Origin of the sequence: Listeria marthii, from assembly GCF_014227425.1 — a bacterium.
In the GTDB taxonomy this organism is placed as follows: Bacteria; Bacillota; Bacilli; order Lactobacillales; family Listeriaceae; genus Listeria; species Listeria marthii.
Genome location: NZ_JAASWB010000006.1, coordinates 57,672 through 115,342, shown reverse-complemented (window position 1 = coordinate 115,342; position 57,671 = coordinate 57,672). Strand labels below are relative to the sequence as shown.

Annotated in this window: 59 protein-coding genes (2 of these 59 cut by a window edge); 3 read left to right on the top strand and 56 right to left on the bottom strand. The window is 38.0% G+C overall.

What is annotated here, in order from left to right; genetic code table 11:
- From HCJ55_RS11945 to degU, 36 genes are all read right to left on the bottom strand, one after another.
- Positions 1–261, bottom strand: partial view of an acyltransferase gene (locus HCJ55_RS11945; protein WP_185518347.1) — the 5' portion only. Its footprint begins 237 nt before the window's first position; the window shows 261 of its 498 coding nt (coding positions 1–261); its start codon is at positions 259–261; its stop codon lies beyond the left edge, outside the window.
- Positions 262–264: 3 nt separating this feature from the next.
- Positions 265–918 (bottom strand): pyrophosphatase PpaX, encoded by a 654-nt coding sequence (gene ppaX / locus HCJ55_RS11940; protein ID WP_008948724.1) that lies wholly within the window; start codon positions 916–918, stop codon positions 265–267.
- Positions 919–961: 43 nt separating this feature from the next.
- A complete protein-coding gene (lgt, locus tag HCJ55_RS11935) occupies positions 962–1,795 on the bottom strand; it encodes a prolipoprotein diacylglyceryl transferase (protein ID WP_008948725.1) in 834 nt (277 codons plus the stop codon).
- 88 nt (positions 1,796–1,883) lie between these two features.
- Positions 1,884–2,822 carry an HPr(Ser) kinase/phosphatase gene (hprK, locus tag HCJ55_RS11930; protein ID WP_008948726.1) on the bottom strand — a complete coding sequence of 313 codons (939 nt, stop codon included), beginning with the start codon at positions 2,820–2,822 and terminating at the stop codon, positions 1,884–1,886.
- 186 nt (positions 2,823–3,008) lie between these two features.
- The gene (locus tag HCJ55_RS11925) at positions 3,009–3,362 is read right to left on the bottom strand and encodes a phage holin family protein (protein ID WP_003722616.1); all 354 of its coding nucleotides are present in this window, start codon (positions 3,360–3,362) and stop codon (positions 3,009–3,011) included.
- 8 nt (positions 3,363–3,370) lie between these two features.
- The gene (locus HCJ55_RS11920; protein ID WP_008948727.1) at positions 3,371–3,571 is read right to left on the bottom strand and encodes a PspC domain-containing protein; all 201 of its coding nucleotides are present in this window, start codon (positions 3,569–3,571) and stop codon (positions 3,371–3,373) included.
- Positions 3,572–3,594: 23 nt separating this feature from the next.
- Positions 3,595–4,806, bottom strand: a complete 1,212-nt coding sequence (locus tag HCJ55_RS11915; RefSeq protein ID WP_008948728.1) for a DUF4097 family beta strand repeat-containing protein — start codon at positions 4,804–4,806, stop codon at positions 3,595–3,597.
- Positions 4,807–4,873: 67 nt separating this feature from the next.
- The gene (locus HCJ55_RS11910; RefSeq protein ID WP_008948729.1) at positions 4,874–6,124 is read right to left on the bottom strand and encodes a DUF4097 family beta strand repeat-containing protein; all 1,251 of its coding nucleotides are present in this window, start codon (positions 6,122–6,124) and stop codon (positions 4,874–4,876) included.
- Between the two features lie 207 nt (positions 6,125–6,331).
- Positions 6,332–9,202, bottom strand: coding sequence for an excinuclease ABC subunit UvrA (uvrA, locus tag HCJ55_RS11905; RefSeq protein ID WP_185518345.1), 2,871 nt, complete (start codon positions 9,200–9,202; stop codon positions 6,332–6,334).
- Positions 9,203–9,209: 7 nt separating this feature from the next.
- Positions 9,210–11,186 (bottom strand): excinuclease ABC subunit UvrB, encoded by a 1,977-nt coding sequence (uvrB, locus tag HCJ55_RS11900; protein WP_185503263.1) that lies wholly within the window; start codon positions 11,184–11,186, stop codon positions 9,210–9,212.
- Between the two features lie 252 nt (positions 11,187–11,438).
- Positions 11,439–11,678 (bottom strand): CsbA family protein, encoded by a 240-nt coding sequence (locus tag HCJ55_RS11895; protein ID WP_185504630.1) that lies wholly within the window; start codon positions 11,676–11,678, stop codon positions 11,439–11,441.
- 20 nt (positions 11,679–11,698) lie between these two features.
- The gene (locus HCJ55_RS11890; protein WP_185506914.1) at positions 11,699–12,346 is read right to left on the bottom strand and encodes an HD domain-containing protein; all 648 of its coding nucleotides are present in this window, start codon (positions 12,344–12,346) and stop codon (positions 11,699–11,701) included.
- A 21-nt stretch (positions 12,347–12,367) separates the two neighbouring features.
- Positions 12,368–12,754 (bottom strand): hypothetical protein, encoded by a 387-nt coding sequence (locus HCJ55_RS11885; RefSeq protein ID WP_008948734.1) that lies wholly within the window; start codon positions 12,752–12,754, stop codon positions 12,368–12,370.
- 106 nt (positions 12,755–12,860) lie between these two features.
- Positions 12,861–13,166, bottom strand: a complete 306-nt coding sequence (locus HCJ55_RS11880) for an ArsR/SmtB family transcription factor (RefSeq protein WP_185504628.1) — start codon at positions 13,164–13,166, stop codon at positions 12,861–12,863.
- A 271-nt stretch (positions 13,167–13,437) separates the two neighbouring features.
- A complete protein-coding gene (gene phoU / locus HCJ55_RS11875) occupies positions 13,438–14,097 on the bottom strand; it encodes a phosphate signaling complex protein PhoU (protein WP_008948735.1) in 660 nt (219 codons plus the stop codon).
- Positions 14,098–14,109: 12 nt separating this feature from the next.
- Positions 14,110–14,889, bottom strand: coding sequence for a phosphate ABC transporter ATP-binding protein PstB (gene pstB / locus HCJ55_RS11870; RefSeq protein WP_008948736.1), 780 nt, complete (start codon positions 14,887–14,889; stop codon positions 14,110–14,112).
- A gap of 14 nt (positions 14,890–14,903) precedes the next feature.
- Positions 14,904–15,719 (bottom strand): phosphate ABC transporter ATP-binding protein PstB, encoded by an 816-nt coding sequence (gene pstB, locus HCJ55_RS11865; RefSeq protein WP_003725427.1) that lies wholly within the window; start codon positions 15,717–15,719, stop codon positions 14,904–14,906.
- A gap of 26 nt (positions 15,720–15,745) precedes the next feature.
- Positions 15,746–16,630 carry a phosphate ABC transporter permease PstA gene (gene pstA / locus HCJ55_RS11860; protein WP_008948738.1) on the bottom strand — a complete coding sequence of 295 codons (885 nt, stop codon included), beginning with the start codon at positions 16,628–16,630 and terminating at the stop codon, positions 15,746–15,748.
- Positions 16,627–17,550 carry a phosphate ABC transporter permease subunit PstC gene (gene pstC / locus HCJ55_RS11855; RefSeq protein ID WP_077949479.1) on the bottom strand — a complete coding sequence of 308 codons (924 nt, stop codon included), beginning with the start codon at positions 17,548–17,550 and terminating at the stop codon, positions 16,627–16,629. The genes pstA and pstC overlap by 4 nt, the downstream gene beginning before the upstream one ends.
- A gap of 93 nt (positions 17,551–17,643) precedes the next feature.
- Positions 17,644–18,552: a phosphate ABC transporter substrate-binding protein gene (locus HCJ55_RS11850; RefSeq protein WP_185392339.1), complete on the bottom strand. Its 909-nt coding sequence runs from the start codon at positions 18,550–18,552 to the stop codon at positions 17,644–17,646.
- 255 nt (positions 18,553–18,807) lie between these two features.
- A complete protein-coding gene (pnpS, locus tag HCJ55_RS11845; protein WP_185504626.1) occupies positions 18,808–20,583 on the bottom strand; it encodes a two-component system histidine kinase PnpS in 1,776 nt (591 codons plus the stop codon).
- Entirely contained in the window at positions 20,583–21,293 is a 711-nt protein-coding gene (locus HCJ55_RS11840; RefSeq protein ID WP_008948742.1) for a response regulator transcription factor, read from the bottom strand. Before HCJ55_RS11840 ends, pnpS begins: the two co-directional genes overlap by 1 nt.
- 150 nt (positions 21,294–21,443) lie before the next feature.
- Positions 21,444–22,619, bottom strand: a complete 1,176-nt coding sequence (locus tag HCJ55_RS11835) for a PDZ domain-containing protein (protein WP_185503261.1) — start codon at positions 22,617–22,619, stop codon at positions 21,444–21,446.
- A gap of 27 nt (positions 22,620–22,646) precedes the next feature.
- Complete coding sequence (gene cls / locus HCJ55_RS11830; RefSeq protein ID WP_008948744.1) at positions 22,647–24,095, bottom strand: cardiolipin synthase; 1,449 nt, start codon at positions 24,093–24,095, stop codon at positions 22,647–22,649.
- Positions 24,096–24,219: 124 nt separating this feature from the next.
- Positions 24,220–25,527, bottom strand: coding sequence for a murein hydrolase activator EnvC family protein (locus HCJ55_RS11825; protein WP_185504625.1), 1,308 nt, complete (start codon positions 25,525–25,527; stop codon positions 24,220–24,222).
- A 119-nt stretch (positions 25,528–25,646) separates the two neighbouring features.
- Complete coding sequence (locus tag HCJ55_RS11820; protein WP_185506911.1) at positions 25,647–26,825, bottom strand: NlpC/P60 family protein; 1,179 nt, start codon at positions 26,823–26,825, stop codon at positions 25,647–25,649.
- A gap of 75 nt (positions 26,826–26,900) precedes the next feature.
- Complete coding sequence (gene ftsX / locus HCJ55_RS11815; RefSeq protein ID WP_185392346.1) at positions 26,901–27,785, bottom strand: permease-like cell division protein FtsX; 885 nt, start codon at positions 27,783–27,785, stop codon at positions 26,901–26,903.
- Positions 27,775–28,461, bottom strand: coding sequence for a cell division ATP-binding protein FtsE (gene ftsE / locus HCJ55_RS11810; protein ID WP_185503258.1), 687 nt, complete (start codon positions 28,459–28,461; stop codon positions 27,775–27,777). The genes ftsX and ftsE overlap by 11 nt, the downstream gene beginning before the upstream one ends.
- Positions 28,462–28,965: 504 nt before the next feature.
- Complete coding sequence (locus HCJ55_RS11805) at positions 28,966–29,829, bottom strand: YitT family protein (RefSeq protein ID WP_008948748.1); 864 nt, start codon at positions 29,827–29,829, stop codon at positions 28,966–28,968.
- Between the two features lie 5 nt (positions 29,830–29,834).
- A protein-coding gene (gene prfB / locus HCJ55_RS11800; RefSeq protein ID WP_185504624.1) for a peptide chain release factor 2 occupies positions 29,835–30,936 on the bottom strand; the annotation gives its coding sequence in 2 pieces (ribosomal slippage) (positions 29,835–30,863 and positions 30,865–30,936; 1,101 coding nt in all).
- 84 nt (positions 30,937–31,020) lie between these two features.
- Positions 31,021–33,534, bottom strand: a complete 2,514-nt coding sequence (gene secA / locus HCJ55_RS11795; RefSeq protein ID WP_185518343.1) for a preprotein translocase subunit SecA — start codon at positions 33,532–33,534, stop codon at positions 31,021–31,023.
- Positions 33,535–33,762: 228 nt separating this feature from the next.
- Positions 33,763–34,326, bottom strand: a complete 564-nt coding sequence (gene hpf, locus HCJ55_RS11790; protein WP_003729232.1) for a ribosome hibernation-promoting factor, HPF/YfiA family — start codon at positions 34,324–34,326, stop codon at positions 33,763–33,765.
- A 194-nt stretch (positions 34,327–34,520) separates the two neighbouring features.
- Positions 34,521–35,177 (bottom strand): ComFC family protein, encoded by a 657-nt coding sequence (locus HCJ55_RS11785; protein WP_008948750.1) that lies wholly within the window; start codon positions 35,175–35,177, stop codon positions 34,521–34,523.
- Positions 35,170–36,489: an ATP-dependent helicase ComFA gene (locus HCJ55_RS11780; protein WP_185518341.1), complete on the bottom strand. Its 1,320-nt coding sequence runs from the start codon at positions 36,487–36,489 to the stop codon at positions 35,170–35,172. The genes HCJ55_RS11785 and HCJ55_RS11780 overlap by 8 nt, the downstream gene beginning before the upstream one ends.
- Before the next feature lie 196 nt (positions 36,490–36,685).
- Complete coding sequence (locus HCJ55_RS11775) at positions 36,686–37,537, bottom strand: fatty acid kinase binding subunit FakB (RefSeq protein ID WP_185503254.1); 852 nt, start codon at positions 37,535–37,537, stop codon at positions 36,686–36,688.
- Between the two features lie 20 nt (positions 37,538–37,557).
- Positions 37,558–38,244, bottom strand: a complete 687-nt coding sequence (gene degU, locus HCJ55_RS11770) for a two-component system response regulator DegU (RefSeq protein WP_003722647.1) — start codon at positions 38,242–38,244, stop codon at positions 37,558–37,560.
- A 384-nt stretch (positions 38,245–38,628) separates the two neighbouring features.
- Between degU and HCJ55_RS11765 the strand changes: the two genes are divergently transcribed.
- The 3 genes from HCJ55_RS11765 to HCJ55_RS11755 all read left to right on the top strand — a co-directional run bounded on the left by HCJ55_RS11765 (position 38,629) and on the right by HCJ55_RS11755 (position 41,045).
- Positions 38,629–39,264: a YigZ family protein gene (locus HCJ55_RS11765; protein WP_008948754.1), complete on the top strand. Its 636-nt coding sequence runs from the start codon at positions 38,629–38,631 to the stop codon at positions 39,262–39,264.
- 1 nt (position 39,265) lies between these two features.
- Positions 39,266–39,811 carry a GNAT family N-acetyltransferase gene (locus HCJ55_RS11760; protein WP_185504620.1) on the top strand — a complete coding sequence of 182 codons (546 nt, stop codon included), beginning with the start codon at positions 39,266–39,268 and terminating at the stop codon, positions 39,809–39,811.
- A gap of 175 nt (positions 39,812–39,986) precedes the next feature.
- Entirely contained in the window at positions 39,987–41,045 is a 1,059-nt protein-coding gene (locus HCJ55_RS11755) for an LCP family protein (protein ID WP_185481126.1), read from the top strand.
- 38 nt (positions 41,046–41,083) lie between these two features.
- Here the strand turns inward: HCJ55_RS11755 and HCJ55_RS11750 are convergent, their stop codons facing one another.
- From HCJ55_RS11750 to wecB, 20 genes are all read right to left on the bottom strand, one after another.
- Positions 41,084–42,136: a glycosyltransferase family 4 protein gene (locus HCJ55_RS11750; RefSeq protein ID WP_185503252.1), complete on the bottom strand. Its 1,053-nt coding sequence runs from the start codon at positions 42,134–42,136 to the stop codon at positions 41,084–41,086.
- Positions 42,137–42,143: 7 nt separating this feature from the next.
- The gene (gene menC / locus HCJ55_RS11745) at positions 42,144–43,268 is read right to left on the bottom strand and encodes an o-succinylbenzoate synthase (protein ID WP_185518338.1); all 1,125 of its coding nucleotides are present in this window, start codon (positions 43,266–43,268) and stop codon (positions 42,144–42,146) included.
- Complete coding sequence (locus tag HCJ55_RS11740) at positions 43,269–44,003, bottom strand: WecB/TagA/CpsF family glycosyltransferase (RefSeq protein WP_008948760.1); 735 nt, start codon at positions 44,001–44,003, stop codon at positions 43,269–43,271. It lies immediately after the preceding gene.
- A gap of 126 nt (positions 44,004–44,129) precedes the next feature.
- A complete protein-coding gene (locus HCJ55_RS11735; RefSeq protein ID WP_185518336.1) occupies positions 44,130–44,957 on the bottom strand; it encodes a LysM peptidoglycan-binding domain-containing protein in 828 nt (275 codons plus the stop codon).
- 390 nt (positions 44,958–45,347) lie between these two features.
- A complete protein-coding gene (locus HCJ55_RS11730) occupies positions 45,348–45,713 on the bottom strand; it encodes a single-stranded DNA-binding protein (protein ID WP_008948762.1) in 366 nt (121 codons plus the stop codon).
- Positions 45,714–45,964: 251 nt separating this feature from the next.
- Positions 45,965–46,399, bottom strand: coding sequence for a 3-hydroxyacyl-ACP dehydratase FabZ (gene fabZ, locus HCJ55_RS11725; protein ID WP_008948763.1), 435 nt, complete (start codon positions 46,397–46,399; stop codon positions 45,965–45,967).
- A 21-nt stretch (positions 46,400–46,420) separates the two neighbouring features.
- Complete coding sequence (gene mreB / locus HCJ55_RS11720) at positions 46,421–47,416, bottom strand: rod shape-determining protein MreB (RefSeq protein WP_185392361.1); 996 nt, start codon at positions 47,414–47,416, stop codon at positions 46,421–46,423.
- A 162-nt stretch (positions 47,417–47,578) separates the two neighbouring features.
- Positions 47,579–48,871 carry a UDP-N-acetylglucosamine 1-carboxyvinyltransferase gene (gene murA / locus HCJ55_RS11715; RefSeq protein ID WP_185518335.1) on the bottom strand — a complete coding sequence of 431 codons (1,293 nt, stop codon included), beginning with the start codon at positions 48,869–48,871 and terminating at the stop codon, positions 47,579–47,581.
- A 181-nt stretch (positions 48,872–49,052) separates the two neighbouring features.
- Positions 49,053–49,289 (bottom strand): DUF1146 family protein, encoded by a 237-nt coding sequence (locus HCJ55_RS11710; RefSeq protein ID WP_008948765.1) that lies wholly within the window; start codon positions 49,287–49,289, stop codon positions 49,053–49,055.
- Positions 49,290–49,412: 123 nt separating this feature from the next.
- Positions 49,413–49,817, bottom strand: coding sequence for a F0F1 ATP synthase subunit epsilon (locus HCJ55_RS11705; RefSeq protein ID WP_008948766.1), 405 nt, complete (start codon positions 49,815–49,817; stop codon positions 49,413–49,415).
- Between the two features lie 21 nt (positions 49,818–49,838).
- Complete coding sequence (gene atpD, locus HCJ55_RS11700; RefSeq protein ID WP_008948767.1) at positions 49,839–51,260, bottom strand: F0F1 ATP synthase subunit beta; 1,422 nt, start codon at positions 51,258–51,260, stop codon at positions 49,839–49,841.
- 60 nt (positions 51,261–51,320) lie between these two features.
- Positions 51,321–52,193, bottom strand: a complete 873-nt coding sequence (locus HCJ55_RS11695; RefSeq protein ID WP_185392363.1) for a F0F1 ATP synthase subunit gamma — start codon at positions 52,191–52,193, stop codon at positions 51,321–51,323.
- 37 nt (positions 52,194–52,230) lie between these two features.
- Positions 52,231–53,745, bottom strand: coding sequence for a F0F1 ATP synthase subunit alpha (gene atpA, locus HCJ55_RS11690; RefSeq protein ID WP_003723464.1), 1,515 nt, complete (start codon positions 53,743–53,745; stop codon positions 52,231–52,233).
- Between the two features lie 26 nt (positions 53,746–53,771).
- The gene (locus tag HCJ55_RS11685) at positions 53,772–54,311 is read right to left on the bottom strand and encodes a F0F1 ATP synthase subunit delta (RefSeq protein WP_008948769.1); all 540 of its coding nucleotides are present in this window, start codon (positions 54,309–54,311) and stop codon (positions 53,772–53,774) included.
- Positions 54,308–54,820 (bottom strand): F0F1 ATP synthase subunit B, encoded by a 513-nt coding sequence (gene atpF, locus HCJ55_RS11680; protein ID WP_008948770.1) that lies wholly within the window; start codon positions 54,818–54,820, stop codon positions 54,308–54,310. Before atpF ends, HCJ55_RS11685 begins: the two co-directional genes overlap by 4 nt.
- 87 nt (positions 54,821–54,907) lie before the next feature.
- Complete coding sequence (gene atpE, locus HCJ55_RS11675) at positions 54,908–55,126, bottom strand: F0F1 ATP synthase subunit C (RefSeq protein ID WP_003732517.1); 219 nt, start codon at positions 55,124–55,126, stop codon at positions 54,908–54,910.
- Between the two features lie 72 nt (positions 55,127–55,198).
- Positions 55,199–55,915, bottom strand: a complete 717-nt coding sequence (atpB, locus tag HCJ55_RS11670; protein ID WP_003732518.1) for a F0F1 ATP synthase subunit A — start codon at positions 55,913–55,915, stop codon at positions 55,199–55,201.
- A 6-nt stretch (positions 55,916–55,921) separates the two neighbouring features.
- On the bottom strand, positions 55,922–56,320 hold the full coding sequence (locus HCJ55_RS11665) for an ATP synthase subunit I (RefSeq protein WP_061388371.1): 399 nt from the start codon (positions 56,318–56,320) through the stop codon (positions 55,922–55,924).
- Between the two features lie 193 nt (positions 56,321–56,513).
- A complete protein-coding gene (locus tag HCJ55_RS11660; RefSeq protein ID WP_185506906.1) occupies positions 56,514–56,684 on the bottom strand; it encodes a hypothetical protein in 171 nt (56 codons plus the stop codon).
- A 467-nt stretch (positions 56,685–57,151) separates the two neighbouring features.
- On the bottom strand, positions 57,152–57,671 hold the end of the coding sequence (gene wecB, locus HCJ55_RS11655; RefSeq protein ID WP_185518333.1) for a non-hydrolyzing UDP-N-acetylglucosamine 2-epimerase. 620 nt of this gene lie beyond the right edge of the window; only the last 520 of its 1,140 coding nucleotides appear in the window; its start codon lies off the right edge, out of view — the gene reads right to left on this strand; the stop codon is at positions 57,152–57,154.

Here is a 57,671-nt window from a genome sequence, read left to right as displayed (position 1 = left end):
AATCGTATTTTCACCAATCGTAATCTTTTCTGGAAAAAATAAATCCGGCATAACTTTATAGGCAATGGCAGTCTTTTCGCCAATCTTCATTCCAAGACAAGCACGGTACATTTTACGTTTACCGCCCATCCAAGGAAAAAAACGACCAAATTCAATTACTAATGTATTTCTCAACGCCTTCCAAAAAGAAATCGTTTTATACACTTGAAAAAGCGTGTTGACTGTTTCATCGGGCGCCTTAAACCTATCCAGCCGTCTCAAAATCTATTCCTCGTCCCGCACGATTGCGAGTAAGTCACTCATTTTTTCTAACATAAAGTCAGGTTGGAACTCAGCCAAATGTTCTGGACCTTTAATCGCCCAAGCCACGCCAGCAGTTAACGTTTCCGCATTTTTCCCAGCTTCAATATCATGGTAATTATCACCAATCATAATCGCTTCTTCTTTTGTCGCATTCAATAAAGAAAGAGCCATTTCAATACCTTCTGGATCTGGCTTAGCATTAGACACTTGATCTAATCCAATCACCACTTGGAAAAATTTATCCAAACCAGTCACTTTAAGTCCACGCATAATCGTATCGTACATTTTCGTCGATACAATCCCCAATTTATAATCTTCTTCATATAACGCACGAATCGCTTCATAAACCCCATCATACTCTAAAATCAAATCATCATGATGCTTCAAATTATACTCGCGGTAAAAAGCACGCATTTCATCCGCATGCGCTGGATTGATTTCCCGAAAAGTTTCCATTAAAGAAGGCCCGATAAACGGTAAAATATCCTCTCTCGTAAAAACCCGGTCCGGCAAGAATTCTTGTAACGTCACTTGAAAAGTTTTAATAATCAATTCATTCGTATTTATAAGCGTACCATCTAAGTCAAACAACAATGTAGTAATTTTCCCAGTCATAATTTCTTCCTTTCTTAATCAAACTCGAAAATCTCCAACTTTTTTATTTCTTTTTAACTACTTTACCAAATTTATCTTCCATATAATATGGCGGATTCATTTTCAAACGACGATAAATAATTAAGCCAATCGACAGAACAATTAGTAGTAAAGATAGTACTTGCGAAACTCTAAAGTCACCCCACATCAAGCTGTCCGTCCGCATTCCTTCAATAAAGAATCTTCCAAATGAATACCAAATTACATAACTAAGAAACAATTCCCCGCTGCGAATCTTTGTGCGGCGAATAATTAATAAAACAATAAATCCAAGCACATTCCATAAACTCTCATATAAGAAAGTCGGCTGATAATAAGCACCATCTATGTACATCTGGTTGATAATAAAGTCCGGCAAATGAAGACCTTCCAGAAAAGCACGAGTAGTTTCAGCCCCATGTGCTTCTTGGTTCATAAAATTACCCCAACGTCCAATCGCCTGCGCAATAATCAAACTCGGCGCAACGACATCCGCAAGTTGCCAAAACGAAATTTTCTTAATTCGCGAGAAAATAACAGCCGTAAGTACCGCACCAATCAACGCACCATAAATCGCGATACCACCGTGCCAAATCTTCACTATTTCTCCGAGATTATTCTTATAAAAATCCCACTCAAAAATAACATAATAAATCCGAGCACTAATAATTGAAATTGGAATTGCCCAAATTAGCAAATCCACAATAATTTCTTTATCCATTTTGCGCTTATTTGCCTCACTTAAAGCAAGAAGTAACGCAATCACAACAGCCGAAGCAATAATAACTCCGTACCATTTTACAGAAATACTACCAATTTGAATCGCCACTGGATCAAGTGGCTGAACACCATTACCCATAATTCCCCTACTTTCAAAAAGACAACTCCGCAACCAAACAAGATACTAATAATGTCAGTTTGGCTGCGGAGGTGCTTTCTCTATTTATTTAGTCATTCATGCTGCTGTTATGACCTATTAAATTGTTAAGGTCTTGTGTAAATTGCTCTGCCGCATTATATCCCATATTCTTCAATCGGAAATTCATTGCCGCTACTTCAATAATAACAGATAAATTTCGTCCCGGACGTACTGGAACAGTAATTTTTGGAATGTCCATGTCAAAGATTTTTGTCATTTCTTGGTCTAAACCGACACGATCATAATGCTTGTCAGGATCCCAGTTTTCAAGGTGCACAACGATTGTAATCTTTTTACTGGAACGAACAGCTCCTGCTCCAAATAAAGTCATTACATTAATAATTCCAAGACCGCGAATTTCTAGTAAATGCTCAATAATCGCTGGCGAGGAACCAATTAACGTCATTTCATCCTCTTGACGAATTTCTACATTATCATCTGCTACAAGCCTATGCCCACGTTTTACAAGTTCAAGCGCTGTTTCACTTTTACCAACACCGCTGCTTCCTGTAATCAAAACACCTAGACCATATATATCCACTAGAACACCATGCATCGAAATAACTGGCGCAAGTCTGCTTTCTAAGTAATTCGTAATATAAACAGATAAACGCGTTGTTTTAAGTCGCGAGCGTAATACCGGAATATCCGCTTCTTTCGCGGCAGCCACCAATTCTTTCGGTACTTCTAAGTTTCTAGAAATAACAAAAGCAGGAGTCCGCTTCGTACACATTTGCTTATATCTTTTAAGACGTTCTTCCGGTTCCATACCTTCTGAAAACGATATTTCAGTCATGCCAAAAAGTTGTACACGATCTTCTGGATAATAAGAGAAAAACCCTGTAAGTTCCAGTCCAGGCCGAGATAAATCACTAGTTAAAATTGGCCGTTCAAGTCCCGTTTCCGAACAAATTAGCTCTAAATTAAGTCGTTCCTTTAAATCCTTTACCGTAACCGATTTTGTCATGCAAGTACCTCCAAATGAATTATAAAAGTCCATTACTGTTCGCTACAAAATATTATTTAGAAAGCTCCCTATCATTTTAGCACTTTCGAGAGAATCAGGCTAGTTCTTTCTTTACAAATGGCTCTACATAGCGAAACCAGCTACATTTAAAAAGCTGTTTTAAGCCTCAAAATGTAGCTGGAATGTTTAATTTTCTTTATTACCCCATAAAACGGAATTAATAATCATGTTAGCGAATGCCATAATTGCCGCCAGAATTAATGCTGTTCCGAAACCGTCAATTTGGAAAGAATCTCCAATAAAGAAGGTAGTCATTTCAAGCATAATTGCATTGACAACAAAGGTGAAAAGTCCAAGTGTGAAAATATTAATCGGTAAAGTTAAAAGGAGTAAAATAGGTCTAATTAGCATATTAAGAATTGCTAATATAAAACTCGCTAGTAGCGCTGTCGTGAACCCATCTACATGAAAACTTGTAAAGAATCCCGATAAAGCTACAAAAAGCACCGAGTTAATAATTACGCCTATAATCCAACGCATGTTTTAGTTCACTCCCATTCTGATTCAGGTGTTCTTTTTGGAATAATGATTGCGGCAATGATGTAAAGTAAAATACCAGAGCCTAAGAATAAACTAGCTACCACCCATAGTAAACGTACAAGTGTAACTTCAATATTAAAGTACTCTGCTAGCCCACCACAGACACCGGCAATCATTTTCTGTGAAGAAGATTTATATAACTTTTTCATTGTTTTCCCTTCCTTTCATTTTATTAAACGTTTTTTGTTTCAAGTTCAGAAATCTTGATAATGCCATTTCCAACTTTTGCTTGAAGTGTTGCCATGCTGATTTCTTCGGCATTTTGAGTGAAAACAAAAGTTCTTTCTGCATCGTCCCAAATTTTGGCATTTTTCAAGTCAAAATAGATTTTTTCTTTTTTTGTTCCAAGCGTTCCATCGACATTCCATGTTGGCGGAATTTGAATTCGAATATCGCCATTTGGTGCGTCTAAATCGGCCGCTGAAGAATTGTCATTTTCGAGAATATATTCCACATCACCTTGCGCTGCTTTGGCAATGGTTGTAAGGAAGTTTCCTTGAAGGGCAATATCACCTTTTGCAGTAGACATATCTACATTTTCGACTGTGCTACGTTTAAAGAAGATTTCACCATCTGCTGATTCGGTGCTAAGAAATTTCCCACTAGCTCCGGATGAACGTATATCACCATGACGTGTTTTAATAATCGCATCTTCTGCAGCAGTATCGTCATATTTCAAATTACCATTTAGTAATTGAATTTTCACTTGCTCATATAAACGTTTTGGAATTGTAATTACTAAATCGGTTTTTAACAGTTCATTTTTTGATTCAAAAGTGAAACTATCCGGGGAAATATCTAGCATTGTTTGGCTAAAGAAATAATCCCATAGTTTTTCTTCACTTAATTGACGAATTGAACGCGCTTTTTCATGAACAGCTAGAACTGCGCGGAGTTTCATTTGGTCTTTGTCCCAAGAACGGATAATAACATCCCCGGTCGCCACTCGAATTGTAAATGAGCGGAAAGTCGCACTATCAAAATTGAATTCTCGTACTGGACGAGGACGTGCTTCTTTCTTTCTTGCGCCGTGATGAATCGGCTCAGCACTTTCTGATCTTTGTCTTCTGTGATGATGGCTATTTCTCATCGCTTCTCGTACTTCCTGTCTAGCTTGATTTCGGCCAGCGTGGCGATTTCGTTTTTCTTCCACGCGGCGACGATGCCGTTCGAGCACTTCCTCATTACTTGTATCAGAAGAAGGAATCACAAACAAGGCAACTATATAAGCGATAATCGCAATACCGGTTTTCATCGTAACAATGGTGATGATGATATAAATAAGTCGCAGAAGTGTGGCATCTATTCCTAGAAACTCAGCTAGTCCGCCAAATACACCGCCGACTTTCCGGTCCACTCTTGATCTTCTTAATTTTTTATCCATGTTAGTTCTTCCTTTCTTATTTCTATGTAAAATCTAGCGCGCATTCACGGCGCTAGATTTTAGTTGATTATTTTACATCGCGAATTTTTACGGATCCAGTTGTTGCTTCTGCTTCGATTTTCAAGGAAGAATCAGCTGCGTCAGGTAACTTAGTGAAGATAATTGATTTACTCACAGATTCAGTTTTAGATTCCAAGATTTCTGCATCTTTTAAATCTAAAAGTAATTTACCAAGGTTCGTATGGAAACGGCCGTCTACACCAATTGCCGCTGGTACGATCACTTCGATATTTCCTGCACCAGTTTTTGCTTTTAAGAAAGTGGCTTCGTTTCCAGTTAATTGATAATTGACGTTACCATTTTTTGTTTGCAAGTTAGTGGAGTAGTAATTACCTTTGGCTGCTACGTTACCGTTGAAAGTTTTAAGGGCAACATCGCGAATTTCACCGTTTTGGATACGAACGTTACCATTAATGGATTCAATTTCGGCTAAAGTGGCGTTTAATGTGCCTAGGCTGATATTACCATTGGTTGTTTTGACAAATAAATCACGACCAGATAATTCATCCAAATGGAAGTTACCATTCAGCATTTTAACGGAAACATAATCATACTCACGACGTGGCAAGTAGACAGTTAAGTTTGTAACGATTTGTTTCGATGTTGATTCAAAACGCAATGTCTCTTCGTCCACACGTAACGTTGTTTTATCAAAGAAGACTTTAAGTGCTTCATCTTCTGGATATTCTTTGAACAGTTTAATCATCGCGTGTACTTTAATATCATTTGAATCGGATGGTTTAAATTCAATATTACCATTAGCAATTTCAAATTCTAAAATAGAAAGTGTTGTGTCATGGTAAACGAAGTCACGTTCGATTTTTGTAGATGTCAGGAACGGGAACGGCATATCTTTCACTTGTTTAAATGCATTATTTAGGAAAGAGCCGATTTTTTCGCCCGCTTGGGATAAATCGTTGACCATGTTGCGCATGGACTCTTCACGATCTTTGGAAGTATTTTCGCTTTCATCTTCGTATCTTTCGTGATTTTCTGGATTTGGTTCAGGGCGTCTTTTACGACTTTTTGGTGCAGTATAAGGATTGCCTTCATTGTTCCAGCCTTTACTATAATCATATGCAGGTTCTTCTTGCTCTTCGAATTTCTCTTCTTTCGGAGCTGCAGAACGACGAATGTTTTCTTTAGCTGCTGTTTTACCTTCTTTTTTGGAAATATTTTCAAGTAGAGTAAGGGCTTCTTCTGTAGAAATAATACCTTGTTTCACTAATTCGAGAATACGTTTACGTTCATTTTCCATTTTCATTTCCTCCTATAATTTAGGCTAAACTATTTTAGGCTTGCTTTCACATGCAAGTGAGATATCTGTTTTAACTATGTCTCTATTATGAAGGAAAAAATAATTTCTGTCATACAACCAGAGGATGATTATTTGTTTGGACTTTGGGTGGTTCGGCATTGGAAACTAAAAAAATTCCGCTTATATTTTTAATAAGCGGAATTTGGATTATTTTTTCTTAGCTGTTGCAATTCGTTCTTCTGTTCGTTCTTTATCGCGTTCTAAAATTGGCTTTAAGTATTTGCCTGTGTAGGATTTTTTGGAACGAGCGATTTTTTCTGGTGTGCCGGTTGCGATAATTTGGCCGCCGCCATCGCCACCTTCTGGACCTAAATCAATCAAGTAATCGGCTTGTTTGATAACGTCAAGATTATGCTCAATAACAAGCACTGTGTCGCCATTTTCTTCTACCAATCTTTGTAACACTTTGAGTAAACGGCCGATATCGTCTGCGTGAAGTCCTGTAGTTGGCTCGTCGAGAATGTAAAATGACTTACCATTACTGCGTTTATGAAGTTCAGAAGCTAGTTTGACACGCTGCGCTTCTCCACCGGAAAGTGTTGTTGCTGGCTGTCCAAGTCTAATATAGCCAAGCCCAACGTCTACAATTGTTTGTAGTTTACGTGCAATTCTTGGTTGGTTCGTGAAATATTCTAGTCCTTCTTCAACAGTCATTTCTAAAACTTCCGCGATATTTTTACCTTTGTAGCGAATGTCTAATGTTTCGCCATTATATCGTTTCCCGTGACAAACTTCGCACGGTACATACACATCTGGCAAGAAATGCATTTCGATTTTGATGATACCGTCGCCTTTACAAGCCTCACAACGGCCACCTTTTACGTTGAAGCTAAAACGACCTTTTTTATAGCCACGTACTTTTGCTTCGTTGGTACTTGCGAACAGATCGCGAATATCATCGAAAGCTCCTGTGTAAGTTGCTGGGTTAGATCTTGGTGTTCTTCCGATTGGCGATTGGTCGATATTGATGATTTTCTCTAAGTTCTCGATACCTTTTATTTCTTTATGTTCGCCTGGTTTGGCGTGGTTACGATTTAGTTTTCTCGCTAATGCTTTGCGTAGTACTTCATTTACAAGCGAGCTTTTTCCTGACCCAGAAACTCCGGTAACACAGGAAAAAGTGGCTAATGGGATTTTTGCATTTACATTTTTTAGATTATTAGCTTTCGCGCCGATAATTTCTAATTCTAGGCCATTACCTTTTCTTCGTTTAGCAGGAACTGGAATGAATTTTTTGCCTGAAAGATAATCTCCGGTGATGGAGTCTTTATTATTAGCCACTTCTTCTGGGGTTCCGGCTGCAACAATTCGTCCGCCATGTTCACCAGCACCTGGACCAATATCAATGAGGTAATCCGCGGCCATCATCGTATCTTCATCGTGTTCAACGACAATGAGCGTATTTCCGATATCGCGCATGCTTTGAAGAGTACTAATTAAACGATCGTTATCTCGCTGATGCAGTCCAATGGAAGGCTCATCAAGGATGTAAAGCACACCTGTGAGTCTTGAACCGATTTGGGTAGCTAATCGAATACGCTGTGCTTCTCCACCAGATAAAGTTCCAGCTGCACGGCTCATTGTGAGATAGTCGAGGCCAACATTTTTTAGAAAACCGAGTCTACCACGCACTTCTTTGAAAATCGGAGCCGCAATTTGCGTTTCTTTTTCGGAAAGTTCCAGCCCATCAAAGAAAGCAAGTGCTTCGTTAATGGAAAACTCGCTGATTTGACCAATATGGTGGTCGTTTACTTTAACGGAAAGTGTTTCTTCTTTGAGACGATAACCTTTACACGATGGGCAAGGCAAATCCGTCATATATTGCGCCATTTGATCGCGAGTAAAGTCGGAATTTGTTTCCCGGTAGCGTCGTTCGATATTAGGAAGTATCCCTTCGAACGGAATCCAAGTTTCGCGTGTCATGCCAAAATCATTTTTGTATTCGAAATAGAATTCTTTGTCTTTGGAACCATTTAAAATGATGTCTAATTCTTCTTTTGTTAGTTTTTCCAGTGGTGTATCCATATCAATTCCGAATTCTTTACAGGCGGAAGCTAACATTTGTGGATAATATTGCGAACTAATTGGACGCCAAGGAACAATAGCGCCTTCGTTTAAAGATAGGCTTCTATCTGGAATAACTGTATCGACGTCAACTTCTAATTTAGTTCCAAGCCCGTCACATGTAGGACAAGCGCCAAACGGGCTATTGAAAGAGAACATTCTTGGTTCTAGTTCACCAACTGAAAAACCACAATAAGGGCAAGCGTAATGCTCGCTAAATAGCAATTCTTTATCGTCCATTATATCGACAACTGCATAACCATCTGCTAAGCGAAGTGCTGCTTCAATTGAATCGTATAGACGTGTATTGATGCCTTCTTTGATTACAATACGGTCGACGATGATTTCGATGGAATGCTTTTTATTTTTTTCGATTTCGATTTCGTCATTGATATCGTAAATTTCGCCATCAACACGAATTCGTACGTAACCTTCTTTTTTGATTTCTTCGATTGTTTTCTTATGTGTACCTTTTTTGCCAGAAACGATTGGGGCCATTATTTGAATACGAGTTTTTTCTGGATATTCTAGAACACGATCTACCATTTGTTCGATTGTTTGCGACGTGATTTCAATGCCATGATTAGGACAAACTGGGTGTCCAACTCGAGCATAAAGTAGGCGCAAATAGTCGTGGATTTCCGTAACGGTACCAACTGTGGAACGTGGATTACGACTTGTTGTTTTTTGGTCAATGGAGATAGCCGGGCTTAAACCTTCAATTAAATCTACATCTGGTTTATCCATTTGTCCTAAAAATTGGCGTGCATATGCGGATAAAGACTCAACGTAACGTCTTTGTCCCTCTGCATAAATTGTATCGAAAGCAAGCGAAGATTTACCTGAACCTGAAAGGCCAGTCATAACTACTAACTTATCTCTAGGAATCTCTACATCAATGTTTTTTAAGTTATGGGCTCTTGCACCCTGAATTACTATTTTCTCTTTATCCAATTTCGCTTCATCCTTCCGCTTTTATTTCCAGTAAAGCATCACGAAGTTCAGCAGCACGTTCGAAATCAAGTGCTTTGGCTGCTTCTTTCATTTCATGTTCCATACCTTCAATGAATACATCGCGTTCTTTCTTAGACATCTTACTTAAATCATGTTGCTTCACTGCTTCTCTTTCATCTGCGGCAGAAGTTGCTGCGATGATACCACGAATTTCTTTTTTGATCGTTTTTGGCGTAATGCCATGTTTTTCATTGTATTCGATTTGGATTTTACGACGACGCTCTGTTTCACCAATGGAATTGCGCATCGAGTCAGTCATTTTATCTGCGTACATGATTACTCGACCATTTTCATTACGCGCAGCACGCCCCATTGTTTGGATTAGTGAACGTTCGGAACGTAGGAATCCTTCTTTATCTGCATCTAAAATTGCTACCAATGAAACTTCCGGTAAATCGATTCCTTCACGCAGTAAGTTAATTCCGACGATAACGTCATACACGCCAAGTCGTAAATCGCGAATGATTTCAATTCGTTCTAATGTTTTTACTTCTGAGTGTAGATATTGGACCTTGACGCCAGCTTCTTTGAGATAATTGGTTAAATCCTCCGACATTTTTTTCGTTAGCGTTGTGATTAAGACGCGTTCATTTTTCTCGACACGGTCGTTAATTTCATCCATTAGGTCATCAATTTGTCCTTGAATTGGGCGAATTTCTACAATCGGATCTAACAAGCCAGTTGGTCGAATGATTTGTTCGATGACATCTGGATTTTTTTCTAGTTCGTATGGGCCTGGTGTGGCGGATATGAACATGATTTGGTTGATATGTTTCTCAAATTCTTCTAGTCGAAGTGGTCGGTTATCTAAAGCACTTGGCAATCTAAAACCGTGATCGACAAGCATTTGTTTTCTGGCTTGGTCTCCGTTGAACATTCCGCGGATTTGCGGCATCGTCACGTGTGACTCATCTATGACCATTTGGAAATCATCTGGGAAATAGTCTAGCAAAGTGTACGGTGTAACTCCCGCCGGACGTAGAGATAGATGTCTGGAATAGTTTTCAATACCCGAGCAATAGCCCATTTCTTCCATCATTTCTAAATCATAATTCGTCCGTTGTTCCAGTCGTTGCGCTTCGAGTAATTTATTGTCCGCACGCAATACTTTGAGACGGTCTTCTAGTTCTGCTTTTATATTAACGACTGCTTTTTTCATAATATCTGGTCTAGTAACAAAGTGAGATGCTGGGAAAATCGAGACGTGTTCTCTTTCTCCGATAATTTCGCCAGTAAGTGCATCTACTTCTCTAATACGTTCAATTTCATCGCCGAAAAATTCAATCCGCATACAATGTTCATCTCTGGATGCTGGGAAAATTTCGACCACATCACCGCGAACTCGGAAGCGGCCGCGTTGGAAATCTATATCATTTCGATCATATTGGATATCTACTAATTTGCGCAGTAATTCATCACGACTAATCTCCATACCGACACGAAGCGAAACGAGCATTTCTCCGTATTCAATCGGCGAACCTAAGCCATAAATACACGACACACTGGCGATAATAATGACATCGCGCCGTTCAAAAAGAGAGGCCGTAGCCGAGTGACGAAGCTTGTCGATTTCATCATTGATACTGGCGTCTTTCTCGATGTACGTATCACTTTGTGGAACATAGGCTTCTGGTTGATAATAGTCATAGTAACTGACAAAATATTCTACAGCATTATTTGGGAAAAACTCTTTAAATTCACTATATAACTGACCTGCTAGCGTCTTATTATGAGCCATTACAAGTGTTGGTTTATTTACTTCTTGAATCACATTGGATACAGTAAAAGTTTTCCCTGTACCGGTTGCACCAAGTAAAGTTTGGTGTTTCAAGCCTTTTCTTAATCCCGCAACTAATTGTTCTATTGCTCTAGGTTGGTCTCCTTGTGGACTATACTTAGAAACTAACTCAAATTTATCCTTCAACTCGGATTCCCCCTATTCTTTATCGGTCCGATTCTGGCATCTGAAAAGCTTTACTTGTGAAAACTCCAGCAAAGCAAAAAGCGGATTTTTTTCAGATCCGTTAATGTTTCTATTTTATCATAAATATTTTAATTAGCCTAGCAAAAACCGAACGTATTTTCGCATTTAGTAAAAAATAAAAAACGCAACCTGTTGATTACGCTTTTCTTTATTTTATCACTTTTACACGGTTCTACCTATATATTTGCCTTGTTAAAAGTCACTGCCACGCTTCTTCAACCGGCGCAGCATATAAGTCGCGAGCACAAAACCAATTGTCATTGAAAAGGCATCAATCACAACGAGCCAAAGCGAATTAGTATAACCTAACTTAGCAGATGCAGCAATCAAAATCACCATCAAAAGCAGCGCCACATAACGATTATAAGTGATTCTCGCAAAAAGAATAACTAGCAGGCAAGGGAAAATAAGCGCAGATATAATTTGATCCATCTTACTTCCCTCCCCTTTTTTTAAGCGTCTCGCAATGCTTTTGTCGTTATTTCCGTCGTTAACTGCGGTAATTCTGTTTTTTCGATACCTTTTTCGGCAAGCATATCTGGTAAGATTTCTTTTAAAAAGTACTTCACACTAGCCATTTCCCGGTATTGATAAATGGTCGCAAGTGCTTCACTATAAATTTCCACAAAAATATTCTCTGGATTTCCTTTTTGGATTTCGCCAAAGGATTCATATAACAAATCAACTTTATCAGAAATAGCGAGGATTTTCCCTTCTAACGTACTGTCTTTACCTTCTTTTAGCAAATGACGATAAATTGGTTGGAAAGTTTCTGGAATTTCTCGCTCAATAAAGTTTTTTGTCATACTTTCTTCTACTTCTGAAAGCATTTCGCGCAGTTCTGTCGTTGCGTATTTCACAGGCGTTTTAATATCCCCGATGAAAAGCTCTGAATAATCATGATTTAACGCTTTTTCGTATAATGCGCGCCAATTCACTTCATTCCCAGCTTCTTCCTCTACCGCACCGAAAAATTGGGCAATCGAAGTTACTTTATACGAATGTTCTGCAACAGAATGCTCTTGATATTTAAATTTTCCTGGGCAACGATAAATGTTTTCTAAATCTGATAAACTTTGGAAATATTGATGAATTCCCATAGTATCCCTCCATTCTTCGTTTTATTCTTCGCGTTTTTGTTTTTTATTAGCTGGATTCGTATTTTCGATTTCACGCATCATCAGCGCCGCGCAGTAACCAATTAGTGCAATCATCGCTGCTGAATAAGTTCTAAAGTTGTCAGTAGCAAAAATAAAGATAATGGCTGAAAATAAAAATGTTGTTAGTATTCCCCAGCTAAACAGTTTCGCCCCGCGCGCCGTCCCGACTTTCATATGCGAGTAAATCCCCACATAACAAATTAATTGAATCAAAATAAATTGAACAACTGATAAACCGATGACTACCGTAAGATTGCTATTCCACACTACCGCTAAAATCGAAATAATAATCATCACAATAATTCCCGTAATAACAATGAATTTTTGCATTGGTGATAATTTCTTCAAAATACTTCCTCCAAGCTTTTATTTGTTACTTACTTTACCATAATCTCTGTTTATTTGGGATAAAAAACACCCATCATTCCTAAAAAGGTTTTCTGAGCGTTCCCAATTAATGATGATGCACATGTCGAATTGCTTGTGTAAGTAATTCTAATACGTGATTGTCATCTTGCATATAATAAATCGTCGTACCTTCACGTCTTGATTTCACCAGTCTTAAATTTTTTAAAAATCTCAGCTGATGCGAAACTGTCGTCTGGTTAAACGCGAGTGTCCGCGCAATTTCATTCACAGAGTATTCGCGGTCTTGAAGCAAATTTAAAATCTGCACACGCGTGGGATCAGAAAGCGACTTAAAAATCTGCGTTACACTAAATAGCGTTTCTTCATCTAATGGTTGTTTTGCGTTTTCCATTGAATATCACTCCATTTTCCATATATGGTCATATACTCATATGATACTTAAATAGGAATGATTCCGCAAGTTTAACAGGCACCTCCGTTAAAAAATGATTAAATATGAGCAAAAAATCGATTTCTGCTAAATAAGTGATACAATTTTTTTATCAATAGGGAAGGAGAGCTGGGGAATAAAAAAGGTTTTAAATATTTGAGAAGTTATTTAAACCGCCTAACACACCTAAAAAAAGCCCGATTAACCTGAAAGGCAGGATATCGGGCTTTTTTTATCTATTTAAATCTTCAATTTCGCCACTCTTCAAGTAAACAATCCATTCGCAGACATTCGTTACATAGTCACCAATACGTTCGATGTACTGAGAAACTAAGAGCAGTTGCGAAACATCTTCAATATGTTCTGGCTCTTCTTGCATGAAATGAATACATTTTTGATAAACGATTTTGTGTAGCTTATCAACTTCATTATCGCGCATTGCAATTTCGCGAGCAGCAACATCATCTTCTGCAAGATATGCTTTTAACACGTCTTGTAACATCGATTTTACGATTTCGCCCATTTCTGGAATTTCCGGAATTGGTTTTAAAACTTTACTTTCGCCAATTAAAATAGCAGTTTTGGCAATACTTACTGCGTGGTCGCCAATCCGTTCTAAATCAGAACTTGTTTTTAGCACAGTAACAATTTTTCGTAAATCCATGCCAACTGGTTGCTGCAAAGCGATTAATTCAAAAGAGCGTTGTTCCAGTGAAAGCTCCATATTATTGATGGCTTTATCTTCTGCAACTACTTGTTTGGCAAGTTCCGTATCGCGGTGTACAAGTGACTTCACTGCTTTAAAAATAGCTTCATTCGCAAGCATTCCCATTTCCATTAGATGTTGGTGCAAGTCGTTTAACTGTTCCGTAAAAATTTTTCTGACTACCATAATAACACTCCTTTATCCAAATCGTCCTGAAATATAGTCTTCGGTTTCTTTTTCTGCTGGGTTGGTAAAAATACTCGTCGTATCCGCGAATTCCACGATGCGCCCGTTAAGGAAAAAGGCAGTTTCATCGGAAATCCGGGACGCTTGTTGCATATTATGCGTCACAATGACAATCGTATAGTCTTTCTTTAATTCTAAAATCAAATCCTCTACTTTTGCTGTCGAAATTGGGTCTAGCGCCGAAGTTGGTTCATCCATCAAGATAACATCAGGTTTAACGGCCAGAACGCGCGCGATACATAGTCGCTGCTGTTGTCCACCAGACATTCCAATTGCTGAACGGTCCAGTCTATCATGTACTTCTTCCCAAAGAGCCGCCTGACGCAAACTTCTCTCTACAATCTCATCAAGCACTTTTTTATCTTTCACACCGTGCATCCGTGGCCCATAAGCAACATTATCATAAATCGAAAATGGGAACGGATTGGCTTGTTGGAAAACCATACCCACTTTTTTTCGTAAATTAACCATATCGATTTTAGGATCTTGGACATTTTCGCCGCCAATATGAATTTCTCCGGTCGTTTTCACATTGGGAATTAAATCATTCATTCGATTAAGCGTGCGAAGGAAAGTTGATTTCCCACAACCCGACGGACCAATTAAGGCGGTCACTTGATTCTTTTTAATATTTAAAGCGATTTTTTGTAGTGCTTGTTTGGAACCATAAAATAAATCTACATCTTTTGTTTCAATGATATACTCTACTTTTTCAGCAGTTTCGGTTGTCATAAAAAAGCTCCTTTCTAGCCAAAGTTACCAGAAATATAGTCTTCGGTTTGTTTTTGTTGGGGATTTGTGAAAAGTTCGGATGTTCCTGAGAATTCCACAACTTCCCCTAGATAGAAGAAAGAAGTGTAGTCAGAAACTCGAGCTGCTTGTTGCATATTATGCGTTACGATAATGATTGTATATTTATTTTTCAACTCATTGATTAAATCTTCAATTTTACTTGTTGAAATCGGGTCGAGTGCAGATGCTGGTTCATCAAGTAACAACACTTTTGGCTGCATGGCAACTGCTCTAGCGATACAAAGTCGTTGTTGCTGCCCACCGGAAAGTGATAGCGCACTTTTTCCTAAATCGTCTTTTACTTCATCCCAAAGTGCGGCACGGCGCAAGCTTTTCTCTACGCGCTCCATGATTTCTTTTTTATTCTTCATGCCATGGCGTTTAAGTCCAAAAGCAACATTTTCATAAATGGATTTTGTGAATGGGTTTGGCTTTTGGAATACCATCCCGATTTCTTTACGGACGTTGTACAAGTCGACTTCTTTACGATTAATATTAATACCATCGTATAAAATTTGGCCTTCCATACGACAACCATCAATTTCGTCGTTCATGCGATTTAATGCTCGTAGATAAGTAGATTTCCCGCAACCAGATGGTCCAATTAAAGCGGTAACCTTATTTTCTGGGAAAGTTAAATCCACACCTTTGATTGCGTGGTTATCCCCGTAGTATACGTGTAAATCCTCGGTCGCCATCGCAGCAGGAAGTGAATGAGGATCTGGTGTTGCTTGTAAAATAGTATTGATTTCAGGTTTCTTTGTTAACATCATTTTAATCTCCTTTTCCTGGCTTTTTACGATGAAGTCATGCGTTTATAAACAACTTTTCCAAGCAAGCGAGCGAGAATATTGAAAAGTAATACGGATAGAATTAATACGGCTGATGCTCCGTCAGAAACGGCTTGCGCATCTGGCATAATTCCTTCGCCGTTAATTTTCCAAATATGAACTGCAAGTGTTTCTGCTGGGCGGAAAATATTTAATGGTGAAGCTGGATTCATTGGGTTCCAGTCAGTAAAATCAAGGATTGGAGTGCTTTGGCCTGCTGTGAAAATAAGCGCGGCTGCTTCACCGAATACACGTCCTGCTGCTAAAATAACCCCCGTAATGATTGCTGGTAGCGCGGCCGGAACAAGTACTCGAGTAATCGTTTCCCATCTGGATAAACCTAGCGCAAGTCCCGCCTCACGTTGCGTGTTGGGAATCGCATTAAGTGCTTCTTCAACAACACGAATTAATAATGGTAAATTGAAAATCGTTAGTGTAAGCGCCCCGGAAATAACTGAGAAGCTCCACCCCATTTGAATAACAAAAACAAGGAAACCGAATAGCCCAACTACAATAGAAGGAAGCGAGGAAAGCACTTCGATTGTTGTACGAATTAAATCTGTAATCCAATTTTTACGCGCATATTCTGCCATATAAATTCCCGCTCCGAGCGAGATAGGGACAGAGATGAGCATCGTAATAATAAGCATATAAAATGAATTCCAGATTTCTGGGCCGATTCCGCCACCAGCTTGGAACGACTGTGGTGGGGTCGTCAAAAACTTCCAGCTGAGTTGCGGAACACCTTTTACTAAAATATAGCCTAATAAACCAGCTAAGATAACAACAATTAATACGGCAATAGCATAGAACACGCCTGTCGCGATTTTATCTTTTGTTTTTACATTCATTTGACTTTCCTCCTACGTCCGATGAAACGGATCACAATGATGAAGAATAGTGACATTGCTAGTAGCACCATTGCAAGTGACCAAAGGATATTATTATCAAGCGTACCCATAACCGTATTTCCCATACCCATTGTTAAAATACTAGTTAATGTAGAGGCTGGCTCGAATAAGGATGTTGGAATAACCGCAGAGTTCCCGATAACCATTTGTACAGCAAGAGCCTCACCGAATGCACGTGCCATCCCAAAAACAATCGCTGTCAAAATCCCAGATCGCGAACTACGAAGTACTACTTTCCAAATCGTCTGGAAACGTGTTGCTCCAAGCGCCAATGAAGCTTCTCGGTAGTGACGTGGCACAGATTTAATCGCATCCACGCTTAGTGAAGTAACAGTCGGCAAAATCATCACTGTTAAAACGACCGTCGCAGCTGCAATACCAAACCCACTTCCCGAAATATGGTCACGAATAAACGGAACGACAACACTTAGTCCAATGAATCCATAAACAACAGATGGAATTCCAACTAAAAGTTCCATAACTGGTTGTAAAACTTTTTTCCCGAACTTAGGTGAAATTTCCACCATAAAAATTGCGGCACCGATTGCAAGTGGGCCAGCAATACAAGCTGCAAAAAGTGTTACTGCAAATGAACCAATAATCATTGGCAAAGCACCAACTAATGGATTACCATTTGCATCTTTTTGCGAAGGATTCCAGTCTGTCCCAGTTATAAAATCAACAAAAGACACTTTATTGACCGTAAATGTAGCTAAACCTTTTGATATAACAAAAAATAAAATAGACGCCGCGGCAATAACCATGATGGAAATACAGATGAATGTAATTATTTTGCCTCTAGTTTCTAGATGCGCCTTTTTAGAAGTTTGTGTAAGCTTCTTTTCTTTTATCGCTTCCAAGTCACGTAAGCTCCTTTCTCCTCCCATGTTTACTCCTAACATGGGTATACGTCTATCCTGATATTACTAGGATAGACGCCCATTTCATTCTTTTTATTTTACGTCAGTTAGTTTACCAGATGCATCGCGTTCCACTTTCATGGATTTGATTGATTGGTAACCAAGTTGTGGTACGATATTGTTTTGCACTTCATCAGAAGTCATGTATTTTAAGAAAGTTTTTGTTAGGCCTTTTGGTTCGCCATTTGTATACATATGTTCATAAGACCAGATTTTCCAATCGTTTGTTGCTACTTTGTCTTCAGTTGGTTCCACGCCGTCTAGTGAAAGGCCAACTACGGAAGCATCGATATAAGAGAATGCTAGGTAGCTGATTGCTCCTGGAGTTTCGCTTACGATTTTACGAACTGTACCAGATGAATCTTGTTCTTGTGCTTTAATTGGTGTTTTACCATCAAGTCCCCATTTTTCGAAAGTAGCACGTGTTCCGCTTCCTTCTGCACGGTTGATGATTGTAATTTTTTCGTCTTTACCGCCAACGTCTTTCCAGTTTGTTGTTTTACCAGTGAAGATATCGATTAATTGTTGTTTAGTGATGTTTTTAACGCCTACATCTTTGTTTACTACTGGAGCCATTCCAACAACTGCTACACGGTGATCAACTAGTTTCGAAGCATCTACGCCGTCTTTTTCTTCAGCGAATACGTCCGAGTTACCAATTTCCACTGCGCCTTGTTGTACTTGTGTTAAACCAGTTCCAGAACCGCCGCCTTGCACGTTGATTTGTGCTTTAGGGTTTGTGTTTGTAAATTCTTTGGAAGCTGCTTCAACGAGTGGTTGAAGTGCAGTGGATCCGACTGCTGTTAATGAGCCAGAAACTTCTTTATCCCCTTTTGTTGATCCGTTTGCTTTATCTGATGAACTGCTGTCACTTCCACATGCTGCGAAGACAAGCATTACTGCTGCTAACATTGCTACTATTCCCAAATACTTCTTTTTCATTATCTTATTCCCACCTTGTTTTTTTAATTGTTATTCCTTACAAGTATTACTATAACGCCTGAGATTTAAGGTGGTGTGTAGCTAATGTTAAGTAATTGTAAATAACCACATTTTTTGTCGGAAATGTAAACTTTTTTATGAATATCTTTCAAAAAGAAGGCAAACTCGTAAATTATTGCGCTGATTTTGTTCGTTTCGTAAATAAAATAAAAATATCCTGTCCGAAAGATTACATTCTTTCAAACAGGATATTTATTAGGCTTTTTTTGGTAGAGTAACACGGAATGTCGAGCCGACTTCTTCTTGGCTTTCCACTTCGATTCGTCCGCCGCAATTTTCGACGAGATGTTTGACGATGGAAAGTCCGAGGCCGGTACCGCCGGAATGCCTGCTGCGCGCTTTGTCCACTCGGTAGAAGCGTTCAAATACGCGGTCAATATCTTTAGCTGGGATTCCAATTCCATTATCAGTTACTTCTATTATAACTTCTGCTTCATGATCGATTAATTTAACTTCTACTTTTCCGTCTACAGGAGTGTAGTTGATTGCGTTAGAAAGTAAGTTAATTAAAATTTGTTGTAATTTATCTCGATCCGTTTCAATTGTAACTGGTGTGCTTGTTTTTTCTGGGATAGTAACTTGAATATTTTTCTCGGTTGCCATTTCAAAAATAGTGCGGGCTGATTGTTCGATTACGTCATCCATATCGACAATCTCGATATTTTCTGGAACTGGATTTTGTTCAATTCTGGAAAGCGCGAGGATATCCATAATTAAACGATGCAGCCGATCACTTTCTTCTTTAATAATCGTTAAGAATTTTTTGAGTAGCATTTCGTCGTACATCGCGCCATCAAGTAATGTTTCCGCGAAGCCTTTTAGTGCGGTTACTGGTGTTTTTAGTTCGTGCGACACGTTTGTTACAAATTCGGATCGTACATTCTCTAAGTGGCGAATTTGGGTAATATCATGTAAAAGTAAGATAATCCCAGTAATTTCTCCATTCTCTGCTAAAATTGGTGAAACACTTGCATCTAAAATCATTTCGCGAGGGAAATAAAGAATAATTTCTTTTTGCTGAATAGTTTTGGTTTCAAAAGTTGCTTCTATTAATTGACTCAACGCGAAACTTTTAATGACTTCATAAAATGGTTTGCCAGTAATTTCTGTTTCACCTAAAATTTGATACATTGTTCGGTTGGTCATGATTACTTGTTTGTCGATATTGATAAGCATAACGCCACTGACTAAGTTTTGGACAATTGCATTTAGTCGTTGTTCATTTTGCTTGATTTCAAACATTTGCGTTTCTAAGCTTTCCGCCAATGTATTTACGCTGATGGAAAGATCCTGGAGCTCGCCGCTGACTTTACCGTGAATCCGACTATCGTATTTATGATTGGCTAAGTCCGTTGAAACTTCGATGATTTCGCGAACTGGTCTAGTGATTTTTCTAGCGATGAATACGCTGATTGCCGCGATAATTACAAGGGCAATACCGAAGATTAGCGCTAGATTTCCCCAAAGTTTAGCTACAGCAGCGTCGACAGATTCAAGTGAAATCGAAATCCTTAAAACGCCATCTGTTTTGTCTTGGTGCTTCACTGGAACGGCGACATATAGCATACTGTAACCAAGTGAATCACTCTCACGAATAGAAATACCAACGCTTTTCCCTTTTTCCAAGATATCTGTTACTTCAGGACGATTCATATGATTATCCAGATTTTCCGGGTCTTTTTTCGTATCAGCTACCACGTCACCCTCGCTATCAATCACCGTAATGCGCGCATCGATTTCATCTCCGAGCGGATCAAGGCTCTTTTGGATAGCTGCGGCATCTTTATCTAAATCCAGGTTTTCAATGTTAGTTGTTTGAAGTAAGATTTTCGCGTCATCTTCTAATTGGCTTTCTTTCATATTTAAATAAGTGGATTTCATTAACTCACCGGAAAAAACGCCAACAATCACCATCACAACGAAAAATAAGATAATAAAGGATAATCCGATTTTTAGCCATAATTTCTTCATTATTTTACATTCTCCATTTTATAACCAAATCCACGAATGGTTTTGATGTACTTCGGTTGTTTTGTATCGATTTCGATTTTATCACGTAAATGGCTGACATGAACGTCTACAATTCGCGTTTCGCCGACGTAATCATAATTCCAAACGGTATCCAGCAATTGATCTCTTGAAAAAACTTTGCCACGATGGTTCGCAAGGAATAATAATAACTCAAATTCTTTCGGCGTTAAATCCAGTAAATCATCTTGTAAATACACTTCATAACTATCTGGCAAAATTTTCAAATCGCCAATTAATATCGTTGCTTCAACGTCTTCTGTTAATTCTTCGATAATTTCCGCTTTTCCTTCTGTTCGGCGCAAAATGGCTTTAATTCGCGCGACCACTTCTCTCGGGCTAAATGGTTTTGTCATATAATCGTCTGCCCCAAGTTCTAGCCCGATGATTTTATCTAATTCTTCATCTTTAGCTGTTAACATTAAAATTGGCACGTTTACTTTATCTTGACGAAGTTTTTTCGTTACTTCGATTCCGTCCATCTCAGGAAGCATTAAATCCAGCACAATTAAATCTGGTTTTTCAGAGAGAGCAAGTTCATATCCAGTTCTGCCATCCTCCGCTGTCACTACATCAAATCCAGCTTTTTCAATATTAAATTGCAGCAAGGTAACAATAGAAGCCTCATCATCAACTACAAGAATTTTTACCAACGTACTTCCCATCCCTTCTTTATGTAACCCTTTTATCTAAAATATAGCATGAATTAACCTTTTTCGGGTAGAAATGCATTTATATTAATCTTATCTTTACAAAAACTTAAAACACCAATGCTGCTTTCCAACAACACTGGTGCCTTAAATTTATCTCGGTTCGACTAACAGCAAACCAAGTTCAAATGATTCATTCTCATAAAGTGCTGTTTGTTCAAAACGTGGTTCTCCGTCATTATCAATTACTTTTAGCTTACAAAATGCGCGGTTTAAGTTAAGCGCTTCGTATAGTTCTTCGCGCGTATGCACTGGTTGGCCGTTCACTTCTGTGATTTTTTCACCAGCTTTTAAGTTTAAGCGTGCAGAAGGCGTTGCAGCACGAGCACCTAGAATAACAAGTCCATCCGGTTGTGGTCCAAATTTTTTCGGTAATAATTTTTCTGCGCGATATTGGCTGTAAGAAATCCAAAAACGGCCGATAACCGCAAACATGAAAGCAAATAATGTAAGTACTGGCATCACGATTCCAACTAAACCAGCTACTGCAATAATTGTCGCTAGTGTTGTAACTTGCATAGCTGTTTTTCGACTAGCTTCTTCCGGGAATTGCCCTTGTACTTGCTGTTGGAATCCGATAAACAGCGGCAAAATAATTAGCGAGTAGGAGTGCGAACCAATGGCAAAAACTGGCCACCATTCGAAAATTTTCGTAAATACGTCTCCGGGTATAAACATGACGATTGGCACAAACCATAATTTTCTCAATTGATAAGAACCTACTAATTTACCACGTTTACTTTTTCGCAGTGATGGTGACGGATTTTTTGCGCTTGTATATTGAATTAAGAAAGCTTCTATAAATAACAATATCGCAAGTAAAAATGTCATCGAAACCATAAAGTTATCAATGAAAATCGAGTCATACGTAAATGCCGCATTATTAAATGGCGCTAAATTCACATCAAAATAATAGCAGAAATAAAAGACTAAACTCGTGATCCCGATTGTAAAAGCCGTCGAACTTAATCGGAACATCCCAACAATTAATAAGAAACATGCTACTGCATTAAAAATGGCCACCCATTCGATCATAACACCAAAACCAATTAGCGCTGTAACGACCGAAATAGCTAATCCAAATAATAAACTCAGTCCGAAGAAATTTTTCAATTCTAACCAAGGCGAGTATATACTGATACTAAATGACTTACGTTCCCACTTTACGCGGTTGAAACCAGCCATTATAACTAAAAGAATTCCTACATATAATGCTGGTTGTAGAAGCAGTCTACCTATTCCATTTAGTATTTCAACAAAAACATTCATTTTCTACACCAGCTTTCTTTAATACTTCTATAATATAGGCGATAAAAGTCGGCTTACCGCTTCTTTAAATTTAATCCATAAGGACCGTTTTGCATATAATTCAGGTGTCAGTTGATACGATTTCAAAATATCTTCTAAAAAGGCATCTTCTAGTTTTTGCACCATTTGCTTTTCATAAATAAAGGCATTGACTTCAAAATTAAGACGGAAACTACGGAAGTCCATATTAGCGGTTCCGACTGAAGCAATTTCCCCATCCACAACGAGTGTTTTTGCGTGGATAAAGCCATTATCGTAAATAAAGATTTTTGCGCCTGTTTCCATTAATTCCCCGGCGTAGTTCGTTGTTGCTCGGTAAACAAACGCATGATCAGGTTTATTCGGAATCATCACCCGTACATCCACCCCAGAAAGCGCAGCAATTTTGATTGCTTCAAGCAAGCTCGCATCGGGAATAAAATAAGGTGATTGTAAATAAATTGTTTTTTTGGCAGCATTAATCATTTTGATGTAACCATTTTTGATTTGTTGCCATTCGGAATCTGGGCCACTTGAAACAATTTGCATACTCGTATGACCTTTCCCATGAAAAGTTGGGAAGTATCGCGCTTTGTAATCAATTTTATGTGTCGATGAAGCCGAATTCCAATCCATAATAAAGCGTGTTTGCATCGCGTAAACAGCCTTACCATGCACACGTAAATGCGTATCGCGCCAGTAACCAAATTTCTTCGACGCACCAAGATACTCATCCCCGATATTAAATCCACCAATATAACCAACATCTCCGTCAATTATCGCTAATTTTCGGTGATTCCGGTAGTTAAGTCGGAAATTAATCAATGGCAATTTGGATGGGAAAAATGGTCTAACTAAACCACCATTTTTTTCAAAAGTACGGAAAAATGATTTTTTCGTCGTCCTTGATCCCATTGCATCATATATAATTTTAACATTTAAGCCTTCAGCTGCTTTTCGTTCGAGCACGCGCATTAAGCGATTGCCAAGTTCGTCGGAATGAAAAATATAGTAAATTATATGTATGTGATCTTTCGCTTTTTCGATATCAGCAATTAAAGCATCGAATTTTTCATGACCATCCACAAAAAGCTCTACTTCATTGTCTTGCGTCAAAATAGCTCCATCATTAACGAGTAATAAATAAATTAAATCACGATGTTTTTTTACATTTGGGTCGCTAAACGGAAATTCTTTTTGCCGAATCATTTCTATTTGGTTGGCAGTAGATTCCTGAATCCCAATTTTTTCTTGTCCCTTCCAATCGAAAATCTTTTTCCCAGATAATTTTCTCCCAAAAATCAAGTAAATAATGAAACCAAATATCGGAACAAAAGTTAAGACTAGCAACCAAGCCCAAGTGGCGGATGTATCGCGTCTTTCTAAGAAGACCGTCACTGCCGCAAAGAATACATTTAAAATTAGCAAAATCACTAATAGATAAGCCAACAGTCCCATTGTGTTCCCCCTTTTCTTACACAAACTGATAGTAGTATCATATCATAAAATCGGCATTTAGCCTATTCCAGTTCGCTTCTATCCAAGAAAAAACCATTGACTAAGTGCCAATGGTTTTTAAAATTTAAAGATATGGTGCTGGATTAACCGGAACGCCATTTTTGTGAATTTCAAAATGAAGATGTTGACCAGTTGATTGACCGGTCGACCCCATAATTCCAATTGGTTGACCTTGGGAAACGCGTTGGCCAGTTACTACTTTTAGACTACCTGCGCGCATGTGTCCGTATAGTGTTTGGTACCCATTACCGTGGTCAATTTTAACAACATAACCATAGCCACCAAAGCCACTACCTGATGCTCCAAATCCAGAGAATACTACGGTTCCTGAGGCTGCAGCTGAAACTGTGATTGTACCGCCACCAGCTATATCTTGCCCTTTATGGGATTCATATTTACCAGTTACGGGATTTGTTCGTTCGCTAAACCCAGATGTTAAAATTCCAGAAGCTGGCTTAATAAATTGTCCACCACCACCGGAACCAACTGTTTCTGTTGATCCACTTGATCCTGAACCTGAATTGTTTACAGCAGTGGAGTTGTGGGCGCTTGATGCGGCTTCTTGCATACGTTTTTCCTCAGCAGCTTTGATTGCCGCTTCTTGTTTTGCTTTTTCGCCAGCGATACTTGAAGCAAGTCGTTTCTCTTCATCGGTAAGTGCACCTTGTTCACTAGCTAAAAGGGTTTGTTCACTCTTCGTTAGATCTTTTTTATTGGCAAGCGCCATTACTAAGTCATTTTTTTCTTGTTTTTGGCTTTCCATGTTGTTTTTCGAAACTTCTAATTCAACTGCAAGTACTTTTAAGTTCTCTAGTTTTTTCTCAGAAGTTGTTTCTGCTACTTTTAGTTTGTCTTGGTCGTCTTTTTGATCTTGCATAATGTCTTGGTCCGCTTTTACAATTGCTGATACAACTGTCACGCGGTCGATAAGTTCTTTAAAATCATTCGCTTCAAAAATCATATCTAAGTAAGCAGTGGCTGTTCCAGTTGTTTGGATAGCACGCGCTCTGTTATCAAGTACTTTTTGACGATCGCGAATGTCATTGCGTAGTTTTTCCATTTCTTTTTTCAGTTGCTTGAGTTTCTCATTTTCAGAATCAACTTTACCTTCTTGTTCTTTTAATTTCTTATCTGTTTCATCAATGCTTTTTAAAAGTGATTCTAATTCTTTAGCAGCGTCTTTTTCAGCGCTTTCTAAATGGTTTAGTTCTGTATTTTTCGAATCTAAATTTTTATCGAGTTCTGATTTCTTTTGTTCGATTTCATTTTGGCGTTTTTGCATGTCATTAATGCTTTCCGCATGTGCGCCGCTTAATGGTGCGGCAATAATCAATAGGCTTAGTGCTGTTGCTACCCCATATTTTTTTAACATATTAAGCTCCTTTTCTATTCTCTATTTGACTAGGAACTTCATAATTCCCTTTAATGTTCCATATAAAAAAGCACCTTTGTTTAAAATGACAAAGGTGCTTTTTAACTTTTCAATAATGATTAGAAGTTAGCTACACGGCCATATCCTACAAGATATTTAGCCCAGTAACCGCTAGTGATGTTGTCATATTTAACGCCATTGTTTTGAGCGTTAATCATTTGACCGCCACCAACGTAAATTCCAACGTGAGCAATTCCGCTTCCGTAGTTAAAGAATACTAAGTCACCTGGTTTTGCTTGACTAGCACTGATTTTTGAAGCTGCTGCATATTGTCCACCAGAAGTTCTTGGAAGAGAAACGCCAGCTGCACGGAATGCATAAGAAGTAAATCCAGAACAGTCAAACGCGCTCGGGCCGCTTGCTCCAAGGCTGTAAGGTTTTCCAAGTTGAGCTCTTGCTGCAGACATCATAGAAGAATATCCGCCACCAGTTGATGGAGCTACATTAGATGGTGCTGCATCGTTACTAGCTGCTTCTACAGTTGTTGAATTGTTTTTGCTAGAAGAAGAATTGTTTGATTCTCCAACGTTTGAAGATGTTGCTGCACGTAAAGCAGTTGCGCGTTCAGTTGCCGCTTTTGCTGCATTTACAAGACCAGCTTTTTCGTTTTCAGCAGTAGCTTGTTCAGAAGCTAGTTGAGCAACAATCGCTTCTTTTTCAGCTTTTTGTGCTTCAATTTTATTTTGTTCTGCTTCGTATTCATGAATTGCTGTTGCTTGTTCTTCTTGTTTTTTCTTAACAGCAGTTTGTTTTGTTTTTAAAGCTTTTTCATCATTTTGTTGATCTTCTAAAATAGTTTTATCAGATTCAACTAATTGATTAACTGCAGAAACACGACCAACTAAATCGGAAAGGTTTTCTGCATCTAAGATAACTTCAAGATAAGCGTTAGAATTAGAAGTTTTTTGCATTGCGCGAGCACGTTCTTTTAAAACTGTTTCGCGTTCTTTAATACGTTCATTGATACTTTTAATATCTTCATTTAGTTTTTTAAGTTCTTTACCAGTTTGATCAAATTCTCCTTGTAACGATTTAGCTTTTTCTTGAGCTTTCTCAAGATCTGCTACTAAACCAGAAAGATCTGATTGTAAATCTGTTTTCTTAGACTTGATGTCGTTGATTTTTTTATCTTGATTTTGAATGTCTGTATTCACGTCGGCAGAAACATTTGTGGTAAAGGCCGGTGTTAAACTGATAACTGCTGCGAGTGAGATCGCAATAAACGTATTCTTTTTCAAAAAGTTTACCTCCTAAAAAGCTCCCTAGCTTTTTCTTTTAGATTATTTTTATTTCGATTTAAGTAATTTTCTTTGTTAGACTTTCAAGAATCTGCGGATAGATATTACGCTTCCCCAAATCCCGATTAGTACGCCGATTGCAATAATCAAGCCACTAATTTGATAGGCAAATGGTGTTGGTGGTAGAAGTGATAGTGAGCTAGTCACTAACTTCGGATTGATTAAGTTGTAAATATTCACATAACCTATGAATGTTAACACAACTGGTACAATCGAGCCAATTAATCCTAGCCAAGCTCCTTCTAAAACGAAAGGCCAGCGTATGAACCAGTTGGTCGCACCTACTAATTTCATTATTTCTATTTCTCTACGACGGGAGAAAATGGCAATCTTGATTGTGTTTGATATTAAGAACATTGCTGTTAGTAATAACCCAATGCTTAGTATAATACCAGCATATCGGCCCCATTTCAAGGTATCAAACAATTTGTCGACTGTTTTCTCACCATATTCTACATTATCTACGTACTGTAATTTTTCTATTTTTTTAGCAATTTCCTTCGTTTGTGTTGGCTCTTTTGCTTCTACAACGAAGACGTCATATAGTGGATTATCTTGTTTAAACAATTCGAAGTTTTTGCCGTACGCGCCAACTAATTTCTTCAATTCATCATCTTTAGAAGAAAAGCTGACACTATCAACTCCATCAATCTTCTCAATGTTTTTCTCAAGTTCTTGCTGCTGTTTCTTGTCTGCGCTTAGAGAAATATGTACGTTAATTTGTACATTGTTTTCTACATCAGTTGCAAGCTTGTTCATGTTGATCAATATTGCAAAAAACACGCTGACTAAGATAAGTGTTACTGTTACTGCACTCGCTGCTGCAAAGGTCATCCAACCATTCCGGTAAAGGCTCTTAAAACTTTCTCTTATATGTCTTCCTACAGTCCTAAATTTCATAGCCATATTCTCCTTGCTGCTCATCTCGAACAATTCTTCCATTCTCGATAGCGACTACCCGGTGTTTCAATGTGTTAACAATTTCTTTGTTGTGGGTTGCCATCACGATGGTTGTTCCGCGATTGCTTATTTCTTCAAGGATGTTCATGATTTCCCATGAAGTATCAGGATCCAGGTTACCGGTCGGTTCATCTGCTATTAATACTTTAGGCATATTGGCAATCGAGCGGGCAATGGATATCCGCTGTTGCTCACCACCGGAAAGTTCATCCGGCAACATTCTTACTTTATGCTTAAGGTTGACTAAATCAAGCACTTCCATAACACGTTCTTTAATTATGGATGGCTCAGTTTCAACCACTTCCATCGCATAAGCAATGTTTTCATAAACTGTTTTGCTTTGAAGTAATTTGTAATCTTGGAATACCACGCCTACGTTACGACGAAGATATGGGATTTCACGATTCTTCATATTAATCAAATCAAATTTGTCTACGACGATTTTACCTTTTGTCGCTCGTTCTTCTCTGTAAATCATTTTGATGAAGGTAGATTTACCAGCACCACTCGGACCTACTACATAAACAAATTCCCCTTCGCCGATGCTAATGTTAAGGCCATTAGCAGCTGTTATGCCGTTAGGGTATTTCTTATAAACATCTTCCATTAATATCATTTTATCACCTTACTATGCCTTTCTGCTGAGTTACATTTTAGGTAATGCATGGTAACCATGAAGATGAGCTGTTTGCAGGCACGAATCTAAACTCACAACATAAGCTTAATTATACCATGACAGTTTTTCATCTATAGGTTAATTGCATTACAATTATATTTCAGGGTGTGACAATATCACGATTATTGTAATAGGAAATACAATTACTACGTTAATTTATAATTTAAATTTGCTTTTAAGTTTGTCCCCACTGAGACAAAATAAAAAAGAACCGCATTGGTCTTTTCTACTGCTAACATTGTAACTTGTTTTTACCCTAAATAACATTACAGGTACATTAAAAATCATTACAGTTCGCACTACCGGAATAGACCAATCCATCTAAAATAGCCCAAAGTCTGCAACCAGGCTAAACTCGCTTGTCATATAATTGTCAAAAACCAGTCCTAAAACCGCAAAAAAAGTACCATTTCCTGACTAAAAAGCGCAGAAATGGTACTTTTTTTATGATGTAAATCCTTCACCCATTACTTCGCTGGCGCTCATTACGACAACAAAAGCCTCTGGATCAATCTCTTTTATTACTTCTTTTAATCTTGAAAATTCACTTTGGGCGATGACACATAGCAAGATTTGCTTATCGTCTTCCGTGTAGCCGCCTTTTGCAGACAGGCGTGTAATCCCTCGATCAATTTTAAATAAAATTGCTTGGCGAATGGATTCTTGATTTTCTGAAATGATAAAGACCGTTTTTGATTGATTAAGACCAACTTGAACTAAATCAATCGTTTTACTAGTTGCAAAAAGCCCAACAAGCGCGTATAGCCCTGATTCAATATCAAAAACAAACATCGCCGAAATAACGACAAAACCATCAATCAACGCCACACAAATCCCCAATGTTAAATGGGAATATTTATGCAAAATTTGCGCTGCTACGTCGGTACCACCAGTGGAAGCTTTACCGCGGAAAACAATTCCGAGTCCCATTCCCACGAGTACGCCACCAAATAGTGCAGCAACTAGCGGTTCATGTGTCCACGGTTCTAAACCTTGTGTTAAATATACAAAGAACGGCAAAAGCATCGTGCCGACAAACGTTTTCAAACCAAATTGATAACCTAAAAAGAATAGTCCTGCTAGAAATAATGGGATATTAAAGGCCCACTGAATAAAAGCAGGATTCCAACCCGTTAAATAGTTGATGATTGTACTTATCCCGCTCACACCGCCAGAAGCAACATGGTTTGGGAGAAGCAAAACATTGAAAGCCAGTGCAATTAGCGCTGCACCAATAATGACATAAACATACTCAATTAATTTAGAAACAACTGGGGATAATGGTTGTTTCTTTCTTTTATTCGCCATCTGCTTTATCCAATCCTAGAACGCAAATATGCATTGATAAAGTCGTCTAAATCTCCATCCATTACCGCTTGAATATTACCGGTTTCGTAACTTGTGCGATGATCTTTCACCATGGAGTAAGGGTGGAAAACATACGAACGAATTTGGCTTCCCCAACCAATTTCTTTTTGTTCTCCACGAATTTCTGCTAGCTCGCGTTCTTTTTCTTCTTGTTCTTTTTGATATAGCTTCGTTTTTAACATTTTCATTGCTTGTTCCCGGTTTTTAAGCTGCGAACGTTCAGATTGACAAGTTACGACAATCCCGGACGGAATATGTGTCATCCGAACAGCGGAGTCGGTTGTATTAATATGCTGTCCACCAGCACCAGTTGCGCGGTACGTATCAATTTTCAAGTCTTCTGTACGCACTTCGATTTCGATATCGTCATCTAATTCCGGCATTACATCCACAGAAACAAACGATGTATGGCGTCTACCCGATGAGTCAAACGGCGAAATACGAACAAGACGGTGTACGCCTTTTTCCGCTTTTAAGTAGCCATACGCATTGTGACCTTTGATAAGTAATGTAACGCTTTTAATTCCAGCTTCGTCGCCTGCTTGATAATCCAGCATTTCTACTTTGAAGCCTTTTTTCTCTGACCAGCGTTGGTACATGCGGAGTAACATAGAACCCCAGTCTTGTGATTCTGTACCACCAGCACCTGGATGAAGTTCTAAAATAGCATTATTTTTATCGTATGGATCGCTTAGCATTAATTTTAATTCAAACTCGCTAATAGTTGCCATATAAGCTTTAATATCTTTTTCCAATTCTGCTTGTAAATCTTCATCTGCTTCTTCTTTTAAAAGTTCCAAACTAATTTCCATGCTTTCTTGCTCTTCTTCTAGTGCATGGAATGCTTGGTATGTTTCTTTATATCCATTGGATTCATTGATTACTTTTTGCGCTGCTTGTTGGTCGTTCCAAAAATTCGGATCCAACATTTGGTCTTCTAACTCAGCAATTCGAACTTCCATGCTGTCTAAGTCAAAGAGACCCCCTAAAGTCTTTGATTTGCTGTGCTGTTTTCTCTAGTTCATTACGAATTTCTGCTAATTCCATTCTAATTCCACCTTTTTTGAATTTACTTACAAACTTTCATAGCAAAAAGCGCCGTCTTGCAGGCGCTTTTTAAATTGTTTCAATCTATGCTTCTTTACCATGACAATTTTTATATTTTTTGCCGCTACCACAAGGACATGGATCATTACGTCCAATATGTTGATCTTTGCGGATTGGTTGACGTTTCGCTTCTGGTTTACCTTCAGCAGGATTGACCGCTTCCCCTTTTGCAACTTGCTCACGCTCAAGGTTTTGGCGAATTTCTGCTTTCATGATATAGCGCGCCACGTCTTCATCAATGGAAGATACCATCGCTTCGAACATTTCGAAACCTTCTGATTGATACTCACGAAGCGGATCAATTTGACCGTAAGCACGTAAATGAATACCGTCACGTAAATGATCCATTGCATCGATATGATCAACCCATTTAGTATCAACAACACGAAGCAGAACTACTTTTTCAAATTCATTGAACTCATCTGGAGGAAGTAATGTTTCTTTTTCGTCGTAGGCTACTTTGATTTTTTCTAAAATTAGGTTTTGAATATCTTCGCTCGTTCTATTTTGTAAATCAGCTAATGTGATTGTGCCTTCTGGAAGTAAGTTCGCATCAACATAATCAACAATACCTTGTAAATTCCAAGCTTCTTCAGGTTCATGACTTGAAGCATTGCCCGAAACGATAAAGTTCACTGTGCGCTGAATCATTTGTTCAATAATTTCACGTAAACTATTTTCCGCATTAATTACTTCATAGCGTTGTTTATAGATAACTTCACGTTGTTGGCGAAGTACATCATCATATTGTAAAACTTGTTTCCGGGAATCAAAGTTATTTCCTTCCACTCGTCTTTGTGCTGACTCAACTGCACGACTTACCATTTTACTTTGGATAGCGTCTTCTGCCATACCAAAACGTTCCATCATCGACTTCATGTTATCAGAACCAAAGCGGCGCATCAGTTCATCTTCCATAGAAAGATAAAATTGTGTCACACCAGGATCCCCTTGACGACCAGAACGACCACGCAACTGATTATCAATACGACGAGATTCATGACGTTCCGTACCAATAACGGCTAAACCGCCAGCTTCAATTGTACCTTCGCCAAGTTTAATATCCGTACCACGACCGGCCATATTGGTTGCTATTGTTACCGCACCACGTTCACCAGCATTTTTAATGATATCAGCTTCGCGTTCATGTTGTTTCGCGTTCAAGACATCGTGCTTAATTCCTTTGCGTTTTAATTTGCTAGAAATAAGTTCCGATGTTTCAATTGCAACAGTACCAACAAGTACAGGTTGACCTTTCGCATGGCGCTCTGCAATATCTTCTACTACTGCATTGAATTTTGCTTCAATCGTAGTAAAAATTAAATCGGGACGGTCATCACGAATGATTACTTTGTTTGTCGGAATTTCAATTACGCGCATATTGTAAATGTCACGGAATTCTTCTTCTTCCGTTTTTGCAGTACCAGTCATCCCCGCAAGTTTTTTATACATACGGAAATAGTTTTGGAATGTAATTGTTGCCATTGTTTTAGATTCATTTTGGATCGTTACGCCTTCTTTTGCTTCAAGTGCTTGGTGTAAACCTTCACTGAAACGACGACCTTTCATGATACGACCAGTAAATTGGTCAACGATTAAAACTTCATCATCTTGCGCAACATAGTCAACGTCCAAGCTCATTGTGTAGTTAGCTTTCAACGCTTGAGCGATATGGTGTAAGATAACTGTGTTTTCTAAGTCAAAAAGGTTATCTACATCAAAGTAGTTTTCCCCTTTTGTCATACCTTCTTCCGTTAACTGAACAGATTTTGTTTTAATATCAACTGTATAATCTTCCTCTTCTGTAAGTGTACGAACAAACGTATTTGCGCGCACATATAGAATAGTGGATTTTTCAGCTTCTCCAGAAATAATCAACGGTGTTCTCGCTTCATCGACTAAAATGGAATCGACTTCATCAATAACCGCAAATGCTAGTGGGCGTTGTACCATTTCTTCTTTGTAAACCACCATGTTATCACGTAAATAGTCAAATCCTAATTCATTATTTGTACTATACGTAATGTCACATGCATAAGCTTCACGTTTTTCTGTGCTTGATAAAGCATTTAAGTTTAGCCCTACAGAAAGTCCAAGGAAATTATACAATACTCCCATTTCTTCCGCATCACGGTGAGCCAAGTATTCATTGACAGTAACAACATGGACACCTTCACCAGAAAGCGCGTTTAAATAAACTGGTAGTGTCGCTGTTAACGTTTTACCTTCACCAGTTTTCATTTCTGCAATGTTACCTTCGTGTAAAACAATCCCACCCATTAATTGAACTTTAAATGGATATAAACCTAGCGCACGTTTCGCGCCTTCTCTGGCAACCGCAAAAGCTTCTACCAATAAGTCATCCAGCGTTTCACCTTTTTGAACACGCTCTTTAAACTCTACTGTTTTTTCGCGTAGAGCATCATCCGAAAGAGCCGCAGTTTCATCTGCTAAAGCAATAATTTCATCTGCTTTTCTCTCCAAATATTTAACATCTTTTTTTCCTGATTCAAAAATCTTTTTCAATAGTCCAGCCATTTAAATTCTCCTCTACTGTTTCGCTGTCATCGCGCAGTTTCATCTATAATAACTTTCAGGAATTATCTTCGCTTAAATATACAAACTAATTCTATCACTTATTAACTAAAATATACAACTGGTTATCTCTTTTTAGTCAATAAAATTATCAAAATGCTATAAATTCTTCATCTAAAAGTAAAAAAATGGAGGCCAAGATTGGCCCCCACCTGTAATTATAATTTTAAATTAGTTGGTTTCAATTAAACCATACTTGCCATCTTTACGGGAATAAACAATATTAGTACCATTTGTTTCCGCATCCGTATACACGTAGAAACTGTGTCCTAACAAGTTCATTTGTAAAACAGCTTCTTCACTATCCATTGGTTTCAATGAAAATTGTTTTGTTCTTACAATTTCAAGATCAAAATCACTTTCATTTTCTTCTGGTGGCGTGCTGCCGTTCACATCTGAATAAGCAAAATAGTCTCTTTCAGCGCCTTTATCACGGAACTTGCGGTTTACTTTTGTTTTATGTTTGCGAATTTGTCTTTCTAATTTATCCACAATTAAGTCGATGCTAGCATATAAATCTCCACTTGTTTCTTCTGCACGTAGCACAAGATTTGGGAGCGGAATGGTCACTTCAACTTTCGCATTTTTATCGGAATATACTTTTAAATTAACATGAACGTTAGCGTCTGGAGTTTCTGTAAAGTATCGTTCTAATTTATCGATTTTCTTTTCAACGTAATCTCGAATCGGTTCCGTTACTTCAATATTTTCACCACGAATGTTGTACTTAAGCATAGCAATTCCTCCTTTGAAATAAAACAAAATAACGATAAAGAAGAGTATTCTTCTTACCCTTAGTCTACGTGAAAACGATGTGTTTTGCAAACATTTGCACAAAGAGCTAAGAAGCTTACATTCACTTATCTTTATTTAGTATTTTATTCCACTAATCCCGCTTCCGCAAACCTCTTTTAGGAGATAAATATCGATTATCTGAATATTGTAAGAGCGCTTACCTTTTTAACTCCTGCTTCTTTTAATATTTGTGCCGCTAAGTTAAGAGTGCTTCCAGTTGTATATATGTCATCAAATAAAAGCACTTCCATCTCCTCACATGCATCTTTTCCAACAAAGTAAAATACCTGCTCGGCTGCTAAACGTTCTTTTTTAGTTTTTTTAGATTGCTTTTCTGTATGCCTTTTGGCTAAAAGTTCTTCATATATGATACCGGATTGTTTTAATATCGCAGTTGTTTGGTTAAAACCGCGTTCTAATTTCCGCGCTTCACTTACAGGAATTGGAATAATTTTCTGCTTTTTTTCCGCTAGATATTTTCTTAACTCCCTTTTGAAAATGGCTCCTATTTCATAATCTCCTTGAAATTTAAATTGTTTCATATAGTCTTTAGCAAAATCATTGTAGCGATAGATTGATTTATTACTATCTAAAAAATGCGTCCTATCTTGGCAATCTTCGCAAATAGGCTCTACTGATTCTTTACCGCAAATGGTACATAGTGGGCCTCTTAATTTTTCGAATTCTGCTAAACAAGTTTCGCAACAAACAGGAGGACTTTGGAATAACCAGCTTATTTCCCAGCTTGCCATTTGTTTAACTGGCTGCGAACAGAGTAAACAACTAATCATCTAACATCCCTTCAATCACTCCTTGCTGATTCATTTTTTGAATATGAGTAATAGCTCGCTTCATTTCCGCAGTCTTTCCATAGTGAAAGAAACAAACATCTCCAGTTGGATGTGAAAGTTTCCTCCCAGCCCTTCCGGAGATTTGAACTAGCGCAGCCTCGGTAAAAATGCGCCCTTCACTCCCAAACACAGCTACTTGCACATCGGTAAAAGTAACGCCTCGCTCTAAAATAGTTGTTGTGAGTAACAGCCTAATCTTCCCTTCGCGCAACCACTCTACCTTCTCTTTACGCAACTCATCAGCTGAATGCACTGTCACCGGTCTACTGAATCCCTTATTTTCAAGTGCGTCTGCAAATTGGTTCATCGCGTCAATTTCTGGAAAGAAAATCAGTGCTGGCTGGTCTTTCATTTCCACATTTTTAATCCACTTAATTAGTTTTGGTGTTATTTTCCCTTTTGCTAAATTCTTTTTCCATGGACCAATCCAACAAGTTCTTGGGACAGGTAATTTCTTTCTATGATAGCGCCCGGGGATTTTCACGAAATTGCGTTTTCCTTCTGAGCATTCTTCTTGCCACTGTTTTTTCGGTGTGGCAGTAATTATTATCGTAGAACCTTCTTTGGTTCGCGCTTTCCCTACGGCATATTCTAAAAAAGGATCTTTGGCATAAGGGAACGCATCTACTTCATCGATAAAAATCACTTGAAACGTTTCATAAAAACGAATTAGTTGATGTGTTGTCGCTATTACAAACTGCTCACCTTGGTATTTATCGTCGGAGTCTCCATATAAACAAACTATTTCGTTATTCGGAAAAACTTCTTGTAAGCGCGGATGAAGTTCTAAGCAAACATCTACTCTAGGAGAAGCAATGCAAATTCTAAAGCCTTGTCGCAAAGCCCATTCCATCCCTTCAAACATCATCTCTGTTTTCCCAGATCCAGCGACTGCCCATAAGAGCATATCCTGCTTTTCTATTAAACAGGAAACCACAGCATCGGATGCTTTTCGTTGACCTTGTGACAAAATCCCGCTCCATCTTAATAGAGGTTCTTTGATTTTTGGTAATCGTTTCGTTTGTTGATAGTATAATTTTTGGCAGCTATTTACTCGTCCCATCACAATGCAATTCCGACAATAAAGGCAATCATCTCTCTCACATGATGCACAAGACATTTTGCCAAATAACTTTACGTTTGTATTGCCACAGCGAAAGCATTTATTTTTTGAAATTGCCGCTATTTCAGTTAGTCCTTCTGTAGTCTCTATTTCACGCGCTTGGTATAGCCTTCCCGGGAAGATGTCCATCTACTTTCACCTCCCTTTAGTTATACACGATTTATCTTTTTCTTGCAGAAGTGAAATTCATGTTTTCAGGCATGTTCACACTTACAAAACACAGATTTCGCCTAGAGAAAAATCAGCGTTTCTGCTACCTTAAATTAGTGAAAAACCGATTTTGCCCTATACAAAAAAAATCTCCAGCTAAAAAGCCGGAGATTCTTTATTTTATCGACCAAGTTAATCCAAGAGCACCTTCACCTAAGTGAGTTCCAATAACTGGACCAAAATAGCTTAATTCGAATATTACTTCTGGGAATTTCGCTTCTAAATGTGCAAGCCACGCTTCGCCTTTTTCTGGATCATTTCCGTGAATGACGTAAGCTTTTTCTGCCGTTTTGTTTTGAATAGCCGTTTGAAGAATATCTTCAATTCGTTTTAATGCTTTCTTTTGCGTTCTCACTTTTTCAAATAAGACGATTTGTTTATCATTGAAATGAAGAATCGGTTTGATTTGAAGCAAACTACCAACTAAGGCTTGGGCTCCGTTCAAACGTCCGCCTCGTTGCAAATTATTTAAATCATCTACCATGAAATAAGCATTTTGCGCTTGTTTTATTTTATCTAATTCTTGGATAATATTATCTAGTGATTCGTTCGCTAAAGCCATTTCAGCGGCTTTAACAGCAAACATTCCTTGCGCCATACAAGAAAGTTCTGAATCATAAGCGACTACATTTAGTCCTTCAATTAATGCTCCCGCCGAAGCCGCATTTTGAAAAGTACCACTAATACCACTTGATAAATGAATACTGACTACTGTATCAAAACCTTGTTCTTTCAGCGTTTCAAATAATTGAATGAATTCTCCTGGGGCAGGTTGAGAGGATGTTGGAAAACTCTCTGCTTCCTTTACTTTTTGGTAAAAATCGGCCGCAGATAACTCCTCGCCTTCGCGATAAGATTTCCCATCAATTATTACAGAAAGTGGCACGACATGAATTCGTAGCTGCTCTTTCACTTCATCTGGCAAATAAGTTGTGCTGTCAGTAACCACTGCTATTTTTTCGTTCATATAGTCCCCCTGAAATTTCTTTAGCGAATGTATACCCAGCCGTGCTTAATTGCCGTTACCACCGCTTGAGTCCTATCATTCACTTTCATTTTTTGTAAAATACTACTTACATGATTTTTTACTGTTTTTTCACTGATGAAAAGTGTTTCCCCAATTCCGCGGTTACTTTTTCCATCGGTAAGAAGTTGTAATACCTCACACTCTCTATGCGTTAAGATGTGCAGTGGCATTTTGACTTCTGGTTGTTGATAGCCGTATACGCCTTGCGAAGTGTTCGTACTTGCTAAATGGCGGTATTCACGAATCAGCTTAATTGCTACACGCGGGTGAATATACGCGCCTCCATTATCCACAATTTTAACTGCTTCTACAAGTTCATGCGCATCCATTTCTTTTAATAAATAACCGACTGCTCCAGCTCTAAGTGCCTCTGTTACATATTCATCTGTATCATGAATAGTCAAAACGATTACTTTAATACTAGGAAATTGACGTACTAACATTTCTGTTGCGTCAAGCCCGTTCACAGTGGGCATATTAATATCCATTAAAACAATATCTGGTTTATATTCGCGAACTTTTGCTACGATATTCTTACCATTTTCAGCTTCCGCTACGACCTCAAAAGAATCTTCCAACTCTAAAATTCGCTTGATACCTTCGCGAAACAACTGATGATCATCTACAATCATGATTTTGAGTGCCATAATGACTACTCCTCCTTCACTTATCTAATTTCACCAAGCCTCTTGCAATCGAAAACATCATCCTTTTTTAAGTAGCAAAACCGCTTAACCTTATAGTCCCTGCCATCAAATTGGCAAATAAACATTTCTCTTTTAAGTACTATTTACTCAAACTTACCTATTTTCAATACAAACCTTACCTTGATTATACTGCATAGTCTCAGAAAATTACTCCTATATGCCTATAAAAAATAATTGAAAACCAGTCTAAAGTAATAGTAGTTTTTATTATAACACGAATTTGCCGTCACTTCACCCACCGCACTTAGAAAAATATCTATACAATCGCTTTGCTTTCGGATAAAATAAAAGCAGACTGAATGCATCAACTTATGGAGGTTCCTTATGTTGGATCATTATTTAACCATCCATAGCGATGGAAAACACGAAATAATTATTGAAAAATCTCGCTTTATTTGCCATATTAAGCGAGTTACAACAGAAATTGAAGCACAAACATTTATTCAAGCAATCAAAAAAGAGCACCGCGATGCTACCCATAATTGTTCTGCCTATATAATAGGAGAAAATGACCAATTTCAGAAAGCACATGATGACGGTGAACCTAGTGGAACAGCTGGTGTTCCCATGTTAGAAGTTTTAAAAAAGAAATCCTTAAAAAATGTTGCCGTCGTAGTTACTCGTTATTTCGGCGGAACTAAACTAGGTGCAGGTGGACTCGTTCGCGCATATGGTAGTGCTGTTAGCGAAGCCATCCAAACAATCGGTATTGTCGAATGTAAACTAGCCACTATTGTCGAATGCTCTTTCGCCTATCCATTGCTAGGAAAAATCGAAAATGCACTTGAACAAAAAGCTTATCAAATCGACCATAAAGAATTCACTGAAAAAGTTGTGCTGCATGTATTTGTCGACAACGATGAACTGCAAGATTTTTTCCACTGGATTACCGAAATTGCAAATGGTCAACTTGAATATAAAGAAGGACCACAAAAATATAGAGAAAAGGATGTCACTTAGCATGTCCACAAACATATTTTCCCAATTACCAGCTACCATTTCTACAGAACGAATTACGTTAAGAAAAACATCACTGGCTGATGCCTCTACCTTATTTGATATTTGGTCTGATGATGAAGTAGCACAGTTTATGAACATCGAGAAGTTCTCAACCATTCTTCAAGCAGAGGAAATGATTCAAGCCATTGAAAACGAACCTAATGCTTGCAGATATACGATTTTCACCGCTAACGATTCTTTGCATGCTATCGGTTCACTCGGAATTAATGATATTAATAAAAAGAACCAAACAGTTGAAATTGGATACGAACTTGCAAAAAGTCATTGGCGTCAGGGTTTTATGTTTGAAATTTTGACACATTTTTTCACCACAATAAAACCACATCTTCCATATAAAATAATTACAGCTAAAGTCCTTCCCGAAAATATTGCTTCTATAAAACTATTGAAAAAGCTAGGTTTTGAGCTAAGTACAACTGGGCAAGAATTAGATTTACATTCCGGCAAGGTTTGTGAAATCAGTAATTATCAAATGCTACTAAAATAGTACAAATATTACATTTTTGAAAGATATCATCTTTTTTGTATTTTTTTCTAAATAATTTCTGTATAATAACATCAAAGTTTAAAAATTAAAGAAACCGTAAATTGGGCGTAACATTCTTTAGTTCAACAAATGCTACAATAAAACTTAGAAAAGTGACTATAAGGAGAATTAATATATGAGTAAAGGCACTGATGATAGCCGAAGAAGCAGCAAGAAATACAAACGTAGAAGAAAAATTTTATTCTGGATTCTAATCCCTGTGATGTGTTTAGTCCTTGCAGGTGTCGGATATGGCACTTACCTTTTTAGCAAGACGAAACTCGCAGCAGACAACTCTTATGATAATGTGAGGAACGGAAAAGCCTCCACACTTCGAACAAATGACGTTGAACCTATCAAAGACAGTTTTTCTATTTTAATTATTGGGGTTGATACAAGTACAACGCGCGCATCCAACGGGAATCCCCGTAGTGACTCATTGATCTTAGCAACGTTCAATGTCAAAGATGCACGTGTAGAAATGACAAGTATCCCTCGTGATTCCTATGTTCATATGGAAGACTCCGCTAAAAATATTGATAAGTACACTAAAATCAATGCAGCACATGCTTACGGCGGCCCAGAACTTACGATGAAAACCGTAGAAGAAGAATTCAAAATTCCAATCGATTATTATGTTCGTTTCGACTTTGATGCATTCCTTAAAATTATCGATGCTCTAGATGGTATCGATGTAGATGTTCCAGTTAATTTCACTGAACAAGATTCTAAAGATAACGCTAATGCAATCACACTGAAAAAAGGACAACAGCACCTTAACGCTGAGCAAGCTTTAGCACTAGCTCGTACTAGACACATCGATAGTGATATCGAACGCGGTAAACGACAACAATTAATCATTAAATCTATTGTAAGCGAAGCAACATCGGTTTCTTCTGTAAGTAAGTATTCCGATATCATTGAAGTTGTTGGCGATAACATGAAAACCAACTTAACTTTCAATCAAATGCTCTCTATCGCAAAATTTGGAATGACTAATAAAATCGATATTAAATCCCTCAACTTAAAAGGGGACAGCAACCCAATGGACGGCATTTATTACTATAAACTTAATGAAAGCTCTGTCCAAAGTATTTCCAACGAATTTGCTGACGAACTTGGGATTAAACAACCATTCCCTGGCGCAACACCATATGCCGATGAAAGTTCTAGCAAAACAAGCAGTTCTAACTAAAACAAAAACCAACAACTAATAATTAGTTGTTGGTTTTTTTATTTGCGCTTTCGATGTATTTTTTGTAGTAAATTGAGGATTGGCCGGTAATCTTCACCAATTAACCCAATAAACTCAACAATAATTTCAATACTAAAGATTAATAATAAAAGTAATAGCATCGCTCCCCAAGCTGTGGAGAACGAAAAGACAAATCCTGTCATCGAAAATAGCAATGCCATGCAATAAATTAATAACACGGTTTGTTTCTCTGTAAACCCAAGCGCCATTAGCCTATGGTGAATATGCGACCGGTCTGCAGAAGAAATCGGCATCCGCTCTTTTAACCGCCTTACAATCGCAAAAAAAGTATCTGATAAAGGTACGCCCAAAATAATGAGTGGCACTAACAACGAAATGAAAGTAACATTTTTAAAGCCCATAAGAGATAAAACAGCAATCATATAACCGAGAAAAAGCGCTCCCGTATCCCCCATAAAAATACTAGCTGGAGGAAAATTATAGATTAAGAATGCCGCAACTGCTGCCGCAAGAATTAGCGCAACCGGAGCAACAAAAGCATCTTTTAAAAGCAAAGCCATACCCGCAATCGTCATTAAAGCAATGATAGAAATCCCACCTGCGAGGCCATCTAAGCCATCAATTAAGTTTAGCGCATTTACAATGGCCACAATCCAAATAATTGATAACGGAATCGCAAAATAGCCAAAATCTAATTGCCCATAAAAAGGCACATTAATAAAATTAATAGTAATATCTCCCCAAACAGTCACGCATAGGGCAGCTAAAATCTGTCCGAGCATTTTCCATTTTGGCGATAAATCAAATATATCATCAATAAAACCTGTAGTGATAATAATTAAAGCCCCAAAATAAATAGGCATAAAACCAGATTTATCAATTGGTGCCAAGAGCATTCCTACCGAAAAACTTATAAAAATAGCTAATCCACCTAAAGTGGCTGTTGTTTTCGTATGTTTGTGCCTTTCACGCGGTGTATCTACCGCATTAATCCGAAAAGCAAATTTCCTGATTATCGGCACCATAATAATACCAACTGCAAAGCTAATCAATATACTCCATATTAGCAATATTTTTTCAGCTCCATCCTTTATTTAGCAAAATTTCTTCTGTTGAAATAGTATATTTTTGTAACACATCTAAATCCAAAGTCACTCCAATGCCTTGATCAACCGGCACATTAAGTTTACCTTGTTTTAACGTAAAAGCTGGCGAGACAATATCTTCATTAAAATAACGATCCGATGCTGAAATATCTCCTGGAAAAACAAATTCTTCTCTGGCAGCTAACGCAATATTATGCGCTCTACCAATTCCGGCTTCGAGCATCCCGCCGCACCAGACAAGTAAATTATTATCCTGACAGTATTCCGCTATCTTGAGCGCCTCAGACATACCTCCAACGCGCGCTAATTTTAAATTAACCGCCTGACAGCTTCCTAACATATGAGCCTGTTTTACATCAGCTAGCGACCTAATATTTTCATCTAAACAAATACGCGTTTTTAATTGTTTTTGCAACCAAGCATGATCCACAAAATCTTTAGTTCCAAATGGCTGCTCAATCATTTCTAAATCATATTGATCCAATTCCTTTAACAGAACCAAATCTTCTCTATTATACGCCGAATTCGCATCCGCCATCAAGCTTAGATTTGGAAATTTTTTGCGAACAGCATCTACAAATGGAATATCTTTGTGTGGCGCGATTTTTAATTTAACTCTTTCATAACCTTCATCCACATAGCGACCAACTAATTGAACTAACGCTTCCACATCCTGCTGCAAGCCAACACTGACACCAACCGCAATCGAACGCTTTGTCGCGCCAATCATTTCAGCTAAAGAACGCTGCTCACTTTTTGCAAAAGCATCCCAAACAGCAAGTTCAACCGCCGCTTTTGCCATTTCATTTCCTTGAATCCAACTAAATAACTGATTTACTTCTTCTGGATTTTGAATTTCTTTTTGAGCAAGGAGTGGAAGCAAATGCTGCTTAACGATAGAAATAGCAGTGTCTAAAGTTTCCTCCGTATAATCAGGTACTGGAAAAGCTTCCAATTCTCCGTATCCGCATATTCCATCCTCATTCACCAGCTCAATAATATAAAAATCTTTACTTTTCAATTCCCCATAACTTGTTTTAAATGGGGCAATGAGCGGCAGTTCTGCATGAATTAGTCTTGCCTTTTGAAAATACATTTACTCACCCTTTTTCAAACGCTTGCGCTCTTTTCGAATAACAAGCATAAATTGAGGTATTGCGAAAAAACGTCTCCAGCGAGAAGGATTAGAAAGTAATCTGTATACCCATTCTAGTTTTAATTTTATCCATATTTTTGGTGCGCGCTTCACATTATCCGTTAAAACATCAAAGCTTCCTCCTACACCAATAAAAATCCCTTTAGCGAAATTAGCCATCTGAGACAAAATCCATTTTTCTTGCGCAGGAGATCCCAATGCAACAAAGATCACATCTGGCTCTGCCGCAATGATTTCCTTCGCGATTGCTTCACTTTCTAACGCATCAAAATAACCATGATGCACCCCGCAAACGATAGCTTGTGGATACTTTTCGTGTACTTTTGCTTCGACCGATTCACTAACTTCCGGTTTCGCACCTAGAAAATAACAACGTAGCGGCTTATTCAATAACCCAACCATTGTGTCATAGCCAGTCACGCGTTCTTTTAAAGGCTCTCCAAGTTTTTCAGAAGCCATTATAATCCCAATACCATCAGGCACAATATAATCAGCTTGCCGTAAAATAGCCTCAAACTCTTTATCCGTCCGAGCATGCATAACAATTTCTGGATTAGCCGTAACAACAAATCGACGTTCCTCATTTTGCGTTGCTTTATACAGTTCCTCCACAAATCCCGCTTGTGTTGTATTATAAAAAGGTATATTTAAAATTGAAATTTCCTGCTTTTTCATATGTATCTCCTAAAAAACTTTATTATGTATAAGTTTATCATAAAACAAGGGCGCTTCCTATTTTTAATATACAAAAAAGACTGTAAACAGCATAATGCCATTTACAGTCTCTCGATATGGAACAAATTAATCTAAAATTTGTACTTTAACTTGTTTTACACCCCAGTTGTTAACTTCTTGAACTGAGTTTAAATGTACATCAATTTTATTTCCTTTAATCGCGCCACCAGTATCGGCTGCTATTGCTTGTCCATATCCTTCAACATATACTTTTGAACCTAAAGGAATAACAGATGGATCGACCGCAATAACACGAGGATTATCATTCAAATCAATACCAGTTGCTGTCATATGGCTCAAGCCAGGCTCAGCTTTACTATATGCAGTTGCTGTTACTGTAATCTCTTTTGAAACATTCCCTTGAGCTGCGGAAGAGTTAGAAGAGCTGTTTGAAGATGCTTCATTAGATGAGGTTGATTTTTGAGGTGCTGGTGCTGCTTTTTCTTCTTTTGGTTGCTCGGTTACTTTATTATCCGAATTATCTGCTGTTGCGTTATTTTCACTCGCTGCAGCATTATTACCAACAGATAATTTTTGACCGACTATAATTAAGTCAGAAGAAAGATTATTCCATGATTTTAGTTGGTTAACTGTTACGCCATAATCTAAAGCGATATGGCTAAGTGTGTCTCCTGCAACAACTGTATATTTGGAATCATTGCTAGTAGTGGCTTTTTCTTCCCCACTATTTACTTGTAGTGTTTGATTTGGAAAAATCAAGTTAGAACTCAAATTGTTGTCTTCTTTCAATTGTTTTATAGAAACATTATTTTCATTTGATATTTTCCAAAGTGAATCACCATCTTGTACTTTATACTCAGCCGCAAAAGCTTGAGTTGAACCAGATCCTGCAATAATTAAACCAGCCGCAATGGCTACTACTGTTTTTTTCATGTACTTATTTTCCCTCCTTGATAACTTTCGAGAACAATCGTACCATACGAAACTAGCAGCTTGGTTACTAAAAAATTAAGCATGTATGACATGGCTTCAAATAGTATCCGTTTTCCTGCAATATTTGTAAATTGCCATTATTGTCTGATTTTTATTACGTCTGGCTCTATTTTTAGCGAAGTTCAACTCATCCTAGCTTACTGTGGTGGTTTAGAAGCTCAGTGATAGCAATCGAGATAGTTCAATAAGTGAATAAGATTATTCCATTGAGCTAAATTGGAAAATTTTTCCATTACAAACAGAAGTTGAAATTAGGCTAATTTGCGTTTTTTTTGCCCAATAATTTTAAAATTCATGATAAAATACTGCTCTTTATAACAAAGTATTACATCAATCCTCTTCTTCCTGAGGGATATTCACTACGTTTTCTTCTTTATTTCGGCTTGATAAATATCTAATCTGATGAACTAATACTTCGGTAATATAGATTTTTTGCTCTTCTTTATTTAAATAATTACGCGATTGAAGTTCACCGACAATACCTACTAATTGACCTTTACTACAAAATTCTGCCGTCGATTCTGCTCTCTTACCCCAAATAACACATTGAATGAAATCAGCATCACTTTCTACTCGTTTATTTTTGCCGAAACGGTTCAAAGCGAGGGTTAAGTTTAACACAGCTCGATCTTCCGTAGTCCATTTTAATTCTGGCTCCTTCGTTAATCGTCCTACTAAAGTTACTTGATTAATCATCTAATCGCCTCTTTCTTTTGGTGTATAGCGATTATATTGGATAAAAATTTCTTTGTAAAATAGCTAAAACTGTATTTTCATTAGGTATAGAGCAGTAAAAAGGTTGTTTTCTCCTAATAGAAAAACACGTTTTCACGGGGGTAATTTACCTCAAAATATCATTTTAGTACTTTGTAACTTTTTTAAACCCATGCTATTCTGAGTACATGAAAAAAGCACCAAAACCCATTTGGGCTTCAGTGCTAATCTTATTATTTTGGTACATCTGATAAAGCAAACATAATTTCAGCTTCACAAACCAAATCGCCTTCAACGGTTGCTTTCACTTTCGCTTTTGCAATCGCGCCTCTCATGCGAGTGATTTCAGCTTCAAGTAATAATTGATCACCTGGAACTACTTGGCGTTTAAAACGACAGCCATCGATTCCAGCAAACAAACCAATTTTCCCTTTGTTTGCTTCACTTTGCATCATTGCAATTCCACTTGTTTGAGCTAATGCTTCTACAATTAGTACACCCGGCATTACCGGATACTCTGGAAAATGCCCATTAAAGAATTCTTCATTTGCCGTTACATTCTTTATAGCAGTAACTTTTTTACCTTCTTCAACAGAAATAACTCTATCTACTAATAAAAATGGATAACGATGAGGTAAGATTTCTTTGATTTTTTTAATATCTAACATATACATCCCCCAAATTCAACTTTAGAATTTATTACGTTTTTTATTTGTAAGTGAGTCAAGTAAAATGCCAGTACCAAGAGCTACCACATCTAAAGGATTCTCAGTAATTAAAACTGGAACTTTTAATTGTTCAGACATTAATTCATCTAAACCATGTAGTAAAGATCCACCACCAGTCATGATAATTCCTCTATCAATAATATCTGCTGAAAGTTCTGGAGGTGTTTGCTCCAATACTTGTCTAGCAGCTAGTACCATTAGGTGCAACGAATCATGAATTGCTTCTTCTACTTCAGAACTTGTAATCGAAATTGTTTTAGGTAAACCACTTACTAAATCTCTACCACGAATTTCCATTTTTTCTTCTTTAGCACCTTGGGAAGCAGTACCGATTGTTACTTTAATGTTTTCAGCAGTTCTTTCACCAATAAGTACGTTATATTTACGTTTAACATAATTTAGAATATCGGCATCCCATTTGTTACCAGCAACTTTTACTGATTGACTAGTTACGATATCACCCATGGATAATACAGCAACATCTGCAGTACCTCCACCGATATCAATAATCATGTTACCAGATGGCTCAAAAATATCCATACCGGCACCAATAGCAGCAACTTTAGGCTCTTCTTCTAGGAATACTTGTTTTCCACCACTTTTTTCAGCAACTTCTCGAATGGCTTTTTGCTCGACTGAAGTAATATTCGTTGGACAACAAATTAAAATACGCGGCCGTGAAAAAAAGGTTTTTAAATTTAGTTTTTGTATAAAGAAACGCAGCATTTCTTGAACAATATCAAAATCAGCAATAACCCCATCTTTCATAGGCTTAATTGCCGTAATATCTCCTGGCGTTCTACCAACCATATCTCTTGCTTCTGATCCAACGGCTAGAACTTGCCCTGTCTTATTGTTCACAGCAACAACTGCAGGTTCATTTACAACGATTCCTCTTCCTTTAACATGAATTAATACATTGGCTGTACCTAAATCGATACCAACATCTTTTGCCATTTATACTTTAACTCCTTTCGTGGTGTGCACCTAATTTTACATCTCATTTTGAATTATAGCATAATTTATGTAAGGCTGGAATGTATATTTTAGAACAACACGGTTTTTTTCACAACAAATAAAAAAACCGCATCAAAAAGACACGGTTTTTAACATTTAAAATTAGAATAAAGATGCTAAGTTTGTTACATCAATTTTGGAATCATCTACACGTTCAACATCCGCTCCAAGCAATTGTAGTTTTCCGTGGAAATTATTATAGCCGCGATCAAGGTATTTCAACTCAGTCACTTGTGTATAGCCATCCGCAACTAAACCTGCAAGAATAAGCGCTGCTGCTGCACGTAAATCTGTTGCTGCAACTTCTGCTCCTTGTAGTTTAGCAGGGCCGGAAATAATAACAGAATGCCCTTCAATTTTCATATCTGCATTCATTCTGCGCATTTCTTCTACATGCATGAAACGATTTTCAAAAACAGTTTCAGTCATGATGCTTGTGCCTTCGCTTAGCATTTGAATAACCATCATTTGTGATTGCATATCAGTTGGGAATCCTGGGTGTGGCATAGTCTTAACATCTACAGCTTTTAATTTATCAGGGCCAATAACACGAATACCGTTCTCTTCTTCAATGATTTGAACGCCCATTTCTTCAAGTTTAGCAATCAATGAACTAATATGTTCAGGAACTGCATCTTCAATCAGAACATTTCCGCCAGTAATCGCAGCGGCAATCATGAATGTACCTGCTTCAATACGGTCAGGAATAATAGAATGTTCAGTAGCAGTTAATTCTTTAACGCCTTCAATTCTAATTACTTCTGTTCCCGCACCAATAACTCTGGCACCCATTTGATTAAGGAAATTGGCTAAATCAACAATTTCAGGTTCACGAGCAACGTTTTCAATTACTGTTGTACCTTCCGCTAAAGTTGCAGCCATCATAATATTTTGTGTTGCTCCCACACTAGGGAAATCCAAATATACTTTAGCGCCCACTAATTTTTCAGCAGTTGCTTCAATATAGCCATTTTCAATTTTCACTACTGCGCCCATTGCTTCGAAACCTTTTAAATGCAAATCAACTGGTCTTGAACCAATTGCACATCCGCCTGGCAAAGCTACACGAGCTGAACCCGTACGAGCTAAAAGTGGACCCATTACAACAATAGAAGCACGCATTTTACGAACGTATTCAAAAGGTGCATCAGAAGTGATTTCTCCTGTTGCATCAACTGTTACTTCATCATTTACAAAAGAAACATCTGCATTTAGATATTTAAGAACCTCATTAATTGTGAATACATCAGACAAGTTTGGGACATTTTTTAATACGCTAGTACCTTTACTCGCAAGTAATGTAGCAGCTATTACCGGTAATACAGCATTTTTGGCACCTTCCATTTTCACAGAACCATTTAACTGTTTTCCACCGCGTACAATAATTTTTTCCAAAAAGAACCCCTCCGCGTTACTAATAACTAAATCATTTATCGAATTTTATTAATCAAAATTTAAATTTAAAACATATCTAAGTAATTCTACCACTTATCACCCTAAAATATCAACTGATTTTAACGTAATATTAAAGTTGTTATAAGCTTCTATTAATTTTTGACTACTATAGTACCTTTTTCTAACTAAAAAAATTAATTAACTGTTTGGAAGCTGCCAAATAATCTAAGAAAAAACTGCTTAATGTATAACCTAATACAATCGAAATGATCACGAATAACAGTCTAGCTTGTGTTACATGGTTTTTCTTGATGAATTTCTCATAATTAATAGCTTGTAGTGCCCAAAAAGTAATTACAATAAATAGTAAATGTGAAATGATGATGACATATGGTGATTCCATAATAATATTATACATGCGTTCGCTCCTCATATTTCGCTACTACTCATTTTAACAAATACCGCTAGGAAAAAACAGTTAATACACTTATTGGTATATAAAAAAAATTCCTGGCGCCGTGGCCAGGAATTGAGATTACTATTAATTGTGTTCTTTTGCGTGAATTCTGTTGATAGCTCTTTGTAACGCAAGTCGAGCCATTACTTCGTCCACTTTTTGTTCTTTTGCTCGGCTAAGTTCGTCTTCTGCACGTTCTTTTGCCTTTTCAGCGCGATCAATGTCGATATCTTGTTCGCGTTCGGCAGTATCCGCGAGAATATTAACTTCTTCGCCGTTTACTTCCATAAAGCCACCATTCACAGCGACCCATTCCTCACCAGACTCTACTTTTAAGCGAACAATGTCGATTTTAAGTGGAGCAACTAGTGGAACATGGCCAGGTAAAATACCGAGTTCACCTGCTTTTGTTCTAGCAATAACCATTTGAGCAACGCCTTCATAAACAGGGCCGTCTGGAGTAACAATACTAACATTTAATGAACCCATACGTATTTCCTCCTGTTTTTATCAGACTTCAACGCCCATGTCTTTTGCTTTTTCAAGAACATCCTCAATGCGTCCAACTGAACGGAATGCATCTTCTGGAATATGGTCGTATTTTCCGGCTAATAAGTCTTTAAATCCTTTAACTGTTTCTTTAACAGGGACATAAGAACCTTTTTGGCCTGTAAATTGTTCTGCAACGTGGAAATTTTGTGATAAGAAGAATTGGACACGACGCGCACGGGAAACGGATTGTTTATCTTCGTCAGATAACTCATCCATACCTAGGATTGCGATGATATCTTGTAATTCTTTATATCTTTGTAATAAACGTTGTACTTCCGTTGCTACTGCATAGTGTTCTTCCCCAACAATGTCAGGAGAAAGCGCACGAGATGTAGAAGCAAGTGGATCTACCGCTGGATAAATACCTTGTTCCGTTAATTTACGTTCCAAGTTAGTTGTTGCATCTAAATGGGCGAAAGTTGTAGCCGGAGCCGGGTCAGTATAGTCATCGGCTGGCACATAAATCGCTTGGATAGAAGTAACAGATCCAACGTTAGTAGATGTAATACGTTCTTGTAATTGTCCCATTTCAGTAGCTAGAGTTGGTTGGTAACCTACTGCAGATGGCATACGACCTAGTAAAGCCGAAACCTCTGAACCAGCTTGTGTGAAACGGAAAATATTATCAATGAAAAGAAGTACATCTTGGTGTTCTTCATCACGGAAATATTCAGCAATTGTTAAACCAGTTAAGGCTACACGCATACGCGCACCTGGTGGTTCATTCATTTGGCCGAATACCATGGCTGTTTTTTCAATAACGCCAGAATCTTTCATTTCAAAGTAAAGGTCGTTCCCTTCACGAGTACGTTCTCCAACGCCTGCGAACACTGAAATACCACCGTGTTCTTGTGCGATATTGTGGATAAGTTCTTGAATTAGAACGGTTTTACCAACACCCGCACCACCGAACAATCCGATTTTACCACCTTTTAAGTAAGGAGCTAGCAAGTCAACTACTTTAATTCCTGTTTCAAGAATTTCAGTTGTTGTTGCTAATTGATCGAAAGTTGGAGCTTCGCGGTGAATTTTATTACGTTTAATATCGCTTGGAAGTGGTTCGTCCAAATCGATGGTGTTTCCTAATACATTAAATACACGACCAAGAGTTACTGTACCAACTGGAACTGTAATTGGGCTTCCAGTATCAATAACTTCCATACCTCTTTGAACTCCATCTGTTGATGCCATTGCGATTGTACGTACAACGTCATCACCTAATTGGATGGCTACTTCTAAAGTAAGTTGGCTAGTTGGTGCTTCTTCTGCATCAGATTTATATTCAATAACTAGGGCATTGTAGATTTCAGGTAGGTCTCCACCTTCAAATTTAACGTCTACAACTGGACCCATAACTTGGATTACTTGTCCTTTAGACATGCAATTTTTCCTCCTCACTTACCTTCCCATTTATAGGGACGTTACAAGAAACGCCGACTTCTATTCGAGTGCGGCTGCTCCTCCGACGATTTCGGTAATTTCTTGCGTGATCGCAGCTTGGCGAGCACGGTTATATTGTAGTGATAAGTCACTGATTAAATCGGATGCATTGTCTGTCGCGCTTCTCATGGCAGTCATACGAGCAGCATGTTCAGCGGCTTTGGCATCCAGAAGTGCTCCGAAAATTAGGCTTTCCACATATTGCGGTAATAGTACTTCTAGGATTTCTTGTTCAGAAGGCTCGAACTCATATGTAGTAAGATCTACATCTGTTTCTTGGCCTTTTTCGTGAAATTCTGTCAGTGGCAATAATTGCTCTTTTCTTAGTTCGCTGGAAATAGAATTGATATGGTGATTATAATAAATGAAAACCTCGTCATAAACACCATCTTCAAACATTTGAACTGTGTTACTAGCAATATCTTTAATTTCCGCAAATATCGGATGATCTGTAATACCTTGTACTTCTAAAACCACGTTCATTTGACGCGCTTTGAAGAAGTCACGAGCAGATCTACCTACAGTGATTATTGCATATTCATCACTTGACGTATGCTTTTTATTAATTTCTTGGAATACTTCTTTGATTACGGAACTATTGTAAGAACCGGCAAGTCCAGTATCAGAAGTAAGTACGATATAACCAGTACGGTGAACAGGTCTAGATACAAGCATTGGATGGTCGCTACTGTTACCAGTGCCAGCAACATGTGTTACTACGTCCTTGATTTTAGATACGTAAGGCCCATATGAACGAGCATTAGATTCCGCACGACCTAGTTTTGCTGCTGATACCATTTGCATTGCTTTTGTAATTTGACTTGTTTTACGCGTAGAAGTTATTCGTTGTTTAATATCGATTAAAGATGCCAAAGATTTTCACCACCTTTGAATTTATTCCGAGTCTAAATTATTTTTCTTCAGAAGGAACAAATGTATTTTTAAATTCTTTTAATGCTGCTTCAAGTTTCGCTTCGTCAGGAAGTTTTTTCGTTGTACGAATTTCTTCCAAAAGCTCTGGGTGATTATGATCAAACCATGTATTCATTTCGGACTCAAAACGCAGTACATCATGAACTGGTACATCATCCAGATATTTATGAACAAGTGCATAAAGAATCAATACTTGTTTTTCAACTTTCAAAGGTTTGTGCAAATCTTGTTTTAGAACTTCTACTGTACGTTTACCACGTTCTAGTTTCGCACGAGTAGCTGCATCTAGGTCAGAACCGAATTGTGAGAAGGATTCTAGCTCACGGTAAGCGGCAAGGTCTAGACGAAGTGTTCCGGCAACTGTTTTCATTGCTTTAATTTGCGCTGATCCACCTACACGGGATACAGAAAGACCGGCGTTAATCGCTGGACGTACTCCGGAGAAGAATAAATCAGATTGCAAGAAGATTTGTCCGTCTGTAATAGAGATAACGTTTGTAGGAATATAAGCAGAGATATCTCCGGCTTGTGTTTCTACGAATGGAAGAGCCGTAATGGATCCGCCACCTAGGCTATCATTTAATTTTGCAGCACGTTCAAGTAAACGGGAGTGCAAGTAGAAAACATCCCCTGGATATGCTTCACGACCTGGAGGACGACGAAGTAATAGGGACAGCTCACGGTAAGCAGCTGCTTGTTTGGATAAATCATCATATACGACTAAAACGTGTTTGCCGTTATACATGAATTCTTCAGCCATTGCAACACCAGCATAAGGAGCCAAGTAAAGAAGTGGCGCCGGTTGTGATGCAGCCGCAGTTACGACGATTGTGTAATCTAACGCGCCATGATGACGTAAAGTTTCTACGGCATTACGAACAGTAGATTCTTTTTGACCGATAGCAACATAAATACAGATCATGTCTTGGTCAGCTTGGTTTAAAATAGTATCAATTGCTACAGATGTTTTACCAGTTTGGCGGTCACCAATGATTAACTCACGTTGACCACGACCAATAGGAACAAGTGCATCAATCGCTTTAATACCTGTTTGTAATGGTTCGTTTACCGATTGACGTTGCATAACACCAGGTGCTACTGCTTCAATCGGACGAGTGCCAGTTGTTTCAATTGGGCCTAAACCATCAACTGGTTGACCTAATGAGTTAACTACACGCCCAATAAGCGCTTCGCCAACAGGAACTTCCATGATTTTACCGGTACGACGAACTTCATCGCCTTCGCGGATTTCTGTGTAAGGGCCTAGAATAATGATACCAACATCATTTGTTTCTAAGTTTTGGGCCATACCCATTACACCATTTGAGAACTCTAGCAATTCACCAGCCATTGCATTATCGAGTCCATGAGCACGCGCAATACCGTCACCAATGTAGGTAACCGTACCAACATCACTCACTTTTAGTTCAGAATGATAATTTTCAATCTGCTGTTTTATGATTGAGCTGATCTCTTCAGCCTTAATGCTCATTGATTTCACCCCTCGTTAAACGGAAACTAGGCTTTAATTTGCCGTTCCATGTCCTTTAATTTCGTTTTTAGACTGTCATCATATATACGGGTTCCAATAACCACTTTGACTCCACCAAGAAGGGATTTATCAATGTGATTTTGAATGTTTAATTTTGTTTTGTTCATTTTCGCAGCAAATACTCTCGAGAGCGCCGTAAGTTCTTGTTCGGAAAGTGGAACAACAGAATAGACATCTGCATCCGCAACTCCTCGCAAGTCATTTACGCGTTTTTGGTAAACGTCCGCAATAACAGAAAGATAATCTTCTCTGCTACGGTCGATTAAAAGATAAATAAAATCTCTTAATGTCGGATTGATTTTTTCAAAAACAGCGCTGGCAAGATTTTTCTTTTGCTCGGTCGTGAAAGTAGGATTTTCAAGTAGTTTTACAAAATCTTTATTAGCTTTTAAGGCCGCTTTTAATTCAGTTAATTCTTCTGAAAAAACGTCCACTAAATCTTTATCTTGAGCTACTTGAAAAAGCGCATTGGCATAGCGACCTGCAACTTCCAAATCTTTACTCATTTGTCATCCCCTAGCCTTTCGATATAATCTTGGATAAGGTTAGATTGTTCTTTTTCATCCAGATTTTTTTCGATGACTTTCGATGCAATAAGAACAGATAAGGAACCGACTTGTTCGCGAAGAGCAGAAATAGCATCTTCTTTTTCACGTGCAATATCGGATTTTGCTTCTTCTTTTATACGTTCTGATTCACGTCTAGCAGTTTTGACAATTTCTTCGCGTTCTTTTTCACCAAGCTGTTTTGCGTTCTCAATCATTGTTTGAGATTCAATACGAGCTTGTTGTAAAACACTTTTTTGTTCAGCAAGTAATTTTTCTGATTGAGCGCGGTTTTCTTCAGCAGCATCAATTTCAGAACCAATATGCTCTTCACGCTCTTTCATAATACCCATAAGCGGTTTCCAAGCATAAATTCGGATTAAAACTAGCAAAATCGCGAAAGCAAAAAGTGTAAAGAATGCATCACCAAACGTAAATGCGGAACCAATTACTAAATGTGGTTGTAACACGCCAGTTTCACTCCTTTCTATACATTCGCCTGAATTATTCGTTCAAAACGAAAGAGATGAGGGTTTATTTCCTCAACTTCCTTCAAATTATTTATTAAGAACCATGAACGCAATAACAACAGCGATGATAGGAAGGGCCTCAACTAACGCAACACCAACGAACATGATTGATTGAAGCATAGAACGCGCTTCTGGTTGACGCGCAACACCCTCGACAGTTTTTGATACGATAAGACCATTACCAATACCCGCACCTAATGCACCTAATCCAACAGCAATAGCAGCTGCAATAACACCTAAAGACATATAATTATCCTCCTAATTTTTCTTAAAATTATTTTTTTATTACTTTTATAAGTGACTTAATTGAAAGTTAGTTTAATGTTCGTCACTGACCTTATGTGACATGTAAACCATTGTCAGCATAGTGAAAATGTACGCTTGAATTGCCCCAATAAAGAGTGAGAACGCCTGCCATATAATCGCCGGAATTATCGCAAGAACACCTACAAATATATTAATATGTGCAAGTTGAGTAGCAATAATGGTTAACAAAACTTCCCCGGCAAAAATATTACCGTAAAGACGTAAACCAAGCGTTAATGTATTAGCAAATTCTTCTACTAATTTTAGTGGGAATAAAAATTTCATTGGACTCAAGTAAGTACCAACAAAGTAGTGCTTGAAACCACGCATTTTAATACCGTAGTAATGCGTCAAGCCAAGAACCATTATCGCAAGTGTTAATGTGACAATTGGATCCGCTGTAGGTGAACGCCACCATACTTCATCGTTTACTGCGATTTGTAATGGTAGTCCTAGCATGTTGGCAACGAAGACAAACATTAATATCGTAATACCAAGCACATGGAATCTCCCACCGGTTTTCCAATCCATATTACTATTAATAATACCTCTGACAAAATCCATAACCCATTCAATGAAGTTCTGCTTTCCGGTAGGACGGCGTTGCAGATTTCTGGTACAGATAATGGCTATTAGAAGAACGATGACACAAGTCACAGTAATCATCAATATATTAGATAGATTAAAGTCGATCCCTAATAGGCTTATCGTTGGAAATTCCTCTTCCAATTAGGTTCACCCCTCTCTTTTTAAAAACTTTTTTCTGCGGTACATGGAATACGCAAAAAAATCTAGAAAAATAATTGCATATGCAAGCCCAAGTCCGATTACCATGCTATAAACATGAAAAAATTCCGGCAGTTGCGTCGCTATAATTGTAGCAAGTAACACGCTTCCCATCCGTAACGTCATTCCCATTCCATAAAAAGAACGGTTTTCTGCCAAAGCTCTTGTCATTGCTTGTGTTCGCCTCATTAATATCCAGTAGTTGAACCAGCCGACGATTAAACCCAATTTAAGTCCCAAGAAAATATGTATATACGGGGTTAAAAACCATCCACAAAGACAAACAGCAATAAAAAGAACCATATACTTTTGATGACGATGATACATGCCAATTAGCGATTCTAACATTCGGGGCGCAATCCTTTCTTTTTCAAAAGATTTTTCTTTCCAGATGACCATTTTGAAATCTCAGGGAGTAAGTTTGGTTTGTGAAAACAAGCACATTTTCCCCAATTCATCCCAATCCCAAACACACATGAAAGCCTTATCAGCGTGTCAGTTCTTAGCATACAACAGCCAAAAGAGAAAAGTCAATACACTTTCACAAATTGTGCGTACATCTACTACTAATAGTAACACAATCGGACCCATCCATAAAAGAATAGCCTATTATTTCTGAGATTTTTTTGATTTCAAAATCTATCTGTTTCCTAGATTGCCACGCCAGAATTATTTTTGTCCATTTAACAGCAACCAACACCTCCGTAATCATTGGAAAAACCAGCCGACCATTCGTGTGTTATTTCACAAAAAAGGTCAGAATAACTTCCTTTCGTACAAATAAAAAAACTTCTACCATAATTGGTAAAAGAATTCGATACGATTATTCGCAAATTTCGCGACCGAAAGTTCTTTTCCCAAGAAAAAGAACGGAAAAAACAGCCGGACTCACTTATCATGAGCTGCATTTTGATATAGAGTGCCCGTATAAATTCCAATTCAGTCAACGCAAACCTAGCGTCGGCGGGATTGTAGTGAATACTGAGCGCAGTCTTCTATCCCTATGCTAAAAACAAGCTATTTTTTGGGCTCTTATATTAATAACATTGACCATCTTATCACATGTAACATAAAAGAACTAGTGAAAATCGAGCGTGTAACATATCTGTAACAATAAGGCGCTTTCATTCCAAATAAAGAGGAAAACTAGACTTTTAACGCCTAGTTTCCCGCTGTGTTTTACACGATAAAATCTTCTGGTCGTTCGCTTCCATCAAACTGACTTTTGATTGCTGCTAAAATTCTATTCGCAGCGAAACCATCGCCATATGGATTAGCTGCTTGCGCCATTTTATCGTAGCTTTCTTTATTATCAAGTAAATCTAATGCTTCTTTTATCAGATTTTCTTTATTCGTTCCAATTAGTTTCAACGTCCCAGCTTCGATTCCTTCTGGGCGCTCGGTCGTATCGCGCAGAACTAAGACTGGCACACCCATGCCTGGAGCTTCTTCTTGTACGCCACCTGAATCGGTAAAAACAAGATAAGACTTGCGCAAGAAATTATGAAAATCAATTGCGTCGAGTGGCTCGATTAAATGAATGCGTTCGTGTCCACCTAAAATCGCCATTGCTTTTTCTCTAACTGCTGGGTTTAAATGCATTGGATAAACGAGTTCCACGTCCTCGCGACTTTCCACGATTTCGCGAACTGCTTCGAACATCCCTTGCATCGGTTCGCCTAAATTTTCCCTGCGGTGA

What these genes read in the sequence shown, in the direction of transcription:
- ppaX (WP_008948724.1), bottom strand. Translation starts at nt 918, where the DNA reads ATGACTGGGAAAATTACTACATTGTTGTTTGACTTAGATGGTACGCTT.
- lgt (WP_008948725.1), bottom strand. Translation starts at nt 1,795, where the DNA reads ATGGGTAATGGTGTTCAGCCACTTGATCCAGTGGCGATTCAAATTGGT.
- hprK (WP_008948726.1), bottom strand. Translation starts at nt 2,822, where the DNA reads ATGACAAAATCGGTTACGGTAAAGGATTTAAAGGAACGACTTAATTTA.
- HCJ55_RS11925 (WP_003722616.1), bottom strand. Translation starts at nt 3,362, where the DNA reads ATGCGTTGGATTATAGGCGTAATTATTAACTCGGTGCTTTTTGTAGCT.
- HCJ55_RS11920 (WP_008948727.1), bottom strand. Translation starts at nt 3,571, where the DNA reads ATGAAAAAGTTATATAAATCTTCTTCACAGAAAATGATTGCCGGTGTC.
- HCJ55_RS11915 (WP_008948728.1), bottom strand. Translation starts at nt 4,806, where the DNA reads ATGGATAAAAAATTAAGAAGATCAAGAGTGGACCGGAAAGTCGGCGGT.
- HCJ55_RS11910 (WP_008948729.1), bottom strand. Translation starts at nt 6,124, where the DNA reads ATGGAAAATGAACGTAAACGTATTCTCGAATTAGTGAAACAAGGTATT.
- HCJ55_RS11895 (WP_185504630.1), bottom strand. Translation starts at nt 11,678, where the DNA reads ATGGATCAAATTATATCTGCGCTTATTTTCCCTTGCCTGCTAGTTATT.
- HCJ55_RS11890 (WP_185506914.1), bottom strand. Translation starts at nt 12,346, where the DNA reads ATGGGAATTCATCAATATTTCCAAAGTTTATCAGATTTAGAAAACATT.
- HCJ55_RS11880 (WP_185504628.1), bottom strand. Translation starts at nt 13,166, where the DNA reads ATGGAAAACGCAAAACAACCATTAGATGAAGAAACGCTATTTAGTGTA.
- phoU (WP_008948735.1), bottom strand. Translation starts at nt 14,097, where the DNA reads ATGGTAGTCAGAAAAATTTTTACGGAACAGTTAAACGACTTGCACCAA.
- pstB (WP_008948736.1), bottom strand. Translation starts at nt 14,889, where the DNA reads ATGACAACCGAAACTGCTGAAAAAGTAGAGTATATCATTGAAACAAAA.
- pstB (WP_003725427.1), bottom strand. Translation starts at nt 15,719, where the DNA reads ATGTTAACAAAGAAACCTGAAATCAATACTATTTTACAAGCAACACCA.
- pstA (WP_008948738.1), bottom strand. Translation starts at nt 16,630, where the DNA reads ATGAATGTAAAAACAAAAGATAAAATCGCGACAGGCGTGTTCTATGCT.
- HCJ55_RS11850 (WP_185392339.1), bottom strand. Translation starts at nt 18,552, where the DNA reads ATGAAAAAGAAGTATTTGGGAATAGTAGCAATGTTAGCAGCAGTAATG.
- pnpS (WP_185504626.1), bottom strand. Translation starts at nt 20,583, where the DNA reads ATGAAGAAATTATGGCTAAAAATCGGATTATCCTTTATTATCTTATTT.
- HCJ55_RS11835 (WP_185503261.1), bottom strand. Translation starts at nt 22,619, where the DNA reads ATGAATGTTTTTGTTGAAATACTAAATGGAATAGGTAGACTGCTTCTA.
- cls (WP_008948744.1), bottom strand. Translation starts at nt 24,095, where the DNA reads ATGGGACTGTTGGCTTATCTATTAGTGATTTTGCTAATTTTAAATGTA.
- HCJ55_RS11825 (WP_185504625.1), bottom strand. Translation starts at nt 25,527, where the DNA reads ATGTTAAAAAAATATGGGGTAGCAACAGCACTAAGCCTATTGATTATT.
- ftsX (WP_185392346.1), bottom strand. Translation starts at nt 27,785, where the DNA reads ATGAAATTTAGGACTGTAGGAAGACATATAAGAGAAAGTTTTAAGAGC.
- ftsE (WP_185503258.1), bottom strand. Translation starts at nt 28,461, where the DNA reads ATGATATTAATGGAAGATGTTTATAAGAAATACCCTAACGGCATAACA.
- HCJ55_RS11805 (WP_008948748.1), bottom strand. Translation starts at nt 29,829, where the DNA reads ATGGCGAATAAAAGAAAGAAACAACCATTATCCCCAGTTGTTTCTAAA.
- secA (WP_185518343.1), bottom strand. Translation starts at nt 33,534, where the DNA reads ATGGCTGGACTATTGAAAAAGATTTTTGAATCAGGAAAAAAAGATGTT.
- hpf (WP_003729232.1), bottom strand. Translation starts at nt 34,326, where the DNA reads ATGCTTAAGTACAACATTCGTGGTGAAAATATTGAAGTAACGGAACCG.
- HCJ55_RS11785 (WP_008948750.1), bottom strand. Translation starts at nt 35,177, where the DNA reads ATGATTAGTTGTTTACTCTGTTCGCAGCCAGTTAAACAAATGGCAAGC.
- HCJ55_RS11780 (WP_185518341.1), bottom strand. Translation starts at nt 36,489, where the DNA reads ATGGACATCTTCCCGGGAAGGCTATACCAAGCGCGTGAAATAGAGACT.
- HCJ55_RS11775 (WP_185503254.1), bottom strand. Translation starts at nt 37,537, where the DNA reads ATGAACGAAAAAATAGCAGTGGTTACTGACAGCACAACTTATTTGCCA.
- degU (WP_003722647.1), bottom strand. Translation starts at nt 38,244, where the DNA reads ATGGCACTCAAAATCATGATTGTAGATGATCATCAGTTGTTTCGCGAA.
- HCJ55_RS11765 (WP_008948754.1), top strand. Translation starts at nt 38,629, where the DNA reads ATGTTGGATCATTATTTAACCATCCATAGCGATGGAAAACACGAAATA.
- HCJ55_RS11760 (WP_185504620.1), top strand. Translation starts at nt 39,266, where the DNA reads ATGTCCACAAACATATTTTCCCAATTACCAGCTACCATTTCTACAGAA.
- HCJ55_RS11755 (WP_185481126.1), top strand. Translation starts at nt 39,987, where the DNA reads ATGAGTAAAGGCACTGATGATAGCCGAAGAAGCAGCAAGAAATACAAA.
- menC (WP_185518338.1), bottom strand. Translation starts at nt 43,268, where the DNA reads ATGTATTTTCAAAAGGCAAGACTAATTCATGCAGAACTGCCGCTCATT.
- HCJ55_RS11740 (WP_008948760.1), bottom strand. Translation starts at nt 44,003, where the DNA reads ATGAAAAAGCAGGAAATTTCAATTTTAAATATACCTTTTTATAATACA.
- HCJ55_RS11735 (WP_185518336.1), bottom strand. Translation starts at nt 44,957, where the DNA reads ATGAAAAAAACAGTAGTAGCCATTGCGGCTGGTTTAATTATTGCAGGA.
- HCJ55_RS11730 (WP_008948762.1), bottom strand. Translation starts at nt 45,713, where the DNA reads ATGATTAATCAAGTAACTTTAGTAGGACGATTAACGAAGGAGCCAGAA.
- fabZ (WP_008948763.1), bottom strand. Translation starts at nt 46,399, where the DNA reads ATGTTAGATATTAAAAAAATCAAAGAAATCTTACCTCATCGTTATCCA.
- mreB (WP_185392361.1), bottom strand. Translation starts at nt 47,416, where the DNA reads ATGGCAAAAGATGTTGGTATCGATTTAGGTACAGCCAATGTATTAATT.
- HCJ55_RS11710 (WP_008948765.1), bottom strand. Translation starts at nt 49,289, where the DNA reads ATGTATAATATTATTATGGAATCACCATATGTCATCATCATTTCACAT.
- HCJ55_RS11705 (WP_008948766.1), bottom strand. Translation starts at nt 49,817, where the DNA reads ATGGGTTCATTAAATGTTAGTATTGTTACTCCAGACGGCCCTGTTTAT.
- atpD (WP_008948767.1), bottom strand. Translation starts at nt 51,260, where the DNA reads ATGTCTAAAGGACAAGTAATCCAAGTTATGGGTCCAGTTGTAGACGTT.
- atpA (WP_003723464.1), bottom strand. Translation starts at nt 53,745, where the DNA reads ATGAGCATTAAGGCTGAAGAGATCAGCTCAATCATAAAACAGCAGATT.
- HCJ55_RS11685 (WP_008948769.1), bottom strand. Translation starts at nt 54,311, where the DNA reads ATGAGTAAAGATTTGGAAGTTGCAGGTCGCTATGCCAATGCGCTTTTT.
- atpE (WP_003732517.1), bottom strand. Translation starts at nt 55,126, where the DNA reads ATGTCTTTAGGTGTTATTGCAGCTGCTATTGCTGTTGGATTAGGTGCA.
- HCJ55_RS11665 (WP_061388371.1), bottom strand. Translation starts at nt 56,320, where the DNA reads ATGTTAGAATCGCTAATTGGCATGTATCATCGTCATCAAAAGTATATG.
- HCJ55_RS11660 (WP_185506906.1), bottom strand. Translation starts at nt 56,684, where the DNA reads ATGATTACGGAGGTGTTGGTTGCTGTTAAATGGACAAAAATAATTCTG.